This window comes from Candidatus Neomarinimicrobiota bacterium, from assembly GCA_030743815.1.
In the GTDB taxonomy this organism is placed as follows: Bacteria; Fidelibacterota; Marinisomatia; order Marinisomatales; family S15-B10; genus UBA2146.
In genome coordinates, this window is record JASLRT010000032.1 from 1 (window position 1) to 45,412 (window position 45,412).

42 protein-coding genes and 1 riboswitch are annotated in these 45,412 nt (G+C 50.3%); of the genes, 5 read left to right on the forward strand and 37 right to left on the reverse strand.

Going from position 1 to position 45,412, the window contains the following annotated elements; all coding sequences use genetic code 11:
- The 34 genes from QF669_02825 to QF669_02990 all read right to left on the reverse strand — a co-directional run.
- Positions 1 to 651: NAD(+)/NADH kinase (locus QF669_02825; protein MDP6456378.1), on the reverse strand; the 651-nt coding region annotated here is incomplete at its 3' end.
- Positions 652 to 654: 3 nt separating this feature from the next.
- Complete coding sequence (gene xseB / locus QF669_02830; GenBank protein ID MDP6456379.1) at positions 655 to 882, reverse strand: exodeoxyribonuclease VII small subunit; 228 nt, start codon at positions 880 to 882, stop codon at positions 655 to 657.
- 25 nt (positions 883 to 907) lie between these two features.
- A complete protein-coding gene (xseA, locus tag QF669_02835; GenBank protein ID MDP6456380.1) occupies positions 908 to 2,158 on the reverse strand; it encodes an exodeoxyribonuclease VII large subunit in 1,251 nt (416 codons plus the stop codon).
- A 37-nt stretch (positions 2,159 to 2,195) separates the two neighbouring features.
- On the reverse strand, positions 2,196 to 3,080 hold the full coding sequence (locus QF669_02840; GenBank protein MDP6456381.1) for a S1/P1 nuclease: 885 nt from the start codon (positions 3,078 to 3,080) through the stop codon (positions 2,196 to 2,198).
- 133 nt (positions 3,081 to 3,213) lie between these two features.
- Positions 3,214 to 3,501 (reverse strand): HU family DNA-binding protein, encoded by a 288-nt coding sequence (locus QF669_02845; GenBank protein MDP6456382.1) that lies wholly within the window; start codon positions 3,499 to 3,501, stop codon positions 3,214 to 3,216.
- A 39-nt stretch (positions 3,502 to 3,540) separates the two neighbouring features.
- A complete protein-coding gene (locus tag QF669_02850) occupies positions 3,541 to 5,382 on the reverse strand; it encodes a LysM peptidoglycan-binding domain-containing protein (protein ID MDP6456383.1) in 1,842 nt (613 codons plus the stop codon).
- A 46-nt stretch (positions 5,383 to 5,428) separates the two neighbouring features.
- Positions 5,429 to 5,914 (reverse strand): D-glycero-beta-D-manno-heptose 1-phosphate adenylyltransferase, encoded by a 486-nt coding sequence (rfaE2, locus tag QF669_02855; protein MDP6456384.1) that lies wholly within the window; start codon positions 5,912 to 5,914, stop codon positions 5,429 to 5,431.
- Entirely contained in the window at positions 5,915 to 7,108 is a 1,194-nt protein-coding gene (locus tag QF669_02860; protein ID MDP6456385.1) for a DUF2851 family protein, read from the reverse strand.
- On the reverse strand, positions 7,105 to 7,851 hold the full coding sequence (locus tag QF669_02865; protein ID MDP6456386.1) for a lysophospholipid acyltransferase family protein: 747 nt from the start codon (positions 7,849 to 7,851) through the stop codon (positions 7,105 to 7,107). The genes QF669_02860 and QF669_02865 overlap by 4 nt, the downstream gene beginning before the upstream one ends.
- A 55-nt stretch (positions 7,852 to 7,906) precedes the next feature.
- Entirely contained in the window at positions 7,907 to 9,169 is a 1,263-nt protein-coding gene (gene serS, locus QF669_02870) for a serine--tRNA ligase (GenBank protein MDP6456387.1), read from the reverse strand.
- Positions 9,170 to 9,290: 121 nt separating this feature from the next.
- Positions 9,291 to 10,877 carry a hypothetical protein gene (locus tag QF669_02875; GenBank protein ID MDP6456388.1) on the reverse strand — a complete coding sequence of 529 codons (1,587 nt, stop codon included), beginning with the start codon at positions 10,875 to 10,877 and terminating at the stop codon, positions 9,291 to 9,293.
- Positions 10,878 to 10,987: 110 nt separating this feature from the next.
- Complete coding sequence (locus tag QF669_02880; protein ID MDP6456389.1) at positions 10,988 to 12,388, reverse strand: sugar transferase; 1,401 nt, start codon at positions 12,386 to 12,388, stop codon at positions 10,988 to 10,990.
- Positions 12,389 to 12,636: 248 nt separating this feature from the next.
- Complete coding sequence (wecB, locus tag QF669_02885; GenBank protein ID MDP6456390.1) at positions 12,637 to 13,710, reverse strand: UDP-N-acetylglucosamine 2-epimerase (non-hydrolyzing); 1,074 nt, start codon at positions 13,708 to 13,710, stop codon at positions 12,637 to 12,639.
- The gene (locus QF669_02890; protein MDP6456391.1) at positions 13,707 to 14,954 is read right to left on the reverse strand and encodes a glycosyltransferase family 4 protein; all 1,248 of its coding nucleotides are present in this window, start codon (positions 14,952 to 14,954) and stop codon (positions 13,707 to 13,709) included. The genes wecB and QF669_02890 overlap by 4 nt, the downstream gene beginning before the upstream one ends.
- Before the next feature lie 168 nt (positions 14,955 to 15,122).
- Positions 15,123 to 16,355: a hypothetical protein gene (locus QF669_02895; protein ID MDP6456392.1), complete on the reverse strand. Its 1,233-nt coding sequence runs from the start codon at positions 16,353 to 16,355 to the stop codon at positions 15,123 to 15,125.
- Positions 16,342 to 17,382, reverse strand: coding sequence for a hypothetical protein (locus QF669_02900; GenBank protein ID MDP6456393.1), 1,041 nt, complete (start codon positions 17,380 to 17,382; stop codon positions 16,342 to 16,344). Before QF669_02900 ends, QF669_02895 begins: the two co-directional genes overlap by 14 nt.
- Complete coding sequence (locus tag QF669_02905) at positions 17,379 to 18,341, reverse strand: sulfotransferase (GenBank protein MDP6456394.1); 963 nt, start codon at positions 18,339 to 18,341, stop codon at positions 17,379 to 17,381. Before QF669_02905 ends, QF669_02900 begins: the two co-directional genes overlap by 4 nt.
- Before the next feature lie 12 nt (positions 18,342 to 18,353).
- On the reverse strand, positions 18,354 to 19,544 hold the full coding sequence (locus QF669_02910; GenBank protein ID MDP6456395.1) for a glycosyltransferase family 4 protein: 1,191 nt from the start codon (positions 19,542 to 19,544) through the stop codon (positions 18,354 to 18,356).
- 13 nt (positions 19,545 to 19,557) lie between these two features.
- On the reverse strand, positions 19,558 to 20,988 hold the full coding sequence (locus QF669_02915; GenBank protein MDP6456396.1) for an O-antigen ligase family protein: 1,431 nt from the start codon (positions 20,986 to 20,988) through the stop codon (positions 19,558 to 19,560).
- Positions 20,957 to 22,264 (reverse strand): Wzz/FepE/Etk N-terminal domain-containing protein, encoded by a 1,308-nt coding sequence (locus QF669_02920; protein MDP6456397.1) that lies wholly within the window; start codon positions 22,262 to 22,264, stop codon positions 20,957 to 20,959. The genes QF669_02915 and QF669_02920 overlap by 32 nt, the downstream gene beginning before the upstream one ends.
- A gap of 60 nt (positions 22,265 to 22,324) precedes the next feature.
- Positions 22,325 to 23,377 carry a polysaccharide biosynthesis/export family protein gene (locus QF669_02925; GenBank protein ID MDP6456398.1) on the reverse strand — a complete coding sequence of 351 codons (1,053 nt, stop codon included), beginning with the start codon at positions 23,375 to 23,377 and terminating at the stop codon, positions 22,325 to 22,327.
- 31 nt (positions 23,378 to 23,408) lie between these two features.
- Positions 23,409 to 24,422, reverse strand: a complete 1,014-nt coding sequence (gene rfbB / locus QF669_02930; GenBank protein MDP6456399.1) for a dTDP-glucose 4,6-dehydratase — start codon at positions 24,420 to 24,422, stop codon at positions 23,409 to 23,411.
- Positions 24,419 to 24,901 (reverse strand): dTDP-4-dehydrorhamnose 3,5-epimerase family protein, encoded by a 483-nt coding sequence (locus QF669_02935; GenBank protein MDP6456400.1) that lies wholly within the window; start codon positions 24,899 to 24,901, stop codon positions 24,419 to 24,421. The genes rfbB and QF669_02935 overlap by 4 nt, the downstream gene beginning before the upstream one ends.
- Positions 24,898 to 26,214 (reverse strand): UDP-glucose/GDP-mannose dehydrogenase family protein, encoded by a 1,317-nt coding sequence (locus tag QF669_02940; GenBank protein MDP6456401.1) that lies wholly within the window; start codon positions 26,212 to 26,214, stop codon positions 24,898 to 24,900. Before QF669_02940 ends, QF669_02935 begins: the two co-directional genes overlap by 4 nt.
- A gap of 71 nt (positions 26,215 to 26,285) precedes the next feature.
- Positions 26,286 to 28,415 carry a hypothetical protein gene (locus tag QF669_02945; protein ID MDP6456402.1) on the reverse strand — a complete coding sequence of 710 codons (2,130 nt, stop codon included), beginning with the start codon at positions 28,413 to 28,415 and terminating at the stop codon, positions 26,286 to 26,288.
- 41 nt (positions 28,416 to 28,456) lie between these two features.
- Positions 28,457 to 29,455, reverse strand: a complete 999-nt coding sequence (gene tsaD / locus QF669_02950) for a tRNA (adenosine(37)-N6)-threonylcarbamoyltransferase complex transferase subunit TsaD (GenBank protein ID MDP6456403.1) — start codon at positions 29,453 to 29,455, stop codon at positions 28,457 to 28,459.
- On the reverse strand, positions 29,452 to 30,426 hold the full coding sequence (locus QF669_02955; GenBank protein MDP6456404.1) for a hypothetical protein: 975 nt from the start codon (positions 30,424 to 30,426) through the stop codon (positions 29,452 to 29,454). Before QF669_02955 ends, tsaD begins: the two co-directional genes overlap by 4 nt.
- A 52-nt stretch (positions 30,427 to 30,478) precedes the next feature.
- Complete coding sequence (locus QF669_02960; protein ID MDP6456405.1) at positions 30,479 to 32,452, reverse strand: 30S ribosomal protein S1; 1,974 nt, start codon at positions 32,450 to 32,452, stop codon at positions 30,479 to 30,481.
- A 22-nt stretch (positions 32,453 to 32,474) separates the two neighbouring features.
- Positions 32,475 to 33,137, reverse strand: coding sequence for a (d)CMP kinase (gene cmk, locus QF669_02965; protein MDP6456406.1), 663 nt, complete (start codon positions 33,135 to 33,137; stop codon positions 32,475 to 32,477).
- Positions 33,138 to 33,252: 115 nt separating this feature from the next.
- The gene (locus QF669_02970; protein MDP6456407.1) at positions 33,253 to 33,990 is read right to left on the reverse strand and encodes a pseudouridine synthase; all 738 of its coding nucleotides are present in this window, start codon (positions 33,988 to 33,990) and stop codon (positions 33,253 to 33,255) included.
- Positions 33,974 to 34,552: an SMC-Scp complex subunit ScpB gene (gene scpB, locus QF669_02975; GenBank protein MDP6456408.1), complete on the reverse strand. Its 579-nt coding sequence runs from the start codon at positions 34,550 to 34,552 to the stop codon at positions 33,974 to 33,976. Before scpB ends, QF669_02970 begins: the two co-directional genes overlap by 17 nt.
- A complete protein-coding gene (locus tag QF669_02980; GenBank protein MDP6456409.1) occupies positions 34,552 to 35,316 on the reverse strand; it encodes a segregation/condensation protein A in 765 nt (254 codons plus the stop codon). The genes scpB and QF669_02980 overlap by 1 nt, the downstream gene beginning before the upstream one ends.
- Positions 35,313 to 36,293, reverse strand: coding sequence for a tryptophan--tRNA ligase (gene trpS, locus QF669_02985; protein ID MDP6456410.1), 981 nt, complete (start codon positions 36,291 to 36,293; stop codon positions 35,313 to 35,315). Before trpS ends, QF669_02980 begins: the two co-directional genes overlap by 4 nt.
- Positions 36,290 to 36,850 (reverse strand): HNH endonuclease, encoded by a 561-nt coding sequence (locus tag QF669_02990; protein ID MDP6456411.1) that lies wholly within the window; start codon positions 36,848 to 36,850, stop codon positions 36,290 to 36,292. The genes trpS and QF669_02990 overlap by 4 nt, the downstream gene beginning before the upstream one ends.
- A 132-nt stretch (positions 36,851 to 36,982) precedes the next feature.
- Positions 36,983 to 37,205, forward strand: a riboswitch (cobalamin riboswitch).
- Positions 37,206 to 37,229: 24 nt separating this feature from the next.
- Here QF669_02990 and QF669_02995 point away from each other — a divergent pair.
- Positions 37,230 to 39,320, forward strand: a complete 2,091-nt coding sequence (locus QF669_02995; GenBank protein MDP6456412.1) for a TonB-dependent receptor — start codon at positions 37,230 to 37,232, stop codon at positions 39,318 to 39,320.
- On the opposite strand, the gene QF669_03000 is transcribed toward QF669_02995, so the two are convergent.
- From QF669_03000 to QF669_03010, 3 genes are read right to left on the reverse strand one after another with little or no spacing between them, the layout of a single operon-like run.
- Entirely contained in the window at positions 39,317 to 41,077 is a 1,761-nt protein-coding gene (locus QF669_03000; GenBank protein MDP6456413.1) for a hypothetical protein, read from the reverse strand. The genes QF669_02995 and QF669_03000 overlap by 4 nt on opposite strands.
- Positions 41,074 to 41,568 carry a hypothetical protein gene (locus tag QF669_03005; protein ID MDP6456414.1) on the reverse strand — a complete coding sequence of 165 codons (495 nt, stop codon included), beginning with the start codon at positions 41,566 to 41,568 and terminating at the stop codon, positions 41,074 to 41,076. The genes QF669_03000 and QF669_03005 overlap by 4 nt, the downstream gene beginning before the upstream one ends.
- A gap of 16 nt (positions 41,569 to 41,584) precedes the next feature.
- Positions 41,585 to 42,553, reverse strand: a complete 969-nt coding sequence (locus QF669_03010; GenBank protein ID MDP6456415.1) for an HD domain-containing protein — start codon at positions 42,551 to 42,553, stop codon at positions 41,585 to 41,587.
- Positions 42,554 to 42,677: 124 nt separating this feature from the next.
- Here QF669_03010 and QF669_03015 point away from each other — a divergent pair, with 124 nt between their 5' ends.
- The 4 genes from QF669_03015 to QF669_03030 form a co-directional block, all read left to right on the forward strand.
- A complete protein-coding gene (locus tag QF669_03015) occupies positions 42,678 to 43,103 on the forward strand; it encodes an archease (GenBank protein MDP6456416.1) in 426 nt (141 codons plus the stop codon).
- A gap of 145 nt (positions 43,104 to 43,248) precedes the next feature.
- Complete coding sequence (locus QF669_03020; protein ID MDP6456417.1) at positions 43,249 to 44,688, forward strand: RtcB family protein; 1,440 nt, start codon at positions 43,249 to 43,251, stop codon at positions 44,686 to 44,688.
- A 19-nt stretch (positions 44,689 to 44,707) separates the two neighbouring features.
- Positions 44,708 to 45,163: a RidA family protein gene (locus QF669_03025; protein ID MDP6456418.1), complete on the forward strand. Its 456-nt coding sequence runs from the start codon at positions 44,708 to 44,710 to the stop codon at positions 45,161 to 45,163.
- A 1-nt stretch (position 45,164) separates the two neighbouring features.
- A partial coding sequence (locus tag QF669_03030) for a hypothetical protein (protein MDP6456419.1) occupies positions 45,165 to 45,412 on the forward strand: 248 nt, incomplete at its 3' end.

Sequence of the window (45,412 nt, forward strand, 5' to 3'; positions counted from 1 at the left end):
CACGATGGGGCGTGATGACAGTGTGTGGGGACAGATAGGGGTCACCGTAAAGAGGGAAAGTACCGGTGTTATGATGGGTCCGCCAGCGGCGAGATTGTAGGCCGTGCTGCCGGTAGGGGTCGAAATGATGAGACCGTCCGCCGAGTAGGAAGTGACGAGCCGCCCGCCGGTGTAGAGTGAACACTTCATCAGACGGAAGCCTTCTCCTATATCAATGACGAGATCGTTCAGGGCGGTTACGGCTTTATTCCCATCGTCAATCTTTGCCGAAATCACCATCCTCGGATAAGTAGTATAGTTCCCTTCAATAACTGATTCGAGGCGCGAATAGAGATTCTCCACCGTCCCTTCCGCCAGAAATCCAAAGCCGCCCAGATGAACCCCCAGAATGGGCGTCTGGCGCGCGCCCACGGCCCTGGCCGCCGAGAGGATGGTGCCGTCTCCCCCCATAGCAAACAGGAAATCCAGTTTCAAGAAATCGTCCGCCGACTCTATAACGGAATAGTGATGGCTCTGCTTCTCTTGCCAGAGAGTTTCGATTCTCTGCGTGAGATAGACTTCCTGTCCGCGATCCTGAAGCCATGGCAGCACCTCTGGTAGAAGATCCCAGAAGGACTGTTTACTGGTGTTGGCCCAGATTCCGATGTTCATTACTTAGGATTCCAACTCGCTATCGTCTCCATCACCCTCATTCTGCGTCAAGACTATGATCTTTTTCTCTGCCTCCTCCAGCCTTGAACGGCACATTTTTGTCAACTCGGTTCCTTCCTCAAATAGCGCCAAACTCTCCTCGATAGAAATTGCGCTATCTTCAAGCTGTTTCACGATCTCTTCCAGCCGGGTCATAGCTTGCTCGAAGCTCATATCGCTCTTCTTTGCCATAATCAATTGTCCTTTTTCTGACAGATCAACTGCTGTCGGGACCGTCAGATTTAATCTTCTTTACGTCGGCCTCAATTTCGCCATCTGACATCAGAAGTCCAAACTTCTCGCCAATTTCGAACGATTCCACTTTATTCACCACCTGTTTTTGCGGCAGCTTATAGGCCACCGAGTATCCTCGCGCCAGAACGCTCCGCGGACTCACAGCCAAAAGCCGTTCGCTCATTCCCTGAAATCTTGATTGCTCCATACTGAGCACGAACTGTATCTGCTGCGAGAGCCGATCACTCATCTCGCCCAGGCGCTGCCGTTTCTGATCGATAAGTACGCCCGGCTGCTGGAAACCGTAACGTGAAGTGACGGCGTCCAACTGTTGCCACAAAGTATGCAGTCTTGACCGCATCGCTTCGCGCGACCGCCTGCCTGTCTCATCAAGGAAACTGATGATTTCCTTCTTTGACGGTGAAACCAGTTCGGCCGCAGCTGACGGCGTAGGTGCTCTCAGATCAGCCACAAAATCGGCAATAGTGAAATCTGTTTCATGTCCCACGGCCGAGATGACGGGGATAGGGCAGTCGGCCAGAGCTCGAGCCACCTTTTCCTCGTTGAATGACCACAGATCCTCCATCGATCCGCCACCCCGCCCAACGATGAGTACATCGACGCCTGCGGAAACCGTCAACTGTCTCACCGCTGCCACGATATCATCAGCTGCCTCCTCCCCCTGCACCTTGGTGGGACGTATGATCACCTCAACATGGGGTGAGCGCCGCGATAGCACATTCTTGATATCCTCAACCGCCGCTCCGGATCCCGACGTGACAACACCGACGGAAAAGGGGAAAGACGGAAGGGGCTGCTTTCTCTCGTCATCAAAAAGTCCCTCCTCAGCGAGCTTCTTTTTCAAAGCCTCAAAAGCGAGGTAGAGAGTCCCCAGACCGGCCGGCTCCATCTGCCGCACCACAAGCTGATAGACACCTCGTGCTTCGTAAACAGAGATGTCTCCCTGCGCCAGCACTTTCATCCCGTCTTCTGGGGTGAATCTGAGATACCGGTTGTGCCCTCTGAACATAACCGCCTTCAGTTCCGCACCTTCGTCCTTCAGCGTGAAGTACATGTGGCCCGAGGTGTGATGTTTGAAATTAGAAATCTCCCCTTCTATCCATACGGCTGGAAACGCCCCCGCCAGCAACGCTTTGATCTCGGCTGTAATCTGAGAGACAGAAAAGACCTGGGCTGAGGTCACCGAAGAACTCTCTATTAAATCGTCAATCATATGCCAATTCCCGGATCGAATGCCTCCTGATAAACAGCTACGGTTGCGGTGGAGACGGACTACCCGCCTTCAGCCAAGCCGAATACCAGAATGACGCAACCCGCAGTGTTGCAAGCTCCATCCTCTTCTCAGCCAGTTTCCCGCTCTTTCTATAAAGTATCTTCAGGTAAGGCGTCCCTTCAAGGGAAAAATCCAAGTCAGCAATCTTACCTCTTATATCCTCCGGCACACTTCTCCTCGCCCGGGAATCGGCCCTCAGGATGCGCTTATGACAGCGGTAAGACTCCCTTACAATCCTGAATGCCACTTCAACGGGTTCTTCCACGGAGAACAACTTGCCGTACGTATTCACCCGCTGCAGAAGATATAGATCAACCATATCTTTCTCCCACCGTTTATGAACACCTTCATTGCCGGTAAGCTGACCGTTGTGGTTATCAACCGTATGCAACGGCATGTGAATATCTGCGACGTAGTGCCCGAGTGCCGCGGCGGTGAGCCACGACTCTTCCCACTCACCCGCAGTGAACTCCTCTACGAGCCGATTGAAGTACGATTCGATGCGCCACGGGGCTGTCCCCCACTGTTTCACCTCGTCTGCGCCGTATTTATCTACCAGCAGCTGCCAGTCTCTCGGGATATTTCTGAAAGGGTAACGGTCATAGAGATCGGTATCAATAAAATGACCGTGCCTTTCTTCGGGGTAGTTCATAGGATCGAGACGCCACAGGTCAGGATCGACAGAATGGACGGAAACATAGTCCACATGTTTGCTAAAGTAGATACCTATCTCTTGCGGCAGCTGTTCCACAGCCCGGCGATTTATCAACTTGTGACCTTCGAATCCCCACCCCTTTATTATCCCGGGAATGAGCAACAGGGATAAAACAGCAACGGTACGGATGGAATGGATAGGGTTCATCCCCCGCAGGCGGTCAAACCAGCGGCTATTTGATTTTCTTTTTATGTCTGTTTCGGCGCAGACGCTTTTTCCGCTTGTGAGTGGAAATCTTGCGTCTCTTTCTCTTTTTGCCACACGGCATACAGATAATCTCCTAGTTCATGAGAGCATCGTTAACAGCTGCTCTGACCAGACCGGAAGCTTTAAAGGTAGGTACATATCTTTCAGGCAGATTGACGATCTCACCAGTTCCCGGGTTCCTTGCTTTTCTCGGATCCCGCTTCTTGACTCCGAAAGTACCGAAGCCTCTCAGTTCAACCCTGTCATTTCGTTTGAGGGCCGAAATAATAGTTGTCATAATACCTTCCATAACCGTTTCCGTCTCCACCTTGGTAAGTCCGGTGGCGTGGGCCACGGTGTTGACAATCTCAGCTTTTGTCACAGTTCTTTCCTCCATTCATCACTTGTTCACAAACCGATTCTATCCCTGCCGAATATAAATGACCAGCTTCTGACCTGGTAAAATAAAGTCACTATTCCTGATGTTGTTCCAGCGGCGTACCTTGCTCAACGGTACACGATATCTCTCTGCAATTTGACCGAGGGTATCCCCATAACGAACAGTATAAACTTCCTTGTTGAATCCCCCCTTGCTCCCGGTGGTCTGTTGCGCTGATCCCACGGGGACAGCCAGCTTTTGACCCGGAAAAATGTAATCGCCATACCGCAATCTGTTCAGCTGGCGAATACGCCGGGCGCTGGTTGCGTAGCGCATGGCAATGTGACCCAGAGTATCACCCTTTCTCACAATATACCTGGTGGTGTTTTGCCCGCCTGAAGAAGCAACAGACGCCATGATAGTGCGTGCGGAAGAGGGAACAGGAATGGTGAGCTTCTGTCCGATCTGGAGCCGGTGATAATTCCTGATTTTGTTCACAGAAGCAATATTGTGAGTAGAGACACGATATTTCTTCGCTATGTATGACAGATTCTCTCCCCTCTTCACGATGTGAACCTGGTACTGCGGCGCAAATCTCTGATTCTCATCTAAGGAATTAAAGGCGGCCACAAAGGTTTCTTTCTTGCCTTTGGGGATTCGCAAATTGTAGCTTCCGTTGGGTGGAGTGGCAAACTGCCGCAACTGCGGATTAAAGGATTTCAAATTTTCCACAGAGATTCCGGCGCATCTCGCCAGCACAGAAAGATCGGCGCTCTTCTCTATCTCAACTTCATCAAATTGCAGCGGAGAAGCCGTCGGCTGCTTGAAACCGTATTGCTCTGGATTTCTGGTGAGGATGGCCGTCGCCAGAAATGTCGGCACATGGTTGCGAGTTTCACGAGGCAGTGAATTGAGCCTCCAGAAGTCCTGCGTCTGGTGGAGACGAATCGCACGGTGGACGCGGGCGGAACCTGCATTGTAGGCCGCTAGAGCAAGATACCAGTCATCAAATTCGATAAACAGATCTTTCAGGTACTTGGCTGCCGATTCGGTAGACTTCACCGGATCGCGCCGTTCATCGATCCACCAGGTCCGCTCCAGTCCGTACAGCTTGGCCGTGGAAGAGATAAACTGCCACATTCCCACCGCATGAGCTCTCGAATAGGCTCTCGGATTCAGACCGCTCTCCACCATGGCGTGATAGATCAGCTCCTCAGGAAGTTCATTCTCATCGAGGATCCCCGTTATAAGATCCTTGTAGACCGGAAACCGTGCCAACCAATCATCAAAACTCGGCTTACCTCTAGTCTGGAAAAACTTGATTGCCCTCTCTACCCTGCTGTTGAGAACCAGTGGAATATGCCCGTCCCTGTCATCGATCACCTGAAACGTTGAGCCGTTGACCTCAATCTCGAGAGGTCGCAGATACTGGGACAACTCCTCCTTCAGACTCGCCATGGCGATGGGCGTCTCTGTTTTATCCACAGTAATGAAATGATTTTCATATGAAAAGAGGAGTGTCTCTTCAAACCGGTCATACTCCTCCTGGTCATCTTCGGACATCTCCCCCAGCTGCTCAGCCTCCATCAACATTTCGACAATCTTTTCGATGAGGTAGATTACTTCCAGCGAATCACCGTGCTGGTCGGCAATCATCGCTTCTGCATAGAGGCTCTTTACATCCGACAGAATAAGAGGGAAACGGTTGACTCCGTTGAGACTGCCGTTTTCATTGAGCGGAATGAGGTCAGATCCCACTCCTGTCTCTCCGGTCCCGACTGTATCAGATGCAGCATCGCCCTGATGAAACGCCGCAAGACAGACTGATGCGCTGACGACAATGGCCACACCCACTTGCTGTAGTATCTCTTTTCCGTACAACATTTCTCTAAAATCCGCGCGCGAACTTACTTGAAATGGAAACGAGGTGTCAACTCTTTTCCCCGCCAGCGTTTACCACGATTTTTTCGATGATTGAGCGTGTGGCCCGTCCCTCTAAGAGCGGAACCCTCACCACGCGCCCGCCCCAGGAAATCACTTCCGCTCCACCCACGATTTCATCTTCACCGTAATCCGATCCTTTAACCAGAACGTCAGGCTTCAACTTCGTCACGAGCAACAACGGTGTATCGTCATCGAATAGGGTCACGTGATCCACCATGGCGAGCGCATCGATGATGACAGCCCTGTCTTCCTCAGCGATAACGGGGCGTCCCGCCCCTTTCAGTTTTCTCACCGACCCATCACTATTGATTCCCACAAGGAGAACATCCCCTGCGGACTTCGCCGCTTTCAGCAGTTCAATATGACCGCGGTGGATCAGGTCGAAACAGCCGTTAGTGAATACAACTGTCTTGCCGTCGCCCTGAAGTTCAGCGGCGCGGGCGGCCATATCTTCATGAGTCAGAATCGCCACTTAACTCTTCAGGGGACAGAATTCACAAAGATCGGGGTGACAGTAACGCTCACGCAGGACAAGAAGGCCCTGCTGCGCCCCGAAGTTGGTCAGCACTTTGCGCGGCAGGAGGGAAGCAAAGTGGCGCCACAGTTGGGCATAGCTGTAATTAAGATTGATACTAAACCACTTCTCAAAAAGGGATGTGGCATAACTCTGCCTCTGCTGCACCCAGGCGCTGCGAAACGGCAGGATTACATTCCCGAGCCACTCCCCGCACCACCCCTTGCCGGGCAAGCTGTCGCCAAATCGATGCACAAGATCCTTTACACTGGGAGCAGAACCGTCGCACCACGGCCGCCACCCCGTCAGAAGATGAGATACAATAACAGCACCAAACGCAAGTCTCACCTCGGGCCTGGCCGCCGGACGAATTGATTTTCTATGCCACGCTTCTGGCGCCACCGCGGCTCCACTCTCCGCATAAGCTTGGGACAATTTTCCGTCGTTACATAACCCCGCCTGCACTTGCAGGACGGTCTCTATCTCTGCTACACTTCCACACCGGCGTAACTGCTGCAGCGACGTCCGCTGCGCAAGGTCAGCAAACTGACTCTCATTCCCCTTCAGCCCCAAGGCTCTAAAACTTGCGCGGTAGAAAGCCGCTTGTGGGGATCCGGCTTGGCGCTGCGCCGTCCCCATGTCTGAAACCTTACTGACCCATCTGCCGTAAGCCAGCGATTTGAGTCTATCTGTGATAACATTTTCAGCTTCTATTTCTCCCAGCTGACAGAGAGGAAGCGACACAGGCGCCCGCAGCGGGAGCTGTGCCACAACGGCCGGAACAGACAGTCCTGCCACGGTTTTTTCACGTTCATTGCCGCACTTTGCAATAAGATGCAGTATCACATTCTTGTAGCGGTGATCCCTGTGATGACCGTGCTCAGACCAGCCTCTCTCCCGCAGATGACATTCAATATCTCCCGTCAGGAGTTGTGACCCCAGCAGCACGGTGGCCCCCCTGATATCGGGACCGTCGTAAGGATTGACATTGCCGGCATCGAAAACGTAAACCGGCACAGCATCAGTGGTAGACAGGCGGCCTGTACCATTGGCAAACCACCACTTTACAATCTCGTCCTCAGATCCGTAGACGGAAGGAGCAGGAGAAGAGATAGAGGAGCGGGTTTGGAGCGAAGGAGTAAAGAAAATCACGCCGTTGCCGTACCCGATTGTGGTGCGTTGTCTGCCAGCCAGCCGTTCTTAAGAGAGACAACTTCGGTTCTCACATGGTCGGCAAACTCTTTCTTGCTCTTACCTTGCCAAAGACTGGGATCGATAGGGCGACCCAACCGCATCTCAACTTCCCCCTCTTTCAGCCATAGAGATTTCTTTGCCAAGACGTCTCTTGTGCCACACTGTGCCACCGGAACAACGGCCATACCGAGATCTAGTGCCAGTCCGAGCCCCCCCTTTTTGAACTGATGGATTTCACCATCAGGACTTCTGGTCCCCTCGGGAAACAGGATAATTGAACGCGGGTTTCTTGCCAGAGAATTCGACGCCTCCTTGAGCGACACTACGGCCCGATTACTATCATGTCGATCGACGAATATGTGCCTAGCACCCATCATGGCCCAGCCGAGAATAGGTACTTTCTTCAGCTCAATCTTGGCTATGGATACAATATGATAAGGCAGCAGGCCAAAAACAAGGGGAACATCGAAAGAACTCTCATGATTTGAAGCAAAGATGTAGTTCTCCCTTCGATCGAGATATTCAAGCCCGGTCACCCGGTAGCGTATGCCGCTCACCACCAGCAGAATCATTGCCCACAGCCGTGCCAGTTTAGCAATCATTTTACCTCTTAAATCGACTATACCGATAACGATAGCCGTAGTTCCCAGTACCGTTGTCACCAGAATGTAGACTACTATGAAGAGAACAGCCTGAAGCAATGGGTTACCCTATCGCTTTTCCGGAGACTGAACGAAAATGAGATCTCATCTCTACCTATTTCAGAACAGTGAAACCTGTGTAAGGCTGAAGCGCCTCTGGGATCATGACGGTCCCCTCTTCCGTCTGGCAACTTTCCAATAGAGCCACCATCAACCGGGGGGTAGCAACCCCCGATCCGTTGAGAGTATGGACAAACTCCAACTTCCCTTCTCTGTTTCGATAGCGGATGCTGGCCCGACGCGCCTGAAAAGATTCAAAATTGCTGCAGCTGGAGACTTCCAGCCACCGCTCTTCGCCCGGCGCCCACACTTCCAGATCGTAACATTTTGTTGCGGCGAAGCTGAGATCACCTGAACTCAGAGATACGACGCGGTAATGAATTCCCAGCGCCTGCAGTATCGATTCCGCGTCTTCAGTCAGAGATTCCAGCTCGTCGTAGGAATTGCCACCTTCCACCAATTTAACTAACTCCACCTTGTTAAACTGATGCACCCTCAGCAGACCCCGTGTTTCCTTGCCGTATGAGCCGGCTTCGCGCCGAAAACAGGCAGAATAAGCAACATACCGGATTGGCAGCTGGTCACAGGAAAGAATTTCGTCCCGGTGAATATTGGTGATGGGAACTTCAGCGGTGGGAATGAGGAAGAGATCGTCCTCAGTTGACAGATACATATCTTCCTCAAGCTTCGGCAACTGACCCGTAGCTTCGGTGGCGGCGCGGGAGGCAAGAAACGGCGGAAAGACTTCGCTGTAGCCGCGGCTGGCGTGGTGTTCCATCATGAAGTTTACCAGTGCACGCTCCAATTTAGCCCCCTTGCCCATAAACAGTGGAAAACCTGAACCTGATATTTTCGATGAGCGCTCGAAGTCGAGAATCCCCAGGGAGCGCCCCAATTCAAGATGATCAGCCGGCTCGAAGTCCATATCAGGTGGTTCACCCCACATCCTCACTTCAATATTAGCAGATTCATCTGCGCCGACGGGGACTGACGGGTGAGGAAAGTTGGGAACCCAGCGCAGCAGTTCATTCAATTCTTCTCTCAAATCCTTGAGAGCTGCATCTTGCGTCTTGATGGTTGCCGAAAGGTTCTTCATCTCTCCTACAATATCGTCCGGATCGCCGCCCGCCTGCTTGAGTCTACTGATCTCATCGCTGGCCCGGTTACGTTCCGCCTTAAGAGACTCAACTTCCTGTATTATTCCCCGGATCTCAGCGTCCAATTCCAGAATTCGCTCAACATTGACAGATTCTCCTTTTTGAGAGACGGCGGTCCTCAGTGCATCGGGATCGCGGCGAATTCTCTTCAGTGAAATCATGGACAGTTATTATGCTTTTATGCTTAAGATAGTAGACCTTAAAGTTAAGTTCCAGCGTGCGAAATTTCTATCCCATTTGCTGTGACGTGGCGGAACAGTCTCTCCACCCTGAAACGGGATATCAGAAGCCGAGAGATACTTCCACGATTCCATCCAGCTTTGACCTGTTCTGTCGCTGCAGGGAAGATAGAGAAAGATGCTGATCCCAAATCTGATAGGAGAAGTCAAATCTGATGCGTATTGGACGGGAAGAGAGAAGATCACCCCGGAGACCCAGGACTGTTTTTCTTTCTGCAGCACCGCTGTACGTCCGGTAGAGAAAGTCGATTCTCTCTCTGTTATACTGGCGCTCAACTGTCTCTTCCGTCACTTCCCCCCGGCGTGAAATGACACTATAAAGCTGAAACCACAACTTGTCCGACGGCGCCGCCTCCACCCCCAGAAAGAACGAATCCGAGTTGGGACCTGACCAGAAGCCCAGCGGATAGCCGTGATGTTCGAACGTGTTGATCTTACTCCGGTGGACATAGACGTACGGCGACAGGTGGGTGTATTCCGCCCGCAGTAGAGGGACCGACGACGGAAACAGCGGCAGTAGGACGGTGACCCCTACCTGATAGGCCAACCAGTTGTGGCTCTTCTCTTGATTGAAAGTATTCATGAAATCCCACTCATCCAGAAAAAGAGAACCGTACAGGCGCCCCCTGTTCTTGCCGATGGCCTCAAAATCGAGAAACATCTGCAGGTTGTCCGAGTCACTCAAATCGTGCTGAGCAGACCAGTAGAAAAGGAAGGGGAGCATATAACTCATCTCGACACTCCTACCACCATAAATTACTGACTCACCAAAGCCGAGGCGGATATTTTGACGCAAGAAAAAATCGAGTCGATGCGCCACACTGTATTTCCTGATCATGGGGAGCCCCCCTTTGACAGGATGCAGTTCGAAATATGTGGAGTCCCTGAAGGTGGAATTGAGGGAGCCGTGCATAAAGGAGAACAGCCACCTGTCGCCAAACCGATGCCTCAGGCTGAGCAGCGGAAAGCTGGGCGCCTTGTCCGATAGCCAGAGCTGTCCGGAATATCCCGTTCCCCAGATGGGATTACTTTTGGCAAAGGTAATTTCGCCACCGGGATGGATTAGATGGACGCCGGCATCGCCTATATCGTATTCCACCCAATTGGAATCACTGTTATGGAAGCTTTCTCTTCCCGCCTCTTTTTGGCGGCTGAAATCGTACTCAAATGGCGAGAGAGATTCAGCACCTACCACCGAATGTTTTTCGAAACGCATCCAGGTGACTAATCCGAGCCGGGTAAGAAACGGAAGCCGGTAGTGAGCCGCAGTAGTAACGATGGGTGCAGCATCCACGGTAGCCCCCTCTGTTCTCAGATCACCGCCATTCAGTGCGGCGCGTACTCTGATCTCAGGATACCATTTCAGCCGTTCCTGCCGCAACAACTTGTCGCCGGCAACTGACGTTATCAGTCCAGGACTACCGTCAGATAGTGACTGCCGCCACTCGTGATCGAATCGGCTGGAGAGGTATCGATCCGCAACGCCTGCGACAATCGCGTTCCTCTCGACTGAATAGAGATTGACGGCATTCGAGCGAATCATCACCTGTCCCGCCAATTGAAGCGAGGAGAACCACGTCATCAAGAGAATAAGTTTACTGAACTGTTTTTGCTTGAGAATTGACAGCATCTGTCGGCACTGGCTCCACAAATGGGGCTGGATGTGGAAAAAGCTATTGCGGGTTACTGTTTTTTCAAAAAGGAAATTGAGGCTGACTTGCGGCTTCAGAATGGAAGAATCTAACGCCCCCGCCCCAGGAACATTACCCCTACAGTCCGGATCATGACAAGAAAATCGAGAGTTAGACTGTAGTTCTCAATATAGGCGAAATCGTACTTCAGTTTCTGACGTACATCATCCAGCGATGAATCGTAAGAGTGTTTAATCTGCGCCCACCCCGTGATGCCGGGTCGCATCTTATGCCGCCGGTAATAGAAAGGAAATTCATCCATCAGTTTCTGTACAAAATAGGGGCGTTCCGGCCGCGGGCCTACAACACTCATATCACCCTTCAGGGCGTTAATGAATTGAGGAATTTCATCCAGCCGGAAACGTCTCAAGAATCTTCCCATACGGGTAACTCTGGGATCATCGTGCCTGGCCCAGACCGGACCTGTCATCGATTCAGCATCTTTCACCATAGAACGAAACTTGTACGCGATGAAGTGTCGACCTTCGAATCCCACCCTCTCCTGGCGGTAGAAGATCGGTCCGCGTGAATCGATCTTAATAGCGAGGGCAAAAACAACCCAGACCGGGGACAGCGGTACAAGTACGAGGAGCGCTATAACAATATCTATCACTCTTTTCAATATCTTTCCCGGAAACGAAATAACCTCCGGGTGAATTTGCACAAGCGACACACCTTGAATCTGCTCCGTCTTTGCCAGGCCGCTCACTACCTCGTACATGTCAGGTATGATCTTAAGCGATACGGGGGCACCGTTGGCTATAGTGATAATATCCAGCAGCTTATCGTGGTTCGGCTTTTCCAGCGCTATGACCACTTCGCTCACATGATACCGCTGAATGGCCTCTTCAAGAGACTTGATCGACCCCAGTACAGGTCCCTCATCCACTGCTGTTTTATCTCCATTCTCATCGGGCGTCATAAACCCCACAAGGTTGTAGCCGTGAAAGCCGTTCTCAAGTTGCAGGGCCACTCTTCTGGCTCGCTCATTAATCCCCACCACGAGAGTGTTTTTCCTGCCGTAACCTTTGCGCATCAGGATCTTCTGGATCTGCCGCACCACAAGTCTCCCCAACGTCAAACAGACAATAAAGAAAAACCAGTATTGCAATATTGCGCTACTGGGGATTCCTTCAGTCACGGGAAATAATTCGTTGCCGATAACAGAGACTACGGCAATAAACAAAGTAATTTTAAAAAGAGTCTGAATCTCCTCGAAGCGCGACAGCGTAGGATCGACGCGATAGCGCCCATTGAGGTAGAAAAGGGATACCCAAACCGTCTGCAACAGTAGGAACAGTAGCCAAACGGTGGTGGCATTAAAGTCAGCCGCAAAGTGCAGATAAATCGTTTGCGAAAACGCCAGCCAGCCGGCAACGCCATCCACAAACAGCAGCGTGACAACCACCAGCCAGTATTTATAGTTCCGCTTGAAATCGAGATTCAACATGGCTCTATAGACAAAAATACGGGTAAATAATAAAAAACCGAATGCGCTGGATCACATTCGGCATCTCAAGGAGCGTCTTGTTCATCGGCTAAAGGTCTGTTTTCGACTATCTAATGTCTGCTTTTAACTGAAAACCCTTTAGCAAATGTCTATAAGCACTCCTCCTTTTTGCTCAATTTAGTTGATATATGAACCGTTGTCAAGAGTTTTTGCTTTCCTTTGCGACAGTTATTTCAGCCGCTGAATAGTCACTGGTGTTCTTTCAGTATGGCCGCAATCCGTTTTGCCGCCTCACCGTCCCACAGAGGCGGGATCTTGCCTGTCTTGCCATCGCCTGAGAGTATCTTCCCTGCCTCCTCCTTAAGCAGACTCATATCACTGCCTACAAGGGTATTGGTCCCCACGGTCACCGTCACCGGCCGCTCACTGTTCTCCCTGACTGTCAGACAGGGGATACCGAGATATGTGGTCTCTTCCTGTATTCCACCCGAATCTGTGATGACACCAGCGGCATTTTTCTCCAGGGCGATAAAGTCAATGTAACCGAGGGGGTCAAGGAGTTGAAAGTTTTTCCCTTGCGATAGTTTCGAACCAGCATCAGAAATCCTGTCAGCGGTTCTTGGATGGACAGGAAAAAGGACCGTTACTTCCTCACTTATCTCGGCGAGCGTTGCAATGATCTTCTTTAATTTGCCTTCGCTATCTACGTTTGACGGCCTGTGCAGTGTCACCAGCAGATAGGGAGCTGACGGAATCTCGACTTTCGCTTTGGCGATGGCCCCTTCAAGAGAAATGAGTGTATCTATCATGACATTGCCCACACAGTGGATCTTCTCAGGCTCAATACCCTCTCGCAACAGGTTCTGGTCACCATCTTCTGATGGTGTGAACAGCAAATCCGCAATCTGATCCGTAAGGACGCGATTTATCTCCTCGGGCATACTGCGGTCGAAGGATCTGAGCCCAGCCTCTACGTGAGCGACGGAAATCGTCTGCTTAGCACAGACAAGGGCAGCCGCCAGCGTAGAGTTGACATCACCGTAAACCAAAACCGTGTCCGGCTTAAGCTCCATGATAACCTCTTCAAAGGCGAGCATGACGGCCGCAGTCTGAACACCGTGCGTCCCCGAACCGACACCGAGGTAGTAATCCGGCTCAGGGAGTGCCAAATCGGTGAAAAACAGTTCCGACATATTGACATCATAATGTTGACCGGTATGGATAAGAATCTGACGGCAGCCGATCTCCCGGTCGATAGCTCGCCAGACAGGGGCAACTTTCATGAAGTTAGGCCGGGCGCCGACGACGTGGACAATTTTCATCTGGATTGCCTACCCGAAACCGACAGCAATACAGTCTCCATTTCCCTGGCCAGGTTTCTCCTGTCGAAATGTTTGCACACATAGCTGTAACCGTTGTCACCGTACTGTTCAAGGACTTTGCCATCATGCCACAAATCAGTGACTGTTTGTGCCAGTCTCTCCGAGTCCCCGGCAGGAACAACCACGCCACCACTTGCCTCTTTGACGAGTTCAGCCGGTTCACCACCGGCTATCAGCGCCACCGGCTTTCTGCAGCTCCACGCCTCCATCAGCTTGGAGGGAACGGCATCAATGAGTTTACCGCTCACAAGGGGGACCAAAACCAGGTCGGAAGCAGCAAGAATGGCCGGCACCGTTTCCCGCGGCTGACTGGAAACAAAGGTTACGTTCTCCAGAGCCAATTCAGCGGCTCTCTTAATTAATGCGTTGCGCTCCACACCGTCGCCAACGATAAGGAAATGAATGTTACCGTTATGACGGAGTCTATCAGCCGCCGCCACTATGACACCTACCCCCTGGGCGATGCCGATGAGTCCCGTGTATGCCGCCACGAAGCACCCCTCCAGATTGAACTTTCTTCTCCAATCTGTCGCTCTCCGCGTATTAATCATGTCAAGATCGACGCCGTTGGAAACTAGAGTAATCTTCTCGCGATCTACCCCTTCAAGAGCAACCTTTTGACACTTGCTCCGTGTCACCGGCGTCAGATGGCTTGCCTTCCGGTAGAGCAGGTGTGCCACTTTACGGGCGATTCTGACGAAGAGATCGGTTGATCTAAATGCACCTGAATCAACTGCAACATCGGGCCAGAGATCACGGATATCAAAGACAAAAGGGATCCGCCTGATGCGTGAGAGGATGAGTCCGGAAACTCCGGTGAATAAGGGTGGTGATGAAGCCAGAATAACGTCATAACGACGTTGAAGAGTGATACCAGTCAAGATCGATGAAACAGCAAACGAAAGATAGTTGGACAGGCGACCGAAACTGTTCCGGTGTGAAGAGGCGTGCACCCAGGTTCTGATAACTGTCACCGCCTCCATCTCCTCCCTCAGTCTAACTTTTCTTCTATAGGCACTGGCCATGACGCCGGCCGGATAGTTGGGAAAGCCGGTGATGACGGTCACGTGGTGCCCGTAGTTTACCAGCCATCGACTAAGACCGTGAATCCTCGCCGCGGCACCACCCATTTCAGGAGGATAATAGTGGGTCAGAACCAGAATTGTGAGCTTTTCCTGATGCACGTCGTCATCCGAATGTGTGGCGTGAAATTTTTCACTTTACGAGTCTCACCGGGTTGCAACCATCTTTGCGGCAGAATTGAGACAGAACTTATCCCTGAGCGGAAATTCCCGCCAGAGAAATTATGCCATTGATTACAGTTAACATGTTAATGAAGGGGGCGTTTTCGCCTAGAGTATCAGCGTGCACATGGCCCGCACACCCGTATGCGCCGAATCAAATGAGATGGCCGTCCCCTCTCTGTTCCAGCGCGGATGAAGGTCACAGCGGACATCATGACGGTATGCGAAGGGTGACCGCAGCCGGACCAGGTCAGACCGTTTCGCCTCAGTTATGTCATATAGAATCAACCGTTGTGACCGCGTCCGATCAGGATAGGTATCAGTTACAAAGCTTGCGCCGTCGGGAGAGAACTGCGGATGACCATCGGAACGGAACTGGTCTTGTCCAACAATTGTGTATTCATCACTCTGATCACGAAACAGATAGTAGTGGCTACCGTCCCGCTCGGTGAATGCATACGCCATGATCTTCTGGTCATCTTTCCAGGCGACGTGTGTAACGGTACCGTCAGTGGGAAATACAAAAAGGTCATGGCCGTCACAATCCGAAGTGAACATCCTTGTGTAGGTGACTCCCAGCGGCGTCAACCACCTGTGGTAGAAGGCAAATCGTTTCCCTGAGGGAGAAAAGAGACAGTGAGAAAAGTAGTGATAGGCACCCTCCATACTGGGAAGCGGATCCGTGGCGGCCAATTCGCCCAGCGTGAACAGTCTTACAGCTTCGCCTGTCTGAGTGTCCATCAGAAAGAGTCCATCCTCATCCGGCGCAAGGTGATTAGCGTGAAGATCTTCGCCGTTGGCATAACAGTACGCAGGAGCACTCTGCTGAAGCCTGACAAAACTAAAACTGAGGGCTCGCGTTCCGTCAGGAGTGAGAGCCGCCACCGGACGGGAAAGTACGCGCACCGGCGCACCCTGCATATCCACAATGCGGGCTGTATGAAAACCGTCTTGCAGATTATTGAAGAGGATGGTATCAGAATTGCCGAACCACTGCAGCATCGACCCCTGCTGCCAGTTCCACGTTCGCGTCCGGCCAACCTTCTGGAAATCCGTCTGATCGCTGCCTGAAAAATAGCCTACCTCCACGCTGTCATCGGGCCCCGGCATCCTGAGCGGATCTTCAAATCTATGCGCCAGCAGTGCGCTGTCGTCATGCGACCATGGACACTTATCGTGGAAGCCGTAATAGAATCCTTCACGAACCACTATTTCATAATCCGTCTCAAGAGATTGTACCGGGAAAAGAGCAAACAGTCGCTGGTAACTATCAACGAGAACTCTTTTCAGGCGCGGGTGATATTTTACCCGATTGTATATGAAACGCTCAAGACTGTTCATTCCAGGCGTCCGTTATCTCTTGGCCACTGTAGATCAAGACGTTCTGTCCAGCGTCCACACTCCTGGTGGAGAAGTAGTAAGTATCCTGACTGTAATCCGGTTCGTAAGACGGAATCTTGATAACAGGATAGCGGAAGTATTTGACAGGCAAGCGATCTTTCCTGAACGAGGTTAGCAGTTGCCAGCGCGATCCACTCCTGGAATACCACAGGTCAGCACGTTTGAGACGGTTCACCTGACTCGGTTCATACGCTGTGGTGACAAACATCCACTCGTTAACCTGACCTGCATAGAGAGCGCTGCCGGTCAACGGATGCACCTGTTGAACCTCCTTAGACTCATGAGAATAGAACTGAATGAAGTTCGGTTCAAGTTCACTGTCTGTCGGGATGATCAAACCTTCCGCTGTAGGGATAACAGAAACTGCCCGGTATGCCTGCCTGCCGTGCAAAACGGGGATCACGCTGGACAAATCTCCCGATGCCCAGATACCCGATTCGGCATCTGAATCGCCCGTGAGAATCCAGTAGTGATTTCTGAATTCATCGAAAACGATGTTATGAATATGACGCACTTGCCCGACATCGAAAGTAAAGGACTGTCGCCACGATTTCCCCTGGTCGTCAGATTGATAGATATGTGCACATCCAGCCTCTCGCGGCCTCACGTAGTCACCCCACGCAACACCTCTTGACGGATCATGGAAAACGTTGAGCGGCGTCCGGCAAGTCTTAATCAAATAGTCGACCATAATATGCCCGTCTCTCACTTTCAGGATGCGACCGTCAAAGAAGATCAGCATCGACCCATCATCCAGTGCAAGGATATGACTGACCTCCAGCCTCAGCAGACGTTCGAATGGGCCCCTGTTCAACAACCGCTGGGATACGCTTTTGTGTTTCAGAGAGAAGAGTTCTTCAATGGTGGAAGATCGGTGGCTGTAGAGGTAGACTCTGTTCCGCCGCGAAAGAATCGCATCTCCATTTATAGTGACATAATGCACTGAATAGTTGTGCAACACCTTCATGGGTTACGGGAACTCCACCACACATAGATAGATGAAGCGACGGCAACGACTATGCTTACTCCGCCAGCCAGCACCCGCTTTACCAGACCGATCGACGGATTACTCACACTGTAGTCGTAATGACTGAAGGCGGCACACACATTTTTCTCCACAAGCGCCACTTCCCACGCCGTCAAATCCTTCTCCCACCGTCCCACACTCGACCCCGTCAAAGGAGCGAGAGTCTCTTTCTTCCACTGCATCTCCTCCGCCGAAACAAGCTTCCGCGCCGACTCGGTAAAATCGAGCATACCGCTTTCGTAGTCGACGTTGAGCAAGGTACAGATGCTCCGCAGCACTTCCTCAGTGGAAGTGGTCAACTGTTCATACGCTACTTCTATCGCGCGGCAGCCAAATATTTTTATCTGCCTGTGCGCCAGCTTCAGCTGAACCGTGTTCACAAAAAGATGATTGTAGATCGATCGGTTTTTCGACCACTGAGCTTTTTTCCTGGAAAGGAGAACATCTCTTGGGTCTCTGTAGAGATGAATAACTGAAGCTTCTGGAAACAGGCGGTGCAACTGCGGCAGAAATTCAATGCTGCGCGGGTCCTTGTCCCCTATGATCACTTTTTTCTCTTTCGCCAGCCAAGTTCGCAGAATCTTGCTATAAATGGCGAGCGAAACGGGTTGACCGTCAAACTCGATCTTCCCGAGAATTTCACTCAGATCCAGGCCCAGCCGCGTCAGCCAGCGGTCAGACAGGAGAAGCTGTTTGAGCGCCTGCTCACCTTTGCCTTTTCTCAGGACTTCCAGTGCATTTGTCATCAGAAAGCGGCGTAAGAAGTTTATCTCGGGAAGGAAGGCGATTTTTGAGTGCGTATTCAGCATCGCCTGAAGCAGAGAGGTACCCGACCGGCCAACACCGACAATAAAGACCAAGTTGTTGAAATCTGACTGTTGTTCGGAGGATTTATCCACGGGAAACGATCCTTAAGCTTTTAGCGTTAAGTTGTCTGTTGCGGTCCGGCTACCAATCTCCCACAAGAGGGTTGCCGCTCTCTCTTGCCATGTATGATGATTAAGCTGTTCTTCCCGGGCACACTCACCCACTGTCTTTCGCTCCGCGCGATTATCGACTGTGCTCGCCATAAGAGATACCAGCGAATCGAGATCGTGAGGATTATACAGATAGGCTGTCTTGCCGTGTTCAAGGATTTCCGGTATTTGACCAACCTCAGCCGCTAGAACAGGCACACCGTATGACATGTATTCGAAAAGTTTGATGGGGGAGGTGATCTCAGCCGCGCTTCCGGGTCGGGAGGGGAGCACAAAAATGTCGCTGGCAGGGTTAAAGCGACCTTGCAGGTTATTCTCGTTAAACCTACCGTGGAGCCGGATGGCGTCATCTTTTTTGGCAAGGCTTTCGATAGTATCTGCAAGCTTGCCCCCGCCCCATAAATGTAGCTCTGTATCTGGTTTCGTCTCTTTAAGTCTCAGGAAAGCTGAAACTAGAAAATCAAAATCGTAATAATTATGAAACTGACCCAAATAGATGAAGCGGACAGGAGCGTTATCCACGTTGTCAGCGAGCATGTCCAACCGTGAGGCATCTGAAGCGTTGGGAACAACAACAGCAGGGACTGTCAATCCCCCTGCCAATAGATCACCTCGGAGATTCTCGGATACCGCATAAACAACATCAAAACGGTTGAGAAGACCAATCTCAATCTTGAGGATCAATGCTCTGATCAGCTGCGGCAGGGCAGCGTATTGATGGAAGGCGAGACTGTTCACCTCAAGGACCAGGGTGTGATTATCAAGCAAGCCCCGCGTCATCAAAAGCTGCAACAGTATGTTGCCGACAGCATATCTCGTGATAATCAATTTACCATCGCTGTTTTCAAGATGCTTTCTGAGGCGACGGTACAGTTTCAGTGGCCAGACGAGTCTTGAGATAATTCTCGCTTTCCGATTTGGTGCCCCGACCTCAACGATCTTGATCTCACGCTCCAGTCGAAGCTGAAACTGTGCCAGCCCCGGCCCCGATATCATTGTCACCCTCAGGTTGTTGCGCACCAGACCATTGCCGAGGCCGATGGCGTGCGTCACTCGCCCTCTACCGCCCTGACTGAAAAAATCAATCTTGGGTAATAGATAGACAGCTGATTTGAATCTATCCACCGTTGTGTCCATTTTAAGCACGCACTCGAGGCCCAGTATTCGAGAATCGATTTTCGGCCGACGCCTCATCCGCCTTTGCCGAAGTCATTGCCATGGCAAGCAACAGAAGGAAGCCACGATTGTTATTAAGATCACCAGAAAATTGCGCCGCAAAGAACATCACCAGCAGTGCAACCAGCCAAAGTGACGTCTGGATCGAAAAGCCCTGGTGCGGTCTCGAATTCAGGATCGTCCTCGCTGCCAGAAGAAGAAATGTGAAATATGAAATCAGACCAAACAGACCCAGTTCAGCCGTCACTTCCATGAACATATTGTGGGGATACCACTTGAAATCGCGCCAGATGAAAAGGGAACTGAATCCACCTGATCCTATGCCGAACAACATGTGTCGAATATCCGCAAGAAACGATGCTATGGACATCTGCCAGAACTCCAGCCGCATGGCGATTGTACTCATCCGTTTTACGCCGCCGGTAACCACGACAACGTCACCTTCAAGCACCTGAAGGTATCGCATCGTGAGGCTCTCAGGTAGTAACAGCAATAATACCAGAACTACCCCGAAAGCGAGAAGAGAATATAATAGTAGTTTCAATCTTCTTTGGGGTTCAAAAAAAACAGTGTACACCACTACACCCAGAAAGAGGCTCAGCAGCGGCCCCCGTGAACCGGTTGAGACGAGTCCTAAAAGAGTAATTAGAAGCAAGGGAATCCATGATAACTGAGATAGACCACCCTGGCGCAAAACAAGAACGATCAGCATGGAGGCAAGAATGGCCAGATTGCGGCTGATGGGAATCGGGTTGGCTCCCAAAACACTGACGCGGATGAGATATGTTTTAAGCCCCCCCTGTAGGAAAAGATAGAGAAGAGCACCAGCCAGTCCAAACGCCACAATCAGCAACAAAACCTTGTAGTAGTTCAACACTCTCACTGAATCACGGCACGTTTTCACCAGCACAATGGGGACCAGGAAAAGGGTCATACCGAAGACGCAGTAGCTGGCGATTTTTATCCAGCCGTAAAGTGGCGATGGTGTATAGAAACCTGAGAATGCAAGCAGGAGACAAAAAACGGAAAATGAGTACAGAACTTTACGGCTCCAATGCGGGACTTTCCACCTGCCTTCTATAACGGCTTTTGTAGCGCCCAGCCAGACAACGCCAGTCAACAGGAGTGTATAATCGACAAGCGCGAGAATGGGCACACTCTCCTCCAGAAACCCTTTGATGATTCCCGTGAGAGTCATGAGGATAAGGCTAAACTCAGGATGGGAAATGGCCCACCAGAGCAAGAAGATTGCCAGCGGGATTCCCAGAATCAGCAGCGGATGGATTGAGACGCCCAGATAAACTATGACGGCCTGCAGTAGTAACAGGCAAAGAATGGTGACCGGATGGAATGCGGTCGTGTTAGAGCGATCTAAGGCGTGATCTAATCTCACGCGTGCGGTATTCGATTATGGCGAAAGATGAGGACAGCATGAAGGCCATGAGTGTCGCGGCAATTACGATCAAACCCCTGCGCGGTTTTGTCTTGTTGAGAGCGATCTGCGGTTCATCGATGATTTGCAGCGAAGGGACATTCTTGCTCTCTTCCATGCGCGCCTGTTCATATTGAGGAAGGATGATCTGCATGATCTGGTTCTGGATTTCCACTTCCCGAAGCAGACGGGCATATCTCAGGCTGAGATCAGGAACATCTTCAAAGGCGAGTAGAACTGATTTTTCATCTGAACCGGACATCATGCTTTCCAGCCGACTATTCAGTTCTTTGAGAAGAATTTCAAGCTGTTTTGTCTTCGGATCATTGAAAGGTAACGTCGATTGAGCAACTTTAAATTGAACCTCAGTTTCCACTTTCTGGGCATAGAGCTGGGAATAGGCTTCGATCCCCGCTAGCACCTGGCCCGGGATCTCTACGGCGCCGTACCGCTTCTGGAATTGCCGCAACGACTCTTCATTACGCGCTAGATCATCTCTGTTCTGTTTTAGTCTTTCTTCAAGGAACTGTCGATTGAACTTCCCTTTCTGCGTAGCTAGGTAATGATTCATGATTTCGAGCTCTTGTAGCATGACGTTCACCATGTTGCGAGCTGTTTCAGGTTCCTTATCCAGCACACTGACTATCAGCGCACCCTCTTCAGTAGCTTCCAGTTCTACATTTTTTGTCCAGGCTTCCAGTGCAAATTCCACATCTTTTACATCGTATCTTTCCACCAGATCAAACCGTTGCACCATATGTTCATTCACTGTCCTGCTCTCGAGGATGGCGACATAGTTAGTGATATCCTCATTCAGAGCGCTCAGACCGAAATTACCCATGGGGAGGCCTGAAAGGGCTGAAAGGAAATCTGGCGTCTGACCCACGCCAGCTGAGATGATCACAGCCTGCGACTTGTACCATTTTGGGAGGAGAAACGCCACCGCTACGGAAACCAGAGCAAAGAATAACGTATTGAAGATAACCAGCTTTTTCCGTCGCCATAGGGCTTCGATGTTAGTTGCGAGTTTTTCGTCGCCAGGCGAACCGTCTCTGCTAATGCCGTTTACGCTGATCACCCCGTATCGCTTCAGGTCGGCCAGCCGATTCCGAAGCGTCTTCTCGGTCATCCCGTGAGCTTGAGCTACTTTTTCTCTCTCTGCTCTGTCCTGAATAATCTGCGGATACTTCCGAACAATGGCAAGTACGCGTTCTTCGTGCGGGGTCAGATCCTTCACTCTAAGAAACCTTTCTTACGGATCGAAATTCGAGAGTGTCCTGTGTAACGCATCACTTCACTACTGAGTAAGTCTGTCATAGGTCAGCAGCATGGCTGCAGTTGCCGAGATGATCTGAATCATACTCCCTTTACCGAAGAAGATATATTTAATATTTGACGGGATGTAAATCGTATCACCTGGCCTGACAAAGTCTGCAAAACCGAGATTCATCGGTTTATCAGAGCGGAATACCTCCACTTTTCTAACGGTTCCCGTTTCAAGGACGCCGCCAGCCATGCCGATATAGTCACGAACGGTGTAACCCGGGAAATAGCGGAAGGCGCCCGGGCGCTTCACGAATCCAGTTACCAGTATTGCACTTTCGTTGTAGGTAGTAAACTCCTCTGAACCGGGACGATAATCCTCGAGAAACGGCACCTCCACCCAGTCCCCCTCCCGTAAAGTTGGATTCTGCTCCAGATCGCCCGACAACAAGAACGTTTTCAGGGAAATGGGTTGAACTGAACTATCAGGCCGGATCACCTTTATAGACTCCTCATCAGCGTATTTGTGCAGGCCGCCTGCTTCTGTAATCACCTCCGTTACGCGATCTGCCGCCGTCACCAGTACAAAACCCGGATCCTGAACAGCACCCACTACTAGTACCCGCAAAGTGCGAACGTTCACCAGTGTCACGTCCACAATAGAGTTCCGGTAGGCATTCTTAATGACGAACTCCCGGATAGAATTGATTGCATCGCTCAAAGTAAGACCGGCGACCCTTACAATGCCTACCGTAGGAATCAGAAGATCTCCGGTAGGATTGACCCTCAGGGTAAAGAGGAGATTTTCAGCGGTTACAATGTTGACCCCCAGCACGTCACCGGGACCCAAAACGTACTCATCTGGATTGATAGGACGTTCCACCGGTGTGAACTCTCCCAACTTAAGCAGCGCTTCCTCTTCAATGCGTGGTTCTTCGAATTTGGTGTCCATCTCGCCGAATGGGCGAAAGAAGCCGGAAGTCTGTCCAGTTGCCGCGCCGTTGATGCAAACCGCCAATAGCAAAAATAGTATGAATCTCTTCCGCCGCTCCGTAAAGCACCGTTCAGTATCTGGTCGCTGCTTCATCTTGACCTCGCTTTCAAAATATCAGAAACCGTCATGTCAGTTCGAGGCCATAGTAACTTTTGTAGAATTCGAGGAACTCCCCCGACTTAAGTCTTTTCCACCACGCCTCGTTATTTTTATACCATACGACAGTTTCCTCAAGGGCTGCCTCAAAACTATGTTGCGGCTCCCACCCCATCGATTTGATCTTGTCGCAGTTGAGTGAGTATCTCTGGTCGTGACCCTTACGGTCATTAACGTACCGGATGAGGCTTGCAGGTTTATCCAGATGCTCCAGGATCAAACGGGTAATCTCAACATTTTGTCTTTCATTACCGCCACCGACGTTATAAGTCTCACCCGGCTCTCCCTTTTTCAGTAGAAAATCGATTGCGCTGCAGTGATCGATAACATAAATCCAATCGCGGACGTTATCGCCTTTACCGTAGAGTGGAAGCAGTTCATTTTCCAGTGCGTTGGTTACAAATAGCGGGATAAGTTTTTCCGGGTACTGGTAAGGACCGAAGTTGTTGCTGGCCCGCGTCACGATCACCGGGATCTTGTAGGTCACAAAATACGAGTAAGCCAATCGATCACCACCAGCCTTGCTGGCCGAGTAGGGACTACTGGGCATCAGAGAGTCTGTTTCCCTGAAACTACCGTCCTCGATGCTACCGTAGACTTCATCGGTACTGATCTGCAAGAACAGATCGATACCGTGGTCTTTTGCCGCTCCGAGCAGGACAAAGACGCCGAAGACGTCCGTCCGAATAAAATCGTCAGGTTTACCGATAGAGCGATCAACGTGACTCTCTGCTGCAAAATTGATCACCACGTCCGGCGAAAAATCGTTGAAGACACCTTCTATCAATGCACTATCGCAGATATCGCCGTGGACGAAGTGATACCTCGAGTTGTCTTCCAGATCCTTCAGATTCTCCGGGTTGCCAGCGTACGTCAGCTTATCAAGATTGACAATCCGCGATGATCTGTCAGATGCCATTAGATAGCGAATAAAATTACTGCCGATAAAGCCGCAGCCGCCTGTAATCAGGTAAGTCGTCACGAGACAGCCTCCCAATCGAAAGCGATAGATGCATCATCCGAGGCGATTCTTTCCTCGTCGGGATCCTGTGGATCATAACTTTCAGTTGTGTGATAGAACAACAAAACAGGCTCTCGGCTGACAACTTTGTAGCCGTGAGCGACACCCTCGGGAATCAGAATCAGCTTATAGTCATCGACGCCAGCCGTTAAAGTCTGTGTCACGCCGTGCGTTGGAGAGTCGCGGCGCAGATCGTACAACACTATGACAGCCTTCCCCGAAGCTACAAACCAGAGATCGTCTTGCTTCTTATGCCAGTGGAACGCCTTGATCGTGTCAGTATACGCCACGGTGAAAGTGGTCTGCCCGAACCTTCGCAACAGTCCGTCATCATCGCGCAAGACTTCCATCAAAAACCCTTCTTTCGCAACTCCATCATCTGTATCAGGGATATCCTGATGAAGAGTCATCTGCTTCACTCTTACGCCTTCAATATTCACCTTACACTTGATCTCCCTATGTTATCGAATCTAAAACCTATTCGATTCAACTCTTTTGGGCTGAGTAGGTTTCTTGCATCGAGCAGAACCTTTTCGTTCATTTGCTTGCCGACTCTCTCCAGATCCATCCCCCTGAATTCGTGCCACTCGGTCATCACGACAGCTGCATCCGCACCCGCTACCGTATCTTCCATTGATGAACAGTAGTTCACATCAGGAAACAGTTTTGCCATATTTTTACTTGCTTCCGGATCATACGCCTTCACCGCGCACCCTTTTCCACTCAGAAAAGCCAGCAGAGGAATGGCAGGTGACTGCCTAACATCATCCGTATTCGCCTTGAATGCCAGACCGAGGACAGCAACTGTTTTACAGTCAAAATTGTTGTTCATCAACCGTTCAAGTTTTTCAATCACCTTGCCCTGCTGCAACTCATTGGCTTTTATAGCAGCCGCGACTACCTGAAGATTGACCCCTTTATCTTTTGCCTGGTGAACCAAAGCCTGTGTATCCTTTGGAAAACACGATCCGCCAAAACCGGGACCCGGGTGCAAAAATTTTGGGCTGATACGCCCGTCCAGTGCCATGGCCCGCGTCACGGTATGAATGTCAGCATCATTCTCATCACATAAATTGGCCAACTCATTGACGTACGATATCTTCACCGCCAAGAACGCGTTTGCGGCATATTTGATTGTCTCAGCGGTCTTAATATCGGTGATAACCATGGGAGTCTCGTTGATGAAAAGAGGCCGGTATACATCTTTTATCAGCGTTAAAGCTCTTTCGGAATCCGTACCGATTACAACCCTGTTGGGTATCATAAAATCTCTTATCGCTGCCCCCTCCCTTAAAAATTCCGGATTGGATATAATATCAAATTCAGCATCCTTCTTTGCACTCTTACTGATAATACTACGAATCAACTCTCCTGTACCAATAGGTACAGTACTCTTTGTAGAGACAACTTTATAACCTGTCAGATTTTCGCCGATAACACCACTAGCATTTTCAACAGCCGACAGATCTGCTTCACCATCATCCCCCATGGGCGTCCAGACAGCGATGAATATAACATCTGACCGCTTCACACATTCTCCGATGTCCGTAGAAAACGAGAGCCGTCCCGCCTGTACGTTCCTGGCCACCAATTCGTTAAGCCCGGGCTCATAAAAAGGAATAATTCCCTCCTTAAGCTGACCGACTTTCTCCTTGTTTATATCGACACATACTACTTCATTGCCAAAATCCGCTAGGCCGGCTCCACTCACCAGCCCGACATAGCCCGTGCCGATTATAGTTATCTTCTTCATCCTTTTCGCTCACTGAACGGTAATAAAACTACCACTCTTGAAACCTAAATGTCAACTGTTTGAAAAATGATTCATTGAAGGCCGATCAGGCGCCGAACAACCCATTCTCCTGCCAGCAGAATAAATCCGATTAGCATCAATGGCCACAAGTGTGACAATTGAATCTTTTCCTTGGAGGAGAAGACCTGTTTCTCAAAGGAGACAAGATCGCCGATTCGCTCCCGACTGTCCCATTGGAGAAAAGTACCGCCTGTCTTGTCAGACAGGTCCTGCAATAGTGATTTGTTGAGGAATACCTTGTTCAATTCTATCTGGCTCTCCTCAATAGTAAAGTTTCCTACCTGAAGCGGCAAATCCGGCAACGACGGTTCAACGATCTCATACGAATATTTCCCCCCTCTACCAGCAAAGAAACTTGTTTTCCACAGTGCCGATGCGCGATCATAAGCGAGGGGATACGACCTGCTTTCTCCTGCAGCGTTGAAAATGCGAAGCTGCAAACTATTTGCTCTTTCCCGTGCACGGTGTTCCGTCAGATGCGATCCTTCAACAACGATCTGCTCACCTTGTTGAAACTTGTTCTTATTGAACCTGAAATAAGCCGTCTGATCACCGGTGATTCTCACCAGCCAGCCGAATATCCTCTGCCAGAAGTCAACTACACTTTCAGATATTCCCGTGTTGATACTCCGGAAATAGAGTTCCCAGAGGTCAGGCGAGGTAAATGAGGCTCTTCTCCGTGTTTTACCTTTCACTCCGCTTATCTCTCCGGCTAATACAAGCGGAATCTGTGTCTGTCCTTCAAGGAAAGCCAGAACATCTACGCCGGGCACGCCCGGTTCCACGAACAGCAATGGAGTGACAGGGGGGAGCATCGAATCACTGTTGTCAGCAGGCGATTGCTCTGCCAAGAATCTCAAATTTGCGCTGACCGATGTTGCTGGACGGAATTGCATGGAATACCTCTTTCCGGCTCTAAAGTTAGAGGCGACAACCTGCAGACCTAGAGCATCAAAAAGTAGTCTGGCTCGCTTTTTCATGACGTTGGGTCCTGCAACAAACAGTAAGGAAGCTTTTTCTCTTTCTACTTTCTTTTTCAGATCGTCGATCCATTTCTCGCTGATCAATCCGGTAGGGAAATTATCGAGAACGATAAGATCATAGTTCGTTCTCCAGAAGGATGCGATGGATGGCTCCCACCGCTTCTGGAGTCGAACATAGTGACTAACTGCAAGCTTTGGTTCCCTCTTCATCACCCGTTTGAGGAATCCTGTATTGGCGGAAGGCGCACCCGATATCAAGGCGATGCTGAACCTGTCTTTAAGCGTCGTAATGCTGAATGATGATCTGTTGTTTGCGATATTGACTTCATCCTTGACAGAGGTTGCCTGGATAGAATAAGGGAAAGTACCCACCTTGGTCAATTCGAATTGAAACCGCACCGTCAGCAGTGAGCCGTCGCCTTCCAGGTTAATAACCTTAGTACCTAAAAGTTCTTTTTCTCTCGCTAAGGTGACATGAATCCGCTCACCTTTTGTACCGATAGATACAACATTAATTTCAGCCTTCACCATATCATTTTGAATACCGACCGCGGGCACGTTAACCTTCTCGATACGAACATCTACCAGTGGCTTCAGTTCACCTATACCTATTGTGTGAACCGGAATAGCAATATCTGCACCGATATGCCTTGGATCATTGCCAGCGGTATACTGGCCATCTGTCACCAGAATAATACTTTGCAGAAAAGCGTCGGAAGGCGTCGGCCCGGCTTTTTCCAGCAAGTCGTCCATTTTGGTCGTCGGCTCCGAAAAACCGAAACTGAGATCATTTTGCTCAATCTGTTCAACTTCTGAACCAAAAGTAAACAGTTGCACCAGGCCATCTGAATTGCTCCTGTCGGCAGCATCTTTCAGGGATGCAGCTATCTCCTGATAGCCGCCGAGAAGCGATCGGGCCGAAACCGCACGGTGATAGGAAGCGCTGACTGAATTATCGAAGAACACCCTCACAAGCGGCTTTCTTATTAACGTAGCAGTACGTGAGATTTCAAGTTCTGCCAAGACAAAAATAAGAACCAGAAATGTGATGCTGCGGAGAATAAAAGGTATACTGTGCTTGTTTTCTCCTTTTGCAAAACGAACCTTATATGCGTATAAAGCGAGGATTACCAGTGCGACGGCTAAAACGATCAGCAACCAGATTATCATACTAAAACTTCGCAGGAAATACGAACCGCCTACTGGCTGGCCAGTCTCAAGTTCGGAATCACAGCAAGATCACGCGACCGTTCAGATGAAGATTTAAGATACAGTTCACCAACGAACGCAACCATGGCAGCGTTATCAGTACAGAGGTTTGAATCTGGGTATAGAACGGTACAGTCATCAAGGATTGTCTCAGCCTTTTCTCTCATCTTCTGATTAGCCGCTACGCCTCCACCTATGACAGCAGTTCTGATACCGGTCTGATCAGCAGCCAATCGTAGCTTATTCAGCAGAATACCGATAATGGCCGCTTGATAGCTGGCTGCAATATCAGCCTGATTTTGACGGATCAGATCATCCCCATTTTTCTTAACATAGTTGAGGAGTGCTGTCTTTAAGCCACTGAAGCTGAATTCGATGTTATCTGATTTCAGGAATGCCTGCGGGAACATCACAGCGTCTTCATTGCCACCTTCTGCTGCCTTTTCGATAGCCGGTCCCCCGGGATAATCGAGACCGAGGATACGTGCTCCTTTGTCAAAAGCTTCACCGGCTGCGTCATCTCTCGTCTCTCCCAAAAGCTCATAAGTACCGAATCCGTTTACTCTCCATATCTGAGTATGTCCACCCGAAATAAGTAGCGAGAGGAACGGATAGTTCAACTCAGGATAGGCGATAAAGTTCGCAAAAATGTGCGCCTCCATATGATTCATCCCGAGGCAAGGTATTCCCAGCCCTTGGGAAAGACCGGATGCAAAACTTACACCTGTCAAGAGAGCGCCCATCAATCCGGGTCCCCGCGTCACGGCGATTGCATCAAGGTGCTCCTTGGCGACTGCGGCACGAGCCAACGCCTCCTCCACAATAAGGGCAACCTGCTTTTCATGCTCCCGCGATGCAATTTCGGGAACAACACCTCCATATTGTCTGTGGATTTCCTGGGAAGCGATTACTGAAGACAGTATGGAACCGTCACGGCAGACAGCCGCGGCTGTCTCGTCACAGGAAGTTTCGATCCCCAGAATGATCATTCCGGGATTCTACGTACCGTCAGCTCTATTGTCTTAGGTGAAAGATCGCGCCACTCGATAACGTCTTCGGGCACCCCTATATCTGGTTCCCGAAACGGTTGATCAATACGACGCTTCTCATAATCGATGTAGACTTCAATATCGGTCGGTTCAAGTTCCGCAATGAAATGGACTCCACCTGTAACTGTGAGCGATACCGTGGATGGATTGGGAAAGGCAAGGATATTCTGCGGCACATTCAAAACTGTAATCGGAACTTCTGTAATGATTCGCTCACCGATGCTCTGGATATCAGCGAAGAGGTTGATCTGCGGATGTGAAGCTTCCACTGTTCTCGGAAAGTTGAACTCCAAGGGAATTGCAGTTTGAAGAGATGACTGAAGAGACAGAAAAGAGTCAGCAACTGTCTCTACTTGATACACGAACCTGACAATCTCCTTAGGTCCCTTAAGTTCGATTGTGGAAGGATAAAGCTGTGTCGGTCCTACCTGTACGAACCCGGCTTCAGGCTGAATGAAGACCATAGAAATGACAAGGGCCGGTTTAATCATATAGTCATCCAGGGAAATATGGATCGAATCGGGACGCACTACTTCGATAAAATCGAGTTCGAATCCGGCGGGAATAACAACCTTCTGGCTGTATCTGTTAAAATAGTCATTCAAGTAAAAATCGTAATCGGTGCTGATTTTTTCAAGATCAAGAACAAGTTTAAATTCGGACACCGATTTTAACAGCAGCGTTTTCAGAAACGCCCTGCCCGTCGCACGAAATCTTACATCTGCGGTGGGTTCAACTTCACCGCGCAAGGTTTTGCCTTCCTTGATATTTCGTACCTCAATGGGCACCTCCACCACATACACATAACTCCTTTCCGAAATGACAAAGAACCACAGGATGACGGCAAAAAAAAGGGCCCCGCTCCAGATGGTCAGGTGCCCCGATTTGATGTTGTTCTTCAGCGCTTCCAAGTTAATAGGTCTCTCTCCAAGAAGTCCACGCTACCGGAAAGAAGTTGAGAGATTATTTCTTCTCTTTGTCTTGATCCTCAGCTGTCTCCTCGCTCTCTTCTCCCTCCGATTCAGCTCCTGATTCCTCGTGTTGTTCGATCTCCTCAGTCTCCTTTGACTGGGCCTCCTCTGTCTGATGCGCGGGTAAATCTGACCCGGCATCTTCCGTCTCAACTTCTATTTTATCATCCTTCGGCTTCTTCTTGCTGGGTATTTCAACCGCCTTCAGAATTACCTTTTTCTCATCAGGCTTTACTTCCACAACTTCACTGGTCACTTCCATCCCCGCGAGGAACCTGTCCAAGATCTCGCCCCTCTCCTTATGTGGAAAAGTTTTAGACGGAATGATACCTTCCACATCCATTTCCAATTCAATGATAATACCCTTTTCGAGAGAGCGAATCACTTTACCGGAAGTCGACGAACCAACCTTAAAATGATCAACGATAGACGGCCACGGATCTTCCAGTGCCTGTCTCAGTCCGAGAGCTATTCTTCGACTTGTCCGTGAAACCTCCAACACCTTCACCTCGATCTCCTGATCCTTCTGAAGTACCTCCCTTGGATGACGAATGATCTTTGTCCAGGACAGATCAGATACGTGAACCAGACCGTCAACACCTTCCTCCAGTTCGACAAATGCTCCAAACTGGGTGAGATTCCTCACTATCCCCTGCTGGAGCGATCCAACTGCATACTTCTCTTCGACGCCTTCCCACGGATCAGGTTGAAGCTGTTTAAACCCGAGTGCGATCTTCTTATCTTCCTGATTCAGTTCCAGAACGACAGCTTCCACCTCGTCACCCAACTGCACAACGTCAGACGGGTGATGAACATTTCGGGTCCAGGACATTTCAGACACATGAACAAGGCCTTCTACGCCAGTCTCCAACTCAACAAAGGCACCATAGTTGGTGAGACTTACAACCTTGCCTTCGATCTTCGTGCCGACGGGATACCGTTCAGGAACATTCTCCCAGGGATGGGGCATAAGTTGCTTAAGTCCTAGCGAGATTCTCTGTTTATCTTTATCTACACCGATAATCTTTACCGTTAGTGTTTCACCTACTTCAATCATATCAGAAGGGTGTTTCACCCGGCCCCAGGAAAGATCAGTGATATGCAACAGACCGTCTACACGGCCTAAGTCCACAAAAACACCGAAATCGGTGATATTCTTTACATTGCCCTCCTTGATATCGCCTACCTTTATCTCCTCGAAAAATGACATTCTCTGTTCCTGGAGAGAATCCTCCAGAAGCGCCTTCCTGGAGAGGACTACGTTCTTTCTGAGCTGATTGACTTTCACCACTTTGAATTCCATCTCCTTGCCTAGGTACTGATCAAAATCCTGCACCGGCCTAACATCAATCTGAGAACCAGGCAGAAACGCCTGAATGCCGTCCACATCCACAATCATACCCCCTTTGATGCGGCGGGAGATCGTACCCATTACCGTTTCATCTTTGTCATGAATTTCGATCAGTTTCAGCCACCCTTTCATCCAGTCGGCTTTCTCTTTGGATAGAATAGTCTGCCCGTTTTCATCTTCCATCCTCTCGAGGTAAACCTCGAGAACCTGGCCCATACTCGGTGCCTCTCTATCGGTGAATTCGCTGCGGCGGATGAGACCTTCTGATTTAAATCCTATGTCCATGATGATCTCTTTTTCATTCTGCCCGATTACACGTCCCTCTACGATTTGATTCTGAGCAATATCAGAGATAGTCTCATTATACTGCAGAAGTACCTCAGGAGCGACAATATCATTAATATCTTCAGATGCAGAAAGATCATCCTGTGTAACTTGCCGGATATCACTAAACAACGATTTATTAAGATAATCTTTCACTTCTTCCGTGGATATCCCTTCCCCATCGGATTCAAAGTTGATGCTACTTTCTGTACTGTCAGTAGTCTCTTTCTCCACAAGCTCATTATCCTGTTCTTCAACCATTTCTTGCCTGGCCGTTTCTTCTTCAGTCATCTATTGTTTGATAACCTCCTTTTCAATTTGATTCTCTCTTCACACTACCGACAATTGTATCGATCTGTTCCTGAATCGTCAGTGTTGTTGTATCAATCTCAATGGCATCCTCAGCCTTTGTAAGGGGAGAATGCTCCCGCCGCGAATCCTTCAAGTCGCGCTTTTTCAAATCTTCAATTATTTCCCGGATTGTACGGTGTATACCTAACTGTTCCAGGTCCTGCTGTCTCCGTGCTGCCCTTGTCTCGTAATCAGCCGTAATAAAAAACTTGAATTTCGCACCAGGAAAGACCACTGTTCCTATGTCTCTCCCTTCGACAACTGAATCCTGACTACTACCAATCTGCCGCTGGATTTCCACCATCTTTTCCCGCACAACCGGCAGTGCACTGACCGCACTGACATTGCGGGTTACTTCGAGTCCTCTTATCTGTTCAGACACGTCTCTGGCATTCAAAAGAATTCGCGTTGACGAATCCTCCAAATCAAAGGAGAGGGATATCTCACGCAGGAGACTTTCTATGCCGACCATATCAGAAGAGTCCAGACCCGCTTCCAGCACCGCCAGTGTCACCGCCCGGTACATGGCGCCTGTATCGAGATAAATAAACCCGAGTTTTTTGGCCACACCCTGTGCTGTGGTACTTTTACCGGAGGCTGCCGGTCCGTCGATCGCTATGACCATACCTTCAAGGCCAGATAACCCCTCGTTCCCGGAGTATATTGTCCATACCTTTCAAAAAGCCAAGAAATTTATGCAACCCCCTGAGAAGAGCCAAACATAATTACACTCCTCAAAATCAGTCATTATAAGCTCTAGACATCAATTTACTAATCTCCTTCTGCCGTAGAAAGCGCCATTGACCAGGATCAAGAGCGCCAGTACCAATCCCCGCAAAACTGACGCGACGCAGAGCTTTAAGATGGCGCTCCAGAGCAGTGAAGATTCTTCTGATCTCACGTTTTTTCCCGTGTGTTAAAGTCAACCGGACAACTGTCAATCCGGGTTCGTCATTCTCTCCCTCGCACGCCTTCTGAGAAATCACGCGGGCAACACCCGTTTCTCCTTCCCCGATATCGACCCCCTTTTCTATGCGATGGACCTCAGCGGAACTCAACCATCCGGCAATTATGGCTTCGTACACCTTCTCAACCTGAAAACTGGGATGAGTAAGCCTGTAGGCAAGATCACCGTCGTTCGTCAGCAGTAAAACTCCCGTAGTATCTTTATCCAATCGACCAACCGAAAAGAGCCTCGTATTGTGATTCCCAATCAAATCCATTACCGTTCGCCGGTTGCGGTTATCCTCCACCGATGTGATCGTATCTTCAGGTTTATTCAAGACTATGACCACCTTTTCCTCTGCCGGCACCACAGCCTTTCCATCGAGACAGACAATATCGTGTTTCTCAACAAGGGAAAAAGGGTTGGCCACCGGCTGGTCATTAACTGTCACGCGACCTGACTGTATGATGGATTCACACTTGCGGCGGGATGCGATTCCGGATGCGGCAAGGTACCTATTCAGCCGCATCATCCGCCTCGGCGGCGGGATCCTCAGACATTAATTCTGAAAGTTCACGAAGCTTGGGAAGATCGGACAATTTGTCGAGACCGAAGGCAATCATGAATGCATCAGTTACTCTATAGAGCAGCGGGCGGCCAGGACCCTTGCCGCGCCCACAAATCTTTACCAGCTGTTTTTCCATCAGTGTCCGCAGGACGCCGGCGCTGTTGACGCCTCTGATGCTTTCAATTTCGGCTCGGCTGGCTGGACCCTTATAGGCCACTACCGCCATTGTCTCTAAGGCTGCCCGTGAAAGGGGCACCTTGCCTGCACGGGTGTAGAGCCGCCTGATCCACGGCTCATATTCGGCTCGGCTTACAAGACGATAACCTCCGGCCACTTTTTGAATGGTAAATGACCTTGCTCCGTTGTCGTACTCTGCGCGCAACCTAGGCACGATCTCCTCCAGCGTAGGGGACGTTCCTTCGTCAAAGCAGACATCTACTTTCGATTGAGTCAGGACTTCTGAGGAAGAAAAAAGCAACGCTTCAATGATTCTTGTCTCTTCTTCTTTGACCTGGTTTTTACCCATTATGCTCTTGCTACCGCCGGATCGTGCCCTGAAACCTCTTCTTCTGACAAAATTCTCTCTATCATGAAATCAGAGAAGATCTTTTTCTGCGCCACGCGGATTTTGCCGTCGCGGACGAGCTCTAGGACAGCAATGAATGTGGCGATTAAATCACGCCGTGACTCTAAAGCTGGAAATAGCTCAGAAAACGTATACTGACTCTGCTCAGCAAACCTGGCCATCAAAAAGGCAATCTTTTCCCTGACCGAGACCGCTTCTTTCTCCAAATCGTACGAGAGGGTCGGCGGCATTTGCTCGAGAAGTTCCTTGAACACCTGAACTACTTCGAAAACCGATATATCCTCTAGATAGATAGCTGGATCCCCCTCTATCTGGTTATATTCAGACATCTCTGGACGACCTAATTTCTGGCTCTGTTGATCGCGCATTTCACGCAAGTTATCAGATGCTTCCTTAAATCTCTTATACTCCAGGAGTCGCTGAACCAGTTCGGTGCGCGGATCCTCCAGCTCTTCGCCGTCATCATCAGAAACAACGGGGAGCAACATCCTCACCTTGATCCGCATTAGAGTAGCCGCCATCACCAGAAACTCACCGGCAATGCCCACATTAAGAGTCTGAGCCGCCTGGATAAAGGTAAGATATTCTTCAGTGATCTGTGCGATGGGTATGTCCATAATATCGATTTCATGGCGTCTGATAAAAAAGAGGAGAAGATCAAGGGGACCTGTAAAGTTATCGAGACGTATCTGATAGTCAATCATTCGTCGTAACTCAGCCCCACGTTCTTTTTCGCCAACACAAGAAAAGAAGACGCTTCAGCACGGGCCTTTTCCGCCCCCTCTTTGAGTATCTTCACAACTAAATCCCTATCGCTGAACTGAGAGGTGCGCCTTTCTCGGAACAGCCGGAAATAGTCCCAGACTTTATCGATGAGTTCCCGCTTTACTTCGGAATATTTAAGACCCGGCTCCATAAATCTTTGTGCCAACTCTTTCTTGCCGGCTTTATCCAGGAAAAGGGCGTAAATGTGATAGAGTGTACTCGTTTTGGGATCTTTCGGCTCATGAGGCGGCGTATCGTCCGTAACGATGGACATGATCTGCCGTGTCAGGTCCTCTTTATCACAGAAAATCTCAATTGTGTTGTCGTACGATTTTGACATCTTCTGACCATCTATACCCGGGATTAGTCCAATATCCTCTTCTATAAGCGCCTCCGGGATGATGAATGTTTCGCCATAGGTTGCATTAAAGCGCACGGCAATATCACGGGTCATCTCCAGATGCTGTTTCTGATCCTTGCCCACCGGCACCACTTCACCGCCAAAAAGAAGTATATCCGCCGCCATGAGGACGGGATAACTGAACAGGCCGTGATGAGGTGTTATCCCCTTCGAAACTTTATCTTTGTATGAATGAGCACGCTCGAGGAGCCCCATACTGGTTACATTGCTGAGGAGCCAAGTGGTCTCTAACACTTCCGGTATATCCGATTGGACCCAGAAAACGGCTTTCTCAGGATCAAGACCCAGTGCAAGGTAGTCAGCTGCCGCTTCAATCGTATTCCGTTTAAGGGTCCGTGCATCCGAAACAGTTGTCAAGGCGTGATAGTTCACCAGAAACGTAAAGAGTTCGTTTGATTCCTGATACGAGATCATTCGTTTCATCATACCGAAGTAATTGCCTATGTGGAGATTTCCTGAGGGTTGGATACCACTCAGGATCCGCTTACGCTTCATGCGAGTGCCTTGCTCGAAAAACGAGATTCCATATATAGATAGGGCCGCCACGCTTCCTGTTCCTTCTTCACGAATTGGCGGATATAGTGGATGCGCGTCGCTTTCCGAGGATGACGTAACAGCGGCATGCCGGCTTGTTCCGGAGTTCGATTTCCCTTCTTGCGGTTACAGACGTGACAGCAACAGACGAGATTTTCCCAACTGTCAGAACCGCCCCGCTCTTTAGGAATCACATGATCGAGAGTCATGGGAACGCTACGCCTGCCGCAGTATTGACACTTGTGTTGATCACGTTTGAGAATGTTCTTGCGCGACAAAACTATATCGTTACCCTTAATCTTTATGAAACGATCAAGTTTGATAACGCTCGGCAGGGGGAGTACAATGGAAGGGGAATGTATGAAATCACGGTAGTTTTCGATCACTTCAACTTTGTCTAGATAGATCAGGCAGATAGCTCGCTTGGCTGTGCATACCAGTAACGGCTGATAGTTCTGGTTTAAGACCAGTACTTCGCGATTCAAAATACCGTTGCCGTGTCGTTTCAGACTTTTCACTGCTTTTGTCCGTTAGGTTCTGTTTTCATATCTTCTCTTAACCGCGCACGAATCAGTTGTTGAAACCGGACAAATTTATTTTGACCTCTCCAGCAAGTCAAGGCAAAACACTTGACATGTCCGTCGGATGAACAGTAAGTTCTAAAACGTTATTTGGCAAAACAGCTTTGACAGGGAAACCCGTGAAAATCGGGTACAGCCCCGCTACTGTAATCGCCAGGATCTTCCATTTCTCCAGATGTTGTAGGAGAAAGCCATTGCCCCGCTCGCGGCGCGAATACCGGGATGGGCGAGAAGGCGGAATCAATCCGACGAAGTGTAAGTCAGGAAACCTGTAAGGCTGTGTTTCTCATAAACACTCTCGAGGGAGGAGAAGAGAATGCTCCATATATCACCATCACACCAGCGGTTTATCATTCCCGCCATTCTGTTATTAATCACTGTTTCCTCAGGGGAGACTATTCTAGTGGCGGGACGCGTAACAGACTACAGCGGTGAGCCGATTCCTTTTGTTGAAGTCTATTCAGCAACAACTCATCTCGGAACCACTACGGACAGAGAAGGCAGATTCATTCTTATACTAGATGATCAACCAGTTGACAGACTTGTGGTGAGTCATTCGGCCTTCACTATGCAGGAAGTGAGTTTAGATACAGTCTCAGCTGAAGATATGCGCATCAGACTCCAGCGCCGGATATACCAGTTCAAACCTGTCATCGTGGAAGGCAACCTCTACGGGCGACAGAGCCTGGCACTTCCTGTAAGCCATCGCGTCATAACCATTGACGATTCGCCAAACAGCGGCAACAGTGTCGCTGAACGACTCGGCAGGAGAGGAATCCAGATTCGGGATTACGGAGGACCGGCAGGACTCAAGACCATCTCATCTCCCACAGGCTATGCGGAACACATACTTGTTATGGTGGAGGATCTACCCATCAATTCGCCACAGAACGGAGTTTTCGATCTCAGCATTCTCCCTGCAGATCTATTTTCGCACGGCGAGTTTTACGACGGTCAAGGCTCCTCACTTTACGGTTCAAACGCTGTAGGCGGTACACTCAATCTTATGCTGGACAGGCAGAAATCAAACTTGCGCATGAGATCAGGTTCACTTGGAGAGAAGGGAATCAGCGGTCGAATTCATAAGGAGCTCAATCTTCTACGGACCGCTGTCTACGGCAACAGTTTTGAAAGCACGGCTGATTACCGAGAGAACAACGACTTCAGCCAGAGAGCTGTCGCATTCCAGGCCTCCCTCCCGCTGACAAAACAGTGGACTGCCAGATCGTTTGCACTGCAAAGTCATGTAGATCGAGGTATTGCCGGCACGCTTCAGTTTCCATCTCCATCAGCCAGAAAAGAGAATGGAGATTTTCTCTTGCTTGCCACGCTGCGGGGAATTTCTACGGCAGGTCAGACGAAAATCACTGCGGGCGTTATGAAATCCCGTGAGCACTTCACAGATCCGGACTGGATAGTCAACTCAAGACACCGCATAGATTCCTGGCAAGTCAGAGCTGTGCACCGGTTCAGAGAGTTCCTTTCTGTGCGAAACACACTCAGCCTCGAGACAACAACGAATCACGTCAGGAGCGATGACGCCGGCAATCATCAAGAAGACTTGACTGCCGTTGGATTGCTGTCGCAGATCCGGATTAGTCCAAGACTGACCGTGTCACCCAGCCTGCGCTCCGACTGGAACAGCCGTCAAGACAAAGTGATCGCCACAGGCAACCTCGCCATGCTCTGGTCCAGGAACGAAGGTCTTTTGCAATCGTTCGCCTTCAGCGCGGGATCCAGTTATCGCAATCCCACCTTCAACGATCTCTACTGGGAAGACCCGTGGGGATATTCAGTCGGAAACCTGTACCTTAAACCCGAAAAGGGAAATTCGGCTGAGGCGTCACTTCACTTACGGCCGGTAAAACCATCGTGGTTGAGCATCAGAATAAGGGGCTACTACTTCTTTACTGAGAATCTGATCCAATGGACGCCTGACGAATCGTGGGTCTATATGCCGCATAACTTGAAGAAGTCGGAATCGTACGGCGGTTCGCTGTCGGTGACTGTCTCTCCAGAGGATCTGCCGGTGACTATTTCGATACTGAGTGAACGGAATAATAGTCGCGTCCTCTCCAAAGGTGATGACCACGGTAAAAGACTACTCTACGTGCCGGCACGCTCCCACTGGGCTGAGCTGAGTTATAGCCGGAAATCGATTAACTTTCAGCTGAGATATCAACTACTGGGCAAACGTCGTTACAGTTATTCTACCGATCTGCTCCTGCGTCCCTATGAGCGGCTGGATGCAAACATATCCCTCACTTCTTCAAGACTGTTTGGTGTTGAGACGTCTATCGCACTGGGCTGCAGGAACCTGCAGGATCACAGTAATCTACAGTCTGTGTATGACTATCCTGAACCTGGAAGAACAGTCTATTCGAGGCTATCCCTGGAACTTCCCTAATCGCGGAAATTCCAGCGAAAAGTGAGATAGGTCAGTCCTCCAGCTGCCGGCAGGAGAGGTGAAACAAAAGAAGTTACCTGCTCTTCACTAAATGATGCATTCACGCTCTTTAAACGTAACCATCCGATATAAAGAAGGTTGACCATAGTGTAGGAGATTTCAAAATTCGATATGACGGCGGTGAATTGGACGTTGACGACGGTAGTGGCATCAGGTAGACCGCTGTCTTCATAATTGTAGTAACCGAGGTTCAGGATCGGATCCCAGACAAGGCGATCCCTCCCCGCCCAGACATCGGCCCACAGCTTCACTCTGGCATCCAGCTTCTCCTTGAACAGTTTCTCGTTCACGGCGAGACCGGCATTAACCTGGTGTTTTACACCGATTCCCCACCCCTTCTTCTGATTCAGCAAAGTTACACCTCTGCTGAAGAGCCACCAGTCGCGAAAGTAGTTGACCCTGGCAGACCACGCCATACCCGGAATGCGATCAGAAGTATTTTCCATTAAAGCTGTAATTTCACTGCCTTCTTCTACATGTGATTTTTCAAAGTAATAGTGTGGCGCGGCCTGCGAAATGAAGTAGCGCGTCTCCAGTTGCACTCTTTTCACTTCGTACACCGCCCCAATTCTGACCAAAGTGCGAACTTGGCTGACGGCAGAAGAATCGGGTCTCAGTGTGGGGATTTTTGCCGGATAGAATAAATCAGGCACAAAAAGAAACTGGCGTCCACTAAACTGGAAGGGAAGTAGATAAAGATCCTGCCTTGCACCCCCATACAGCCTGAAATATCCCACCGCATACTCTGATTCGAATCGGAATATAGCTGACGTTCCGTAGCCAAGGTACCCGGTGCTGCCAATTCCTGCCCTGTGGCTTAACCGTCCCGACTGACCCCGTAACCCCAGTTCGGCCGTGAAGCCGGTTCGCGCCTGGTTACCCAGTGAATCCGAACTGATGGCGCGGTAACTCGCGGCGGTTGACGCGAAGAGTGTGGCCTGCCGATTCAGCTCGCGGCTCACTTCAGCAGAAAACCTCTGTGAGAGGAGATCAGCCCGCCACTGAGGTGCATCAGATAACGAGTTGATTTTCAGCCGTTGAGAAAAACTGCCCGCTGTCAGCCGATACTTCAGACCGGCTGACTGACCCATATACCTCACCGCAACGGTTATAATCTGGTCACTCCTTAACGCCCCTTTTACCCAAGTAAGATCAGATGATACCGGAACAGCTTCGCTGGTTTTGAAATAGGCCGTCTGCATTTGCAGGCGATCTCCGCTCGTGCGCGGGCGATTGAGCATCAGCCTGTAGTTCTGTTGAATCGTGCCTCCACCGCCGGTATAGGTGCTCGGGCCGATAATACCAAATCTGTCATCAAAATTCCTTTTTAAGGCCTGAAAAACGGTGGAACGATCATCAACTCCCTCAAAATCGATCTCAAAGGCAAACTCGTCCAGAGCGTAGTCTCCCTTCTTATACCAGAGAGAACTGTTGACGAAGGGAAGATCTTCATCTGTCTTGTTGTTTTCGACCCTGAATGGAAAAGCGTAACGCTTGGGCCAGTGGGCAAAATTCCCATCGAGAAAAAGGGGACCGAGATCTGTTTCACTGCCCCAACCGAGGAAGCCGTAACGATGATATATTCCACTCTGCCCGCTCCAGTCAAATGGGACAGTACCGACGCCGCTGACCTGCGCGGACATGGATCTTGTCATCACAAGGATGAGAACGTGGAGTGCGAGTGTCCTGCAGTTCATTGCGAGATTCTTGAGAAGACTCTGGGCAGAGCTGTGGTAAAGATGACCACATTCATTACCTGATGCAGTAGTGTAAAACCGATTCCGGTAAGATAAACAGCCACGGTTTGGCGAAACTCGAACCCGGCAGCCACCGGATAGCTCAGCGTAGTCAGAGTATCGAAAATGAAAGTAAGGACGGCCCCCGTAGCCCCCAGGAAAATTACTTTTGTCAGCGGCCACGTTTGAGACATCAGCAATTTGCGCAGCATTCCGCCGCAGGCACCCACCAGTCCCATGCCCAGCATCTGAGCCACGATGAGAGGAGGAAAGACGAGACCGGAGCCGAAGGGGTTAGCCGCGGAGAATACAAATTCAGCCAGGAATCCCACAGTTATTCCCCAGCGCGGACCAAGATAACCGCCAGCAACAAAAACAATAGCAGTAATGAATTCTACATTGGGGATCAGCAAAAGCGCATACCCTGCGCCCACTGCCAGTCCTGTGAACATCGCAGCTTTGGCGAGATTAGCTGTCGGCAGTTGATTTACCCTTGTAGAGGGAAGCCCCGAAGAAATTCCGTCGACTGGTCCACTCACCGTATTCACTGTCTTGCTGGATAACCTTATCAAATACGTTAAGTCTCGTGTCCATGTAGTCTATGAGCTGAAGCAGGAGCGCCTCTTTTGTCCTGGCACGTGAAGAACGGCGGCCGTCAAATACCCCTTCATGAGAGGAAACCATATGCTCGAGCTGCAGAAGGAGATCAGGCGGGAAGTCGTTAATCCTGGCCGCTGCTTCCCTCGTCATATCTCTGCCGATATCAGTATGGCCAAGAAAATTCCCCTCATCGGTATACTCCGGAACCAGAGTATCTGTAAATTCCCTAACCTTGCCCACGCTGTGGAGCAGAATGCCCGCCAGGACAAGATCCTCATCAGCCTGATAGTGCCTGGCAAGTTTCAACCCTACTTTTGCCATGGAGAGGACGTGCTCAAGATAACCCGACCGGTACGGATAGTGCATGGCGATGGAAGCTGGAATTCTTTGCAGAGTCTTCTTATTGCTCTTATAGATATCAGTCAACAGCTTCTTCAAATAGTTGTTCTTTATCTTCTGAATCAGCGCCCCAACCTCTGTCCACATTTTCACGGGATCGTAAGGTGATGTTGGAACAAGGTCATCCTCTTTGAAGCCGTGGCGGCCATACTTTTCCGGCGTCGCCTTATTAATACGGCCCACTACAACCTGAAGCCGATCCTGAAACATATCAACTCTTCCACGAACAGCTACGGCATCGCCCGCTTCGAACTTCGCTTCGAATTCTTTCACCCTGTCCCACACCTTGGCTCCCACCTCTCCTGTTTTATCCTTGAGCATAAGATCAAGAAAGAGTTCGCCAGCGCGGGTGGTCCGCAGATTCTTCTCCTTGCACAGGTAGAAACCCTGGATGTCATCGTTTGCCTTAAACTCTGAAATGGTTGATATCTTCTTCATAGCGGGGCTAATTAACGCTTTGCTACATTAAATGTCAAGGGGAAGCTCGCTGCTGCCATTATCTTTTTCCCAAGGGACTATTGAATATGAATCAACCTCAAACTAAATTGAGAATGGATTAGCTGTGACTAAGAAACGAAACTACAGAATTATCGACCACACTGCCGATGTTGGCATCGAAGTCTACGGTGGAGACCTGTCAGAACTAATGGAACATGCAGGAGAGGCTCTGTTCAGCATCATTACAGATATTGAATATGTTGAGACTTCGGTGAGCCACAACATCACTGTGGCGCCGGGAGAGAACGAAGAAGTTCTGCGCAACTGGCTGGAGCAACTTCTGCAGTACTTCAACACGGATGATATGCTCTTTTCAAGATTTGAGGTCATTCTGGCCGATGACGGATTTTTCCGTTGCACCGCTGCAGGCGAAAAGATAGACAGTGATCGCCATCTGTTTCATACAGAGATCAAAGGGATCACGTACCACCAGTTTGAAGTCAGCGGAGATGAAAGCGGTTGGCAGGCGAGGATTATTCTGGACGTATGATAGCGTGGCGGAGTTGAGTGCAGTAATGAAACGAAGTAAAATTATTACAGATTTGGAGTGCTACAATGGAACAAAGTAGAATTGTTGCAGATCCGTAATGCTTCGCTTATGCTCATCATTGCAATCCGTACCGATTTAGCTAAACATGAGTAAGCTAAAGCAAGTTTCTGACCACATCTGGGAGGTTCCCAAGACCGGCGGGATGCTGGTACCGGGGAGGATCTACGCCAGCCGCGAACTTATACAAAACATCGAAGGCGATCCGTGCGTTGACCAAGTGAGGAACGTCGCTCACCTTCCCGGCATCGTAAACTATTCCCTCGCCATGCCGGATATTCACTGGGGCTACGGCTTCCCCATCGGCGGCGTGGCGGCAATGGACACCGAAGACGGTGTCATCTCCCCCGGAGGTGTGGGATACGATATCAACTGCGGCGTCCGTTTGATGACCACTGATTTGCCAGTCAGTGAGGTGCGCCCTCGCATCAGGCAGATTCTGGCGCAACTCTTCCGGGACGTTCCGGCCGGTATCGGTTCGCACGGTGCCATCCCTAATCTGAGCCACAAGGGAATTGACGCAATTCTGGAGAAAGGCGCCCGCCGAGCGGTTGAGATGGGCTACGGATCGGAACATGACGCGGCTTTCATCGAGGAAAACGGCTGTCTGGAGGGAGCCGAGGCAAAGCGAGTGAGTGATCATGCCAAGAAGCGGGGCAGCAGACAGATCGGCACTCTCGGCTCAGGCAATCACTTTCTGGAGATCAATTATGTGGAACAAGTTTATGATCCCGAAACCGCTACACTCCTTGGCCTGGAGAAGAACCAGATTACGGTGATTATTCATACCGGTTCACGCGGTCTCGGCTATCAGGTTTGCAACGACTATCTAAAGACTACTCAGAAAGCAGTGGATAAGTACAACATTGATCTACCCGACCGCCAGCTCGCCTGCGCTCCCATCCGATCCGATGAAGGCCAGTCTTACCTCGCCGCCATGCGCGCCGCCGCAAACTTCGCCTTCGCAAACCGGCAGGTCATCAAGCATCTAACAGAACAAGCCCTTCTGAAGGCCCTCGGTCTGAAGTCTGAAGAATTGAAGATGCGGCTCGTTTACGATATCTGCCACAACATTGCCAAGTTTGAGACTCACGAAATCGACGGTGAAGAGGTGAAAGTGTGCGTCCACCGGAAAGGTGCCACCCGTTCGTTCGGCCCGGGGAACGCTGAGCTGCCGAGCCGCTACCGGCCTATCGGCCAGCCCGTGCTGGTGCCGGGCGACATGGGACGATACTCTTATCTCTGCGTCGGGACTGCAAAGGCGATGACTGAAACCTTCGGCTCATCATGTCACGGTGCCGGCCGCATGATGAGCAGGAAGAAGTCGTCCAAAGTGAGCCGGGAGATGAACGTGATCGAGGAGCTCAGGAAGCGCGGCGTGGAGATCATGGCCCGCGGGAAACGCACCATTACTGAGGAGATGCCCCACGCTTACAAGGACGTAGCCAGTGTGGTGGACGTCATGGACGGCGCCGGCATCAGCCGCAAGGTGGCGAGGCTGAAGCCGATTGGGGTCATTAAAGGTTAATAAACATGGGAGATGCAACATGAGAAAAATGACAGTAACAGCGGGAATTACGCTCCTTTGCTTCGCCTGTTCAGGCGGAGGACAAGGCGGCCGGAATGTAGAATACCTGCAGTCCGAGGCATTCGCCGGGCAGAACCTCCCCTTCTCCGAAGCGGTACGCGTCGGAAACATGCTCTACCTGTCCGGGCAAGTGGGCAACAGACCGGGATCGCTTGAGGTGGTGGAAGGGGGTATCGGCCCCGAGACGCGGCAGACGATGGAGAACATCAAGGATGTCCTCGAGCGCTACGGCTCATCGCTGGATGAAGTGGTTAAGTGTACCTGCATGCTAACGGACATCTCCGAGTGGGGCGACATGAGCAAAGTCTACGCCGAGTTCTTTCCCGATCGGAAGCCCGCCCGCAGCGCCTTCGCCGGTACCGGCCTCGCCCTCGGCGCCAAAGTGGAGATCGAGTGCTGGGCAACGGTAGATTAACGTGGTAGCGACAGACCGTCTCAGAATTATCTTTTTTATTGTAAACGTGGTAGGCGGCATCGCTGTGTTAGGAAGCTACGCCCACGGTCTACTAACAGAGGTGGCACTGAGACCAAAGCTGTGGGGTGGTGTCCCCGAAGCGTGGCGACCGGTCTACACCGTCAATATGTTCTTAGCAGCGGGTGGCTACTTTTTCTTCACCGCTCACTTTTTGATGCGGGCATTGCCATCAGGGGCACTCTTTTTCAA

Excerpts from the sequence above, each read along its gene's own strand:
- xseB (MDP6456379.1), bottom strand. The coding sequence starts at position 882 with ATGGCAAAGAAGAGCGATATGAGCTTCGAGCAAGCTATGACCCGGCTG.
- xseA (MDP6456380.1), bottom strand. The coding sequence starts at position 2,158 with ATGATTGACGATTTAATAGAGAGTTCTTCGGTGACCTCAGCCCAGGTC.
- QF669_02840 (MDP6456381.1), bottom strand. The coding sequence starts at position 3,080 with ATGAACCCTATCCATTCCATCCGTACCGTTGCTGTTTTATCCCTGTTG.
- QF669_02850 (MDP6456383.1), bottom strand. The coding sequence starts at position 5,382 with ATGTTGTACGGAAAAGAGATACTACAGCAAGTGGGTGTGGCCATTGTC.
- serS (MDP6456387.1), bottom strand. The coding sequence starts at position 9,169 with ATGATTTCACTGAAGAGAATTCGCCGCGATCCCGATGCACTGAGGACC.
- QF669_02875 (MDP6456388.1), bottom strand. The coding sequence starts at position 10,877 with ATGCTGTCAATTCTCAAGCAAAAACAGTTCAGTAAACTTATTCTCTTG.
- QF669_02880 (MDP6456389.1), bottom strand. The coding sequence starts at position 12,388 with ATGTTGAATCTCGATTTCAAGCGGAACTATAAATACTGGCTGGTGGTT.
- wecB (MDP6456390.1), bottom strand. The coding sequence starts at position 13,710 with ATGAAAATTGTCCACGTCGTCGGCGCCCGGCCTAACTTCATGAAAGTT.
- QF669_02895 (MDP6456392.1), bottom strand. The coding sequence starts at position 16,355 with ATGAACAGTCTTGAGCGTTTCATATACAATCGGGTAAAATATCACCCG.
- QF669_02900 (MDP6456393.1), bottom strand. The coding sequence starts at position 17,382 with ATGAAGGTGTTGCACAACTATTCAGTGCATTATGTCACTATAAATGGA.
- QF669_02925 (MDP6456398.1), bottom strand. The coding sequence starts at position 23,377 with ATGAAGCAGCGACCAGATACTGAACGGTGCTTTACGGAGCGGCGGAAG.
- QF669_02940 (MDP6456401.1), bottom strand. The coding sequence starts at position 26,214 with ATGAAGAAGATAACTATAATCGGCACGGGCTATGTCGGGCTGGTGAGT.
- tsaD (MDP6456403.1), bottom strand. The coding sequence starts at position 29,455 with ATGATCATTCTGGGGATCGAAACTTCCTGTGACGAGACAGCCGCGGCT.
- QF669_02960 (MDP6456405.1), bottom strand. The coding sequence starts at position 32,452 with ATGACTGAAGAAGAAACGGCCAGGCAAGAAATGGTTGAAGAACAGGAT.
- cmk (MDP6456406.1), bottom strand. The coding sequence starts at position 33,137 with ATGGTCATAGCGATCGACGGACCGGCAGCCTCCGGTAAAAGTACCACA.
- QF669_02970 (MDP6456407.1), bottom strand. The coding sequence starts at position 33,990 with ATGATGCGGCTGAATAGGTACCTTGCCGCATCCGGAATCGCATCCCGC.
- scpB (MDP6456408.1), bottom strand. The coding sequence starts at position 34,552 with ATGGGTAAAAACCAGGTCAAAGAAGAAGAGACAAGAATCATTGAAGCG.
- QF669_02980 (MDP6456409.1), bottom strand. The coding sequence starts at position 35,316 with ATGATTGACTATCAGATACGTCTCGATAACTTTACAGGTCCCCTTGAT.
- trpS (MDP6456410.1), bottom strand. The coding sequence starts at position 36,293 with ATGAAGCGTAAGCGGATCCTGAGTGGTATCCAACCCTCAGGAAATCTC.
- QF669_02995 (MDP6456412.1), top strand. The coding sequence starts at position 37,230 with ATGCTCCATATATCACCATCACACCAGCGGTTTATCATTCCCGCCATT.
- QF669_03000 (MDP6456413.1), bottom strand. The coding sequence starts at position 41,077 with ATGAACTGCAGGACACTCGCACTCCACGTTCTCATCCTTGTGATGACA.
- QF669_03005 (MDP6456414.1), bottom strand. The coding sequence starts at position 41,568 with ATGTTCACAGGACTGGCAGTGGGCGCAGGGTATGCGCTTTTGCTGATC.
- QF669_03010 (MDP6456415.1), bottom strand. The coding sequence starts at position 42,553 with ATGAAGAAGATATCAACCATTTCAGAGTTTAAGGCAAACGATGACATC.
- QF669_03020 (MDP6456417.1), top strand. The coding sequence starts at position 43,249 with ATGAGTAAGCTAAAGCAAGTTTCTGACCACATCTGGGAGGTTCCCAAG.
- QF669_03025 (MDP6456418.1), top strand. The coding sequence starts at position 44,708 with ATGAGAAAAATGACAGTAACAGCGGGAATTACGCTCCTTTGCTTCGCC.